This window comes from Paenilisteria riparia FSL S10-1204 (assembly GCF_000525995.1).
Lineage (GTDB): Bacteria > Bacillota > Bacilli > Lactobacillales > Listeriaceae > Listeria_A > Listeria_A riparia.
This window is the reverse complement of the sequence record NZ_AODL01000004.1, coordinates 57,672-115,342: the sequence shown is the minus strand read 5'-3', so window position 1 is coordinate 115,342 and position 57,671 is coordinate 57,672. Positions and strand designations below refer to the sequence as shown.

At 41.1% G+C, this 57,671-nt stretch carries 48 protein-coding genes and 4 pseudogenes (1 of these 52 only partly in view); 7 read left to right on the top strand and 45 right to left on the bottom strand.

Features of this window, described 5'->3' with window-relative positions:
• The 3 genes from PRIP_RS02590 to pyrH form a co-directional block, all read right to left on the bottom strand.
• A protein-coding gene (locus PRIP_RS02590; protein WP_036099290.1) for an isoprenyl transferase crosses the window boundary here: on the bottom strand, positions 1-165 show its 5' end (the start). Its footprint begins 594 nt before the window's first position; 165 of the gene's 759 nt are visible here — the first part of the coding sequence; its start codon is at positions 163-165; the stop codon falls past the left edge of the window.
• A 204-nt stretch (positions 166-369) separates the two neighbouring features.
• Positions 370-927 (bottom strand): ribosome recycling factor, encoded by a 558-nt coding sequence (gene frr / locus PRIP_RS02585; protein WP_036099288.1) that lies wholly within the window; start codon positions 925-927, stop codon positions 370-372.
• Position 928: 1 nt separating this feature from the next.
• Positions 929-1,657 carry a UMP kinase gene (gene pyrH, locus PRIP_RS02580; RefSeq protein WP_036099287.1) on the bottom strand — a complete coding sequence of 243 codons (729 nt, stop codon included), beginning with the start codon at positions 1,655-1,657 and terminating at the stop codon, positions 929-931.
• 203 nt (positions 1,658-1,860) lie between these two features.
• On the opposite strand from pyrH, the gene PRIP_RS02575 reads away from it, so the two are divergent.
• From PRIP_RS02575 to PRIP_RS02565, 3 genes are all read left to right on the top strand, one after another.
• Positions 1,861-3,645 carry a glycerophosphoryl diester phosphodiesterase membrane domain-containing protein gene (locus PRIP_RS02575; RefSeq protein ID WP_036099285.1) on the top strand — a complete coding sequence of 595 codons (1,785 nt, stop codon included), beginning with the start codon at positions 1,861-1,863 and terminating at the stop codon, positions 3,643-3,645.
• A gap of 232 nt (positions 3,646-3,877) precedes the next feature.
• Entirely contained in the window at positions 3,878-4,588 is a 711-nt protein-coding gene (locus PRIP_RS18165) for a sunset domain-containing protein (RefSeq protein WP_206538180.1), read from the top strand.
• A gap of 215 nt (positions 4,589-4,803) precedes the next feature.
• Entirely contained in the window at positions 4,804-6,099 is a 1,296-nt protein-coding gene (locus PRIP_RS02565) for an arsenic transporter (RefSeq protein ID WP_036099283.1), read from the top strand.
• Between the two features lie 460 nt (positions 6,100-6,559).
• Here PRIP_RS02565 and PRIP_RS02560 read toward each other — a convergent pair whose 3' ends face one another.
• The 8 genes and pseudogenes from PRIP_RS02560 to PRIP_RS02515 form a co-directional block, all read right to left on the bottom strand.
• Positions 6,560-6,883, bottom strand: coding sequence for an Imm59 family immunity protein (locus PRIP_RS02560; RefSeq protein WP_036099281.1), 324 nt, complete (start codon positions 6,881-6,883; stop codon positions 6,560-6,562).
• A gap of 670 nt (positions 6,884-7,553) precedes the next feature.
• Entirely contained in the window at positions 7,554-7,871 is a 318-nt protein-coding gene (locus PRIP_RS02550; protein ID WP_036099279.1) for a hypothetical protein, read from the bottom strand.
• Between the two features lie 11 nt (positions 7,872-7,882).
• A complete protein-coding gene (locus PRIP_RS16085; protein WP_052008685.1) occupies positions 7,883-9,277 on the bottom strand; it encodes a hypothetical protein in 1,395 nt (464 codons plus the stop codon).
• Positions 9,277-9,567: a hypothetical protein gene (locus PRIP_RS02540; RefSeq protein WP_036099277.1), complete on the bottom strand. Its 291-nt coding sequence runs from the start codon at positions 9,565-9,567 to the stop codon at positions 9,277-9,279. Before PRIP_RS02540 ends, PRIP_RS16085 begins: the two co-directional genes overlap by 1 nt.
• 558 nt (positions 9,568-10,125) lie before the next feature.
• Positions 10,126-11,011: pseudogene (tsf, locus tag PRIP_RS02530) on the bottom strand (translation elongation factor Ts).
• 78 nt (positions 11,012-11,089) lie between these two features.
• Positions 11,090-11,851 carry a 30S ribosomal protein S2 gene (rpsB, locus tag PRIP_RS02525; RefSeq protein ID WP_036099274.1) on the bottom strand — a complete coding sequence of 254 codons (762 nt, stop codon included), beginning with the start codon at positions 11,849-11,851 and terminating at the stop codon, positions 11,090-11,092.
• Positions 11,852-12,063: 212 nt separating this feature from the next.
• A complete protein-coding gene (locus PRIP_RS02520; RefSeq protein ID WP_036099273.1) occupies positions 12,064-12,279 on the bottom strand; it encodes a hypothetical protein in 216 nt (71 codons plus the stop codon).
• Positions 12,280-12,295: 16 nt separating this feature from the next.
• On the bottom strand, positions 12,296-14,155 hold the full coding sequence (locus PRIP_RS02515; RefSeq protein ID WP_052008684.1) for a multicopper oxidase domain-containing protein: 1,860 nt from the start codon (positions 14,153-14,155) through the stop codon (positions 12,296-12,298).
• Positions 14,156-14,541: 386 nt separating this feature from the next.
• Here PRIP_RS02515 and adhE point away from each other — a divergent pair, with 386 nt between their 5' ends.
• Complete coding sequence (gene adhE, locus PRIP_RS02510) at positions 14,542-17,142, top strand: bifunctional acetaldehyde-CoA/alcohol dehydrogenase (RefSeq protein WP_036085477.1); 2,601 nt, start codon at positions 14,542-14,544, stop codon at positions 17,140-17,142.
• A 180-nt stretch (positions 17,143-17,322) separates the two neighbouring features.
• Positions 17,323-17,736, top strand: coding sequence for a VOC family protein (locus PRIP_RS02505; protein WP_036099271.1), 414 nt, complete (start codon positions 17,323-17,325; stop codon positions 17,734-17,736).
• A 54-nt stretch (positions 17,737-17,790) separates the two neighbouring features.
• Here PRIP_RS02505 and PRIP_RS02500 read toward each other — a convergent pair whose 3' ends face one another.
• The 9 genes and pseudogenes from PRIP_RS02500 to PRIP_RS02460 all read right to left on the bottom strand — a co-directional run bounded on the left by PRIP_RS02500 (position 17,791) and on the right by PRIP_RS02460 (position 31,462).
• Positions 17,791-18,360: a DNA-3-methyladenine glycosylase I gene (locus PRIP_RS02500; protein WP_036099269.1), complete on the bottom strand. Its 570-nt coding sequence runs from the start codon at positions 18,358-18,360 to the stop codon at positions 17,791-17,793.
• A gap of 16 nt (positions 18,361-18,376) precedes the next feature.
• The gene (locus tag PRIP_RS02495) at positions 18,377-19,309 is read right to left on the bottom strand and encodes an aldo/keto reductase (RefSeq protein WP_036099268.1); all 933 of its coding nucleotides are present in this window, start codon (positions 19,307-19,309) and stop codon (positions 18,377-18,379) included.
• 87 nt (positions 19,310-19,396) lie between these two features.
• Positions 19,397-22,106: pseudogene (gene acnA / locus PRIP_RS02490) on the bottom strand (aconitate hydratase AcnA).
• Positions 22,107-22,286: 180 nt separating this feature from the next.
• Positions 22,287-22,931, bottom strand: coding sequence for a lytic transglycosylase domain-containing protein (locus PRIP_RS02485; RefSeq protein WP_036099266.1), 645 nt, complete (start codon positions 22,929-22,931; stop codon positions 22,287-22,289).
• A 2-nt stretch (positions 22,932-22,933) separates the two neighbouring features.
• Positions 22,934-23,356: a general stress protein gene (locus PRIP_RS02480; protein ID WP_036099264.1), complete on the bottom strand. Its 423-nt coding sequence runs from the start codon at positions 23,354-23,356 to the stop codon at positions 22,934-22,936.
• 18 nt (positions 23,357-23,374) lie between these two features.
• Positions 23,375-26,539: a DEAD/DEAH box helicase gene (locus PRIP_RS02475; RefSeq protein ID WP_036099467.1), complete on the bottom strand. Its 3,165-nt coding sequence runs from the start codon at positions 26,537-26,539 to the stop codon at positions 23,375-23,377.
• A 26-nt stretch (positions 26,540-26,565) separates the two neighbouring features.
• Positions 26,566-27,135: a GNAT family N-acetyltransferase gene (locus PRIP_RS02470; RefSeq protein ID WP_036099262.1), complete on the bottom strand. Its 570-nt coding sequence runs from the start codon at positions 27,133-27,135 to the stop codon at positions 26,566-26,568.
• A gap of 113 nt (positions 27,136-27,248) precedes the next feature.
• Entirely contained in the window at positions 27,249-30,338 is a 3,090-nt protein-coding gene (locus PRIP_RS02465) for an AAA family ATPase (RefSeq protein ID WP_052008683.1), read from the bottom strand.
• Positions 30,335-31,462: an exonuclease SbcCD subunit D gene (locus PRIP_RS02460; protein ID WP_036099261.1), complete on the bottom strand. Its 1,128-nt coding sequence runs from the start codon at positions 31,460-31,462 to the stop codon at positions 30,335-30,337. The genes PRIP_RS02465 and PRIP_RS02460 overlap by 4 nt, the downstream gene beginning before the upstream one ends.
• A gap of 128 nt (positions 31,463-31,590) precedes the next feature.
• Here PRIP_RS02460 and PRIP_RS02455 point away from each other — a divergent pair, with 128 nt between their 5' ends.
• A complete protein-coding gene (locus tag PRIP_RS02455; protein ID WP_036099259.1) occupies positions 31,591-32,193 on the top strand; it encodes a lysophospholipid acyltransferase family protein in 603 nt (200 codons plus the stop codon).
• 96 nt (positions 32,194-32,289) lie between these two features.
• Here PRIP_RS02455 and PRIP_RS02450 read toward each other — a convergent pair whose 3' ends face one another.
• The 11 genes and pseudogenes from PRIP_RS02450 to yneA form a co-directional block, all read right to left on the bottom strand.
• Positions 32,290-32,856, bottom strand: coding sequence for a hypothetical protein (locus PRIP_RS02450; protein ID WP_052008682.1), 567 nt, complete (start codon positions 32,854-32,856; stop codon positions 32,290-32,292).
• Positions 32,857-32,976: 120 nt separating this feature from the next.
• A complete protein-coding gene (locus tag PRIP_RS02445) occupies positions 32,977-33,480 on the bottom strand; it encodes a hypothetical protein (protein ID WP_036099257.1) in 504 nt (167 codons plus the stop codon).
• Between the two features lie 116 nt (positions 33,481-33,596).
• Entirely contained in the window at positions 33,597-34,076 is a 480-nt protein-coding gene (locus tag PRIP_RS02440) for a CcdC family protein (RefSeq protein ID WP_036099256.1), read from the bottom strand.
• 78 nt (positions 34,077-34,154) lie between these two features.
• Entirely contained in the window at positions 34,155-35,954 is a 1,800-nt protein-coding gene (locus PRIP_RS02435; protein ID WP_036099254.1) for an ABC transporter ATP-binding protein, read from the bottom strand.
• Entirely contained in the window at positions 35,941-37,707 is a 1,767-nt protein-coding gene (locus PRIP_RS02430; protein WP_036099252.1) for an ABC transporter ATP-binding protein, read from the bottom strand. The genes PRIP_RS02435 and PRIP_RS02430 overlap by 14 nt, the downstream gene beginning before the upstream one ends.
• Before the next feature lie 316 nt (positions 37,708-38,023).
• A pseudogene (locus PRIP_RS02425) lies at positions 38,024-39,206 on the bottom strand (amidohydrolase).
• Between the two features lie 202 nt (positions 39,207-39,408).
• Positions 39,409-39,645 (bottom strand): YneF family protein, encoded by a 237-nt coding sequence (locus PRIP_RS02420; RefSeq protein ID WP_114982960.1) that lies wholly within the window; start codon positions 39,643-39,645, stop codon positions 39,409-39,411.
• 238 nt (positions 39,646-39,883) lie between these two features.
• Positions 39,884-41,878: a transketolase gene (gene tkt, locus PRIP_RS02415; RefSeq protein WP_036099251.1), complete on the bottom strand. Its 1,995-nt coding sequence runs from the start codon at positions 41,876-41,878 to the stop codon at positions 39,884-39,886.
• 183 nt (positions 41,879-42,061) lie between these two features.
• On the bottom strand, positions 42,062-42,313 hold the full coding sequence (locus tag PRIP_RS02410; RefSeq protein WP_036099249.1) for a DUF896 domain-containing protein: 252 nt from the start codon (positions 42,311-42,313) through the stop codon (positions 42,062-42,064).
• A gap of 12 nt (positions 42,314-42,325) precedes the next feature.
• On the bottom strand, positions 42,326-42,787 hold the full coding sequence (gene mscL, locus PRIP_RS02405) for a large conductance mechanosensitive channel protein MscL (protein ID WP_052008681.1): 462 nt from the start codon (positions 42,785-42,787) through the stop codon (positions 42,326-42,328).
• 73 nt (positions 42,788-42,860) lie between these two features.
• On the bottom strand, positions 42,861-43,190 hold the full coding sequence (gene yneA, locus PRIP_RS02400; protein ID WP_036099246.1) for a cell division suppressor protein YneA: 330 nt from the start codon (positions 43,188-43,190) through the stop codon (positions 42,861-42,863).
• Between the two features lie 160 nt (positions 43,191-43,350).
• Between yneA and lexA the strand changes: the two genes are divergently transcribed.
• Positions 43,351-43,965 carry a transcriptional repressor LexA gene (gene lexA, locus PRIP_RS02395; RefSeq protein ID WP_036099245.1) on the top strand — a complete coding sequence of 205 codons (615 nt, stop codon included), beginning with the start codon at positions 43,351-43,353 and terminating at the stop codon, positions 43,963-43,965.
• A gap of 599 nt (positions 43,966-44,564) precedes the next feature.
• On the opposite strand, the gene era is transcribed toward lexA, so the two are convergent.
• The 14 genes and pseudogenes from era to hrcA form a co-directional block, all read right to left on the bottom strand.
• On the bottom strand, positions 44,565-45,470 hold the full coding sequence (era, locus tag PRIP_RS02390; protein ID WP_036099244.1) for a GTPase Era: 906 nt from the start codon (positions 45,468-45,470) through the stop codon (positions 44,565-44,567).
• Positions 45,467-45,865 (bottom strand): cytidine deaminase, encoded by a 399-nt coding sequence (locus PRIP_RS02385; RefSeq protein ID WP_036099242.1) that lies wholly within the window; start codon positions 45,863-45,865, stop codon positions 45,467-45,469. The genes era and PRIP_RS02385 overlap by 4 nt, the downstream gene beginning before the upstream one ends.
• A gap of 15 nt (positions 45,866-45,880) precedes the next feature.
• The gene (locus tag PRIP_RS02380; protein WP_036099240.1) at positions 45,881-46,267 is read right to left on the bottom strand and encodes a diacylglycerol kinase family protein; all 387 of its coding nucleotides are present in this window, start codon (positions 46,265-46,267) and stop codon (positions 45,881-45,883) included.
• Positions 46,245-46,724 (bottom strand): rRNA maturation RNase YbeY, encoded by a 480-nt coding sequence (gene ybeY / locus PRIP_RS02375; protein ID WP_036099239.1) that lies wholly within the window; start codon positions 46,722-46,724, stop codon positions 46,245-46,247. Before ybeY ends, PRIP_RS02380 begins: the two co-directional genes overlap by 23 nt.
• Positions 46,725-46,735: 11 nt before the next feature.
• Positions 46,736-48,904, bottom strand: a complete 2,169-nt coding sequence (locus PRIP_RS02370; RefSeq protein ID WP_036099237.1) for an HD family phosphohydrolase — start codon at positions 48,902-48,904, stop codon at positions 46,736-46,738.
• Positions 48,905-48,937: 33 nt separating this feature from the next.
• Complete coding sequence (locus PRIP_RS02365; RefSeq protein WP_036099236.1) at positions 48,938-49,900, bottom strand: PhoH family protein; 963 nt, start codon at positions 49,898-49,900, stop codon at positions 48,938-48,940.
• Positions 49,901-50,135: 235 nt separating this feature from the next.
• A complete protein-coding gene (locus PRIP_RS02360; protein ID WP_036099234.1) occupies positions 50,136-50,582 on the bottom strand; it encodes a GatB/YqeY domain-containing protein in 447 nt (148 codons plus the stop codon).
• A gap of 21 nt (positions 50,583-50,603) precedes the next feature.
• Positions 50,604-50,777 carry a 30S ribosomal protein S21 gene (gene rpsU / locus PRIP_RS02355; RefSeq protein ID WP_036061859.1) on the bottom strand — a complete coding sequence of 58 codons (174 nt, stop codon included), beginning with the start codon at positions 50,775-50,777 and terminating at the stop codon, positions 50,604-50,606.
• A 213-nt stretch (positions 50,778-50,990) separates the two neighbouring features.
• Complete coding sequence (locus tag PRIP_RS02350) at positions 50,991-51,743, bottom strand: 16S rRNA (uracil(1498)-N(3))-methyltransferase (protein ID WP_036099233.1); 753 nt, start codon at positions 51,741-51,743, stop codon at positions 50,991-50,993.
• A 2-nt stretch (positions 51,744-51,745) separates the two neighbouring features.
• On the bottom strand, positions 51,746-52,687 hold the full coding sequence (gene prmA / locus PRIP_RS02345) for a 50S ribosomal protein L11 methyltransferase (protein WP_036099231.1): 942 nt from the start codon (positions 52,685-52,687) through the stop codon (positions 51,746-51,748).
• Between the two features lie 66 nt (positions 52,688-52,753).
• A complete protein-coding gene (dnaJ, locus tag PRIP_RS02340; protein WP_036099229.1) occupies positions 52,754-53,893 on the bottom strand; it encodes a molecular chaperone DnaJ in 1,140 nt (379 codons plus the stop codon).
• 126 nt (positions 53,894-54,019) lie between these two features.
• Positions 54,020-55,859: pseudogene (gene dnaK, locus PRIP_RS02335) on the bottom strand (molecular chaperone DnaK).
• A gap of 39 nt (positions 55,860-55,898) precedes the next feature.
• The gene (gene grpE, locus PRIP_RS02330; protein ID WP_052008680.1) at positions 55,899-56,525 is read right to left on the bottom strand and encodes a nucleotide exchange factor GrpE; all 627 of its coding nucleotides are present in this window, start codon (positions 56,523-56,525) and stop codon (positions 55,899-55,901) included.
• Entirely contained in the window at positions 56,509-57,546 is a 1,038-nt protein-coding gene (gene hrcA / locus PRIP_RS02325) for a heat-inducible transcriptional repressor HrcA (protein WP_036099228.1), read from the bottom strand. The genes grpE and hrcA overlap by 17 nt, the downstream gene beginning before the upstream one ends.
• Positions 57,547-57,671 lie beyond the last annotated feature (125 nt).

Below are 57,671 nucleotides of genomic sequence, written 5' to 3'. Positions count from 1 at the left end.
GACTTGCATACCCTCTCGATGCCCTGCGACACGCGGTAAAAACCGTTTCTTCGCCCATCTACCGTTCCCATCCATAATAATAGCAATGTGGCTTGGCAAAGGCAGCTCCGCTGAAATTTCACTATTCATCGCATTCTCATCTTGACGAAAAATTTTCTTAAACATGTTCTTTCCTCCAATAGAATTGCCAAGAGTCGGCACGCCTACACCTATAATAACAAAAATAACAGAAATTATGTACTATTAATTGTTGAAACTAGATTAGAAATTAATGTGAAGCTCGATGATTTACAATTGGAGGGAGGCATCCCCTTCCTAAAAGAAAATGCCTCCCCGCAAAAAAATTCATTTGATTTAACTTGGGATTTCCTAAACTTCCATGACTTCCGCTTCTTTGTCTTTCGCGATTTCATCAATCTTTTTGATGCTAGTGTCTGTCAGTTTTTGAACTTCTTCTGTGAAATTACGCAAATCGTCTTCTGTAATGTCGCCCGATTTCTCTAACTTTTTCAAGTCATCATTTGCATCGCGACGCACGTTACGAACAGCTACTTTTGCATCTTCTGCTTCTTTTTTCACTTCTTTTACAAGTTCTTTCCGACGTTCTTCTGTTAATTGTGGAATCGCGATACGAACCACTTCACCGTCGTTGTTTGGCATAATGCCAAGATCTGCTTTTAAGATCGCTTTTTCGATATCGGCTAATGCTGTTTTATCGTAAGGCGAAATCATTAACAGGCGTGCTTCTGGAACGCTTACCGCTGCTAATTGGTTGATTGGCGTTGGTGCGCCATAATAATCTACGGATACACGGTCAAGTAATGACGCGTTGGCACGGCCAGCACGAATTGATCCTAATTGGTGTTGTAACGCTTGTTCTGATTTTGCCATTTTCTCTTTTGCTTGTGCTAATACTTCTTTACTCATGTTACTTCCTCCCTCTTACTGTTGTCCCGATTTTCTCGCCAAGAATCACGCGTTTGATATTGTTTTCTTTCTCTTCAAACGAAAAGACGACTAGCGGGATATCATTGTCCATACTTAATGATGATGCTGTAGAATCCATGACTTGTAAATCATCTTTAATTACATCTAGGTAAGACAGCTCGTCATATTTCACAGCTGTATCATCTAATTTCGGGTCGGCGCTGTATACACCATCCACATTGTTTTTCGCCATCAAGATAACTTCTGCTTCAATTTCTGCTGCACGGAGCGCTGCGGTTGTATCTGTAGAGAAATACGGATTACCCGTTCCAGCCGCAAAAATCACCACACGGCCTTTCTCTAAATGACGAATCGCTTTGCGACGAATATATGGCTCGGCAATTTGACGCATATCGATGGACGTTTGCACACGCGTTGCTACACCAACACTTTCCAATGAATCTTGAAGCGACAAAGAGTTCATCACTGTTGCAAGCATGCCCATATAATCCGCTGCGGCACGGTCCATTCCCATTTCGCTTCCAAGCTTACCTCGCCAAATATTGCCACCACCGACAACTATAGCAACCTCCACACCAAGTTCTACTACTTCTTTGACTTGCTGTGAGATGGAGTTCACGACACGCGGGTTAATCCCAAACCCTTCTGTTCCTGCTAAAGCCTCACCACTAAGTTTCAATACTACTCGTTTATATTCTGGGGTATCCATATTGACCTCCATCTACTATCTATTTGGCTCGTTCCTAAACTCTAAGAACAATTCCATCATATTCTATAATAACTAAAAAAAACCCTTAAGCAAAAGCATTTTCGTATAAAATTCTAAAATAATATTTCCTGCATACGTTTTGTACTACTATTTGCTTCCAAACTATCGTATAATAAATGACAGAAATAAGGGGGAGAAATTTTATGAATTCAATCAAAATTCTACAAACATTAAGGACTTCTTTGTTTTATACCCGTTTTAACTCGTGGTATTACATAAAATTCGTATTTATTTTACAAGCCGCTATTCTGTTTCTCGCTTTTCCGTTCTTGGCACTGTTTTTCCAGTTCATGACGGCATCGCTTGGCTATGATAGTATTACAGATCAGAATATTTTGGAATTTTTGCGAAATCCATTGGGGCTACTTTTTGCGCTGATATTTGCCTTGTTCGCGCTGTTTTTTATTTATCTTGAATTGTCTGTGTTAATTCTCGTTGCGTACTATCACCAACAGCAGATTCCGTTTACGATTCGTGAGATTTTACGAAAAATTGTGCGGCAGTCGAAATATTTATTGTCGTATCAATTCGTCTTTTTTCTATTATACTTTGCGCTAATTGTTCCGCTTGCAGGTATGGGGCTTCATTCGGAATTGACGGACGGGATTTATATTCCAAATTTCATTGTAAATGAGTTGTTGAAGTCGATGTCTGGCGCGATTTTGTACTTTAGTTTTATCATTGTTGTGATTTATATAAATATCCGGCTATTGTTCGCCTTGCCTGTTTTTTTAACGGGAAAATATACGATTTTCCAAGCGATTAAGCGTAGCTGGGTGATTACAAGATGGCAAACATGGCGGATTATCATGATTTTTGTCTTAATATCGCTGGTTGCTACGGCATTCGTTTTTATCGCGATTTTCATCTTTTTAATGCCAACGATTGTGACGGAGCAATTATGGAGCTCTGCTGCGCCGATTGTGGCTGGGATTTCATTAACATTGAGTCAGATTTTCTTTATTGTCGCGTTTACTATTATGCCGATTTACATTGCGCACACCGTTATGTATATGTTTTTAACACGCGAAAATGATATTTTAAAACCGATGCGTCACAAAGAGAAACGGAAGCATCGTAAATCGTTTTATATCGCGATTGCTGTTGGTATCATTGCTTTGGTGACCGCTAACGGGGTTTATTTGAATGAGGTGACATATAGCGATAATACACAAATCATTGCCCACCGAGGCTTGAAGAGCGCTGGTGTAGAGAACTCGTTAGAATCGCTTCATGGCGCTGCAAAAATTGGTGTTGATTTTGTCGAAATGGACGTTTTGGAGACGAAAGATCATCAATTTGTCGTTTTTCATGATACGAATTTGCGGCGATTGGCGGGAATTAATCGCAATGTGCGTGATATGACATTGGCGGAACTGGAGCAAGTGACGATTCGTCAAGATGGCTTTACATCAAAGATTCCGTCTCTTGACTCATATATTGAACATGCGAAAAAATGGCAAGTTAATTTGAACATCGAGATAAAGACGCATGGTGGTGAATCAAAAGATTTCCTAGAGAATTTCGTGAAAACGATACAGAAGCATCACGTGGAGGCCGATTATATTTATCAATCGTTGGATCGTTCGATTGTAGAGAAATTGAAAGAGAAACATCCGCTAATGCGCGTTGGTTTTATTGTACCGCTTAACTTCGGGAATCTCGTGAATGTGGATGCTGATTTTATCGTGATTGAGGAGTTTTCTTACAGTTCTAGCATGCAAGAACAGGCGCGAGCGCGAAATATGGACCTGCTTGTGTGGACGATTACAACACCTGAGGCGGCACGGAAGTATATGCTGGCTGGCGTTGATGGCATTATTACTGAAATTCCAGAGCAAGCGATGAAAGTACAAGATGATTTGCGAAACGATCAAGCTGTTAGTACAAAACTTGCGGATGCGATTGATTTGCTGACAAATAACTAAAAAATAGGCAAGCGGTAATTTAGAATATTACTGCCTGCCTATTTTTTAGATCGCGATTTTAATATTTATTTCCAAGTTTATATAGCTTTATTCTCCAAAATAATCTAAAATAAACCTGTATGCGCTTTATCATACAAAAAAATAAAGGGAGAGAATAAAACAATGAAACCAGCACAAAAAAGTACTTAAAAAAGGGAATTTACTTCTAATTATCTTGATGCTATTCATCTCAATGACTTCGTTTCATCAGCCAGCACAAGCCGCAGAGCCACTAACAGTAGGCGTTTTGGCGGGAAGTGATGTAGAGGGAAACAATGTGAATATTCATGTTCAGACTAACCTGCCGAACAAAATGAAATTTTTCGCTACGATTACTGGCCCGAACGGTTATAACGAAGAAATAAAGCTGAAAGTAAAGAAGGACGGGAAACTTAAGAAGACCATCGGAGAACTAGATAAAGGCAGTTACGAGATTAAATTCCAATCCTATCAACCAAAAAAACAAACCGATAGCATGCGCAAAATTATCGGCAAAAAAGGCGGCAACCTAGAAGGCGATCTCGTTAACAAGAAGAAAGTGATTAAGTTTACAGAAACAATCAATATCACAACTCCTTCCGAGAAAGAACTACAAAAAGCCACCGCAGCAAAACAGGCACGTATTGATGCTGAAAATGCCGAAAAAGAGCGTGTTGCAAAAGAAGAGCAAGCCGCTAAAGAAAAAGAAGCTGCTGAGCAAAAAGCGAATGAAGAAAAAGAACGCGAGCAACAAGAAGCTCAGGATTCAGCTCCTGCCCAAGAACAAGGACAGATCAAAGGAAGCTATAGCGGTATTTATCATGTTCCTGGCAGCACATATTACGACCGAACAACGAACGTAAAAGAATGGTTCAATACTGTAGCCGAGGCTGAAGCCGCTGGTTATCGCGCTCCAAAACGATAAGAATGACTTGAAAGCTTTCTTTAATGTCTAACTTATGATGTGGAAATCATTTGTTGGCGTTTTAGAAAGCTTTTATGGGCATTATACCTGTTCCAATCGTAATGCTTGACGCATGAGGAACAGCAGTTTATATTTATACATAGATTCTTATCTATATGATGTCACCTAGTAAGAAACTATTAGCAGTTTTAGCTGCACGAATAAAGGGGTTTACGATGCAAATTACGCTAACTATTTTCGTTTTTATAATCACGCTTATTTTTGTTATCTGGCAGCCAAAGAATTTATCCATCGGTTGGTCCGCTTGCGGTGGTGCGGCGCTCGCGTTACTACTCGGAATCGTCACTTTTGCGGATGTTATTACCGTTACAGGCATCGTTTGGAACGCGACACTCGCATTTATCGCAATCATCATTATTTCGCTTGTCCTTGATGAAATTGGCTTTTTTGAATGGGCGGCTTTACATATGGCACGACTCGCCAAAGGAAACGGAATTTTGATGTTCGTGCTAGTTTCTGTTTTAGGAGCTTTGGTCGCGGCCTTCTTCGCAAATGATGGCGCGGCGCTTATTTTGACACCGATTGTTTTGGCAATGGTACGCGCGCTCAAGTTTGATGAGAAGAAAGTATTTCCTTTCATTATCGCCAGCGGATTCATCGCGGATACGACGTCTTTACCGCTCGTTGTCAGTAACTTGGTGAACATTGTTTCGGCGGATTTTTTCGGAATTTCATTTTCACAATATGCGCTAATGATGTGGATTCCCAACCTGTTTTCGCTAATTGCTAGCATCGTTGTCCTGTATATTTACTTCCGCAAAGCCTTGCCAAAACGGTATGAAATAGCTGAATTAGCCGCGCCTGCCTCCGCTCTTAAAGATGTAAAAATGTTTCGAATCTCTTGGGGAGTCTTGATTGTGCTTGTCACGGGCTACTTTTTGAGCAGTTTCTTGGATATTCCTGTCTCCTTTATTGCCCTGTTAGTCGCTGGTATCTTCTTGTTTTTAGCTAAAAGAAGCCATGCTGTTCGCGCCAAATCCATTGTGAAAGCCGCGCCTTGGAGTATTGTATTTTTCTCGATTGGGATGTATATCGTTGTGTACGGCCTTCAAAACGTTGGCATTACAAAACTATTGGCGGAAGCTGTAGAGCATATTGCGAGTTATGGCTTGTTCGCCGGTACAATTGGGATGGGCTTTATTGCCGCGATTTTATCTTCCGTTATGAATAATTTGCCAACAGTGATGATTAATGCGCTAGCTATCGACCACACGTCGTTTACTGGAGTGATGAAAGAAGCGCTTGTTTACGCAAATGTCATAGGATCAGATTTAGGTCCAAAGATCACACCGATTGGGTCTTTGGCTACGCTGTTATGGCTACATATTTTAGCACAGAAAAACGTGAAGATAAGTTGGGGTATGTATTTTAAAATCGGGATTGTAATTACGATTCCAGTTTTGTTTGTGACGTTGGTTGGATTGTATTTGTCTTTGGTGATTTGGAATTGATACTATTTATATGACAAAAAACCGCTAGACTTGGTGAATGGCGGTTTTTTGTGTGTTACTTTTATTTCTTAACTTGGTTAGTAAAAATATCATATTAGGCTACTGTCTTTTCAACAAAGCTACTCCTACGAAACTAGTATGTCCCATATCTCCTGTTTCAATTCTCCGAGTGGTTTATTTACTATAGAACGCGTTTCAAAATCATTATCCCAGAAATGAAATTCTGCCAATCCTGACTTTCCAGGAGACATGCTTTTATGCATTCGGAAAAACCTGTTTTATCATAACATCTTCTGATTCATTCGCTGTATCTAAGTAAATTAGTATTTCTTTAATTGTACGTATCTGAGTACTCATTTCTACTGGCCCATACTTCTCTAAAATCCTTAACAATTCGAGATACATTTCCTTTAATCTTGCTGTTTTACTGTCAATAAAACTTACTCCTTATCTTAGTCACTTAATTATCCCATAACGGGCAGGGATATTCAGGCGGCTCATTAGCTTGTACGTGTTCACGATTACTTAAAACTGTGAGTAGTATTTTATACATAAATTCTTTATATGCTTTCCAAAAATCTTCGAATTCACTCTTTCCAGAAACTGACGCACGTTCGCCAGTCGTGTAAACTTCAAATTTTCCATTCGTATACTCAATCCTAACCTGATATTCATCCCGATGATTTTCTTCCCCGGCAAAAAGTGAATACCTTAATGCTGAGTACCCCAATAAGTTAATGTCATGCTGAATCATTTCTTTATATTCTTCAATTTTTGATTCCATCTCATTTTATCTCCTTTAAAATACCTAATTTTTCATACCAGTCTACAACTGTTACAAGTTGTATTTGATTTCCTCCGCCTGCTCCAAATACTTCTGCTACTTTTCCTTGCTGTGGATTAGCTAAAAGAATTGCCTCTGCTTCAATCCTCCAGCATACGGACCACCCTGAAACCCAACAGGTCCTTCGTATATTGTCGTTCCAGCAGGAATTCTAATTTCATAGACGGTATTAATTGGAGACACACCTTCTAATTCTCCTGTTTTAGGATTGATCTCACAGCACTATCAATCCGAACGTTTACAACTGATGTAGGTGGCTCACTGGTGAACCGTTGTCCCAGTGGTTCATCGGCTTTTCCACCTCTATAAAATATCGTATCTTCTTGCAACACTCTGGTATTATATCTACCACCATAGAAATTTTTATTAGGGTAGTCATTAATTTTAGACAGTGGCCCAGGATTCATGCTATTAAACTCATAACTCGCAATATCATCATATTTAGAAATAATTCGGCTAGCGCCATTCACATCTTTTACACGGCCAAAATCAATAAGTCCTTTGGTTATTCCGAATGTACTCGCGAATAATAATGTGTTGTAGTGCCTAAGTCGATTTGAAATAAGAAAAGACTGTAGAAAACAGCCTACAGCCTTCTAAAAACAACAAACTATACTCTATATTTCTTCAAAATTGCCCAGATATCATCTCGAACTGTATCCAGTGGCTTGTTTAATTGTATCCTTGTTTGAAAGTCATTATCCCATATAAAAAATTCAGATAGCCCACCTCTTGGTGAATATAGCTGTTTATGCTTGGATGCAACATATTCCATCTTAGAACTAGATGTTTCTTCACTATCTTTTAAGCAACTTAAAATAGCTTCAATTATCCTTATTTGTGGAACAAACCTTTCATAACCGTTTTTTTTTACGATTTTTAAAAGCTCAGAAAACAATTTTTCCAATTTTTCTAGCTCTTGATCCATTTTCATACCTCCTATTTTAGTGGATTTTCACTAATAACTACTACATTTTCAAGCTCCCATGGCCTTTGTATATATACTTGAAAATTATCCATGCCACCCAGATAATGGCCTCCTTGATACCCAACAGGCCCTTCATAAATTGTAGTTCCCTTAGGTATCTTAACTTCATACACAGCACTAATTTTAGAGGTTCCTGTCAAATTGCCATCTACAGGGTCAATCCAATGATATTTAACGGCACTGTCTATCCTAACTTTTGCAACAGAAGCAGGCGGAGCGGTTGTATACCACTCTCCAAGGCTATTAAATTCTTTTCCTGGTGTAGTTAGTCCCCCTTTTTCTCCACCTCGATATAGAATAGTATCTTCTTCAAGTATTTTTATATTATATCTGCCACCATAAAAATTAGTATTAGGTGGATCATCGAATTTTGATAACGGCCCCGGGTTCATGCTATTAAACTCATAACTCGCAATATCATCATACTTAGAGATAATTCGATTAGCCCCGTTCACATCTTTTATCCGGCCAAACTCAATCAGACCTTTTGTGATGCCAAATGCACTTGCAAGTAGCATTGTGCTGCTTGCTAAGCCGTAGGCATCTCCTTTTTTATAAGGCTCTAAATAACTTGCTACAACGCCATTCCATAACATCCCCAGAGTTCCTGATGGATCACTTCGCAGGTTTTTCATCAACATTGCCATACTTTCCAAATGATTTTCTGGATGTCTCAAACTATCAAGTGCACTCTTTCCAAAACCGAAAATAGAGTCTCTTGTAGAAGCACCAATTTGACGCACTTTATTTTGATCGTATTGGCGATAATCTTTCTCGATTCCAGAAGCGTGTGCGCGATCCATTTCCATCAACCGACGCATATCTAGGATAATTCGGTGCATCGCTTCACCTTCGTTTTGCTGTAATTGCGTTAATTTCTGCCGTAAGTAATCATCTAAATCTTCCATTAAGCCTTGGTTATGACGCATAACCCATAATTCGTCGGGGTCGTCTGGAATCATTCCAATACTCGGCTGTGGGACACGGAACACGTCGCTTTTCGCCTCATCTAGGATATCACGTTGCATTTCAGCTGCCTTTTGAAGTCCGCGAGCATCAATTAACATGTCCTGATTACGATAGGTTGGGCTATCAATCGATTTCAAATCATTTACATACTTCTCCAAATACGTATATAGTTTTGTCACCGTACCTTGTTGGCGTGAAATATCGTCTCGATGAGCGCCAAATTCCATCGTCAATGCATCTGCTAATTTTCCTTGTTGCTTGGCAATTGTATTTTGCACGTTGACCAATACACCATCCAATGTCTCTAAACTGGTCTTCATTTTGTGCAAGGATTTTAGCACATCCTCTAGTTCTCCCATATTGATTTTAAAATCCATTACCCCTTGCCCCCTAACTTCGCATCCGTTTCAATAAATGCTTGTACCGCTAGTTGGCTATCCACAAAAGCTTGTTTTAATTTCGTAAACTGGTCTGCTCTGATTTCCGACACTAAACCTTCCTTCACTTCAATGTAACGTGTCATGAAGTCCGGTGAAACTTGCTTATTCAATTTATCCATCGTGTGTTCAATCTTGGTGGCTTCTGCTTTAAAATCCGCTACAGCCTGTTCACCCTTTTTTAATTGTTTCAAAACCCAAGCTGTGTCTATATCGATTTGCGTTGCCATGATTATATCTCCCTCCGTAAAGCATTTTCTGTTTGCTCACAGTGGGAAATCATGTCTTTGGCTTCCGCTTCTATTTGATTCAGCCTATGTATCATTTTTTCCTCTACCTCGTGATTTTCATCCTGCATCCCGTTTTTCCTACTCCTGATCCCGTCAACAATACTCTCTAAACTATGCTTTCTAGCAGATATCGCATGCCGGACTTGTTCATAATGTGGCATAGGACACTTCCTCTCATGTTAGTATCTTCCAAAATGTATTATAGCAAATCTAGAAAAAATAAAAAAAGTCCCGAACATTAATCTTGCTATATGTCCTCTAAATAACAACTAATTTCTTAAATTGTATTTATTTTATAAGCGATGGAAAATCATTGAATATTCAAAACAACAGAAGGTAGTGAATTATTAATTGAAACCATGTAAAAAATATCGCAAAAAATAGTTTACTAGAAAACATAATTTCATTATTGAAAAACCCTAATATGTGACTTTGCAAAAAGATAAAACCGCTATTCAATGCGAATAGCGGTTCATCCAAAATCACTTAAAACGTGTTTTATTTCTTAACTTGATTCATTACTTCCTCAACAAAGTTATCTTCTTTCTTCTCAAGACCTTCTCCAACTTCAAAACGTACAAACGATTTGATTGTAGCGCCTTTTTCTTTGACGAATTGGCCTACAGTTACGTCTGGGTTTTTAACGAATGGTTGGTCTTCAAGGCTGATTTCGCTTAGGTATTTTGTTAAGCGGCCTTCTACCATTTTCTCAACGATATTGGCTGGTTTGCCTTCGTTAAGTGCTTGTTCTGTTAGGATTTTTCTTTCGTGGTCGATTTCGTCTTGAGAAACGTCTGCACGAGAGATATATTTAGGGTTGATTGCTGCAACATGCATTGCAACGTCTTTAGCAACAGCGTCGTCCGTTGTACCTTCAAGAACAACTAATACACCGATACGTCCGCCCATGTGGATGTATTCGCCGAATGCGTGATCTGCTACTTTTTCTTTGATTTCGAAACGACGTAGTGAGATTTTTTCTCCGATTGTTTGGATCGCTTCGTTGATGTAGTCTTGTAAAACTTGACCGTTTGGCATTTCTGTTTTAAGCGCTGCATCCAAGTCAGTTGGACGAACAGTCAATAATTGGTTAGAAATGTCTTGAACTAATTGAATGAACTTGTCATTTTTAGCTACGAAGTCAGTTTCTGCATTGATTTCAAGTACGATTGCGTGTTTGTCATTGCTGACAACGCTTGTCATACCTTCTGTAGCGATACGATCGGATTTCTTAGCAGCTTTCGCAATACCTTTTTCGCGTAGGTAGTCGATTGCTAAATCCATATCTCCATCTACTTCTACTAATGCTTTTTTACAATCCATCATACCAGCACCAGTTTTTTTCGCGTAGTTCTTTTACCATTTGAGCTGTAACGTTAGCCATTTTACAATTCCTCCTAAAAATAAAATCTTTCAAAAAAGGTGATAAGAGAGTGTCACTTATCACCTTGTGAGTTTAAAATTACGCTTCTGTTGTAGTTTCTTCAGTAGCAGCTACTGTTTCTTCTACTTTTACTTCTTCAACTGGAACTTCTTGCTCTTCACCTTGGTTTACTTCGATGATAGCGTCAGCCATTCTAGCAGTCAAAAGTTTAACAGCACGGATTGCGTCGTCGTTTGCAGGGATTACGTAATCAATTTCATCTGGATCACAGTTTGTATCAACAATACCGATGATTGGGATGTGTAGTTTACGAGCTTCTGCGACAGCAATACGCTCTTTACGAGGGTCAACGATGAACAATGCATCTGGAAGACCTTTCATATCTTTAATTCCACCTAGGAATCTTTCTAATTTCTCTTGCTCTTTCTTAAGAAGAACTACTTCTTTCTTAGGAAGAACTTCGAAAGTACCGTCTTCTTCCATTTTTTCGATTTTCTTAAGGTGTTTAATACGTTTTTGGATTGTTTCAAAGTTTGTCAAAGTTCCACCTAACCAACGATGGTTAACGAAATATTGACCTGAACGAATCGCTTCATCACGAACGGAATCTTGCGCTTGTTTCTTAGTTCCTACAAAAAGGATTGTTCCACCGTCAGCAGATACTTCTTTCATAAAATTGAAAGCTTCGTCTACTTTCTTAACAGTTTTTTGTAAATCGATAATGTAGATACCATTTCTTTCTGTGAAGATGTATTTCTTCATTTTTGGGTTCCAACGGCGCGTTTGGTGACCGAAGTGAACACCAGCTTCTAACAATTGTTTCATTGAAATAACAGGCATGTTATTCCCTCCTATGGTTTTATTTTTGCGGATCATTCCGCCCTCCGCATGTATCAACCAGACAAAGACTCGCAAATGCAAGCACCGTTTGTTCTGTCCACAATGCGTGTGTGATTTAACACCGTTTACTATAATAGCACAAACTTCGCACTATGACAAGCATTTCGCGCTTTTTATGCTTTGATTTTGCTAATATCAAGGAACATCGGTTGTCATTCGCTTTGAGATTGGAATAAAGCGCCGTATTTCATAAAGCCAAATGATTCGTACTTCTTGATAACTTTCTCCATATTGACATCCAAAACAATGATTCTTCCGCCAACCAAGTTATGCGCGTTATCAATTTCTTGTATGTCGTGGGTTAACATATCGTTAAACCCTTTATAATAATTAGACATATAAAAACCTTGCCAACAGCGCAAGCTCATTGACGAGATTCCTATTTTACTCGTGCGTATGTCCTGAAAACGGTGTGTACACATTATCGTACTGCAAATGCATCATCATTCCATTTGTTGCATGATCGAGATTGTGACAATGATCCATCCAAATACCTGGATTATCTGCTTTAAAGGCCACTTCATATGTTTCACCTGGTGCCACATTTAGTGTATCTGTCCACCACGGACTACCAGTTGCTGCTTTTCCATTTCGTGTTAATACGAGCATTTTATGTCCATGTAAATGCATAGGATGATGACTATAACTCCGATTCACGAATGTTGTTTTGACCCGGTCACCTTCACTTACCATTAACATCGGCGTATTTGGATAAAGCTTGCCATTTATCGTCCATAAATGATGTACCATGCCATCAAAAAATGCTAACTTACTATCAAAAACCATTGTAAATTCGCGGTCAAATCCTTTACTGACATCCAAACCGCTATTCATCTTAATCCCATAACTTTCGCGTTGAAAAGCTTCTTCTGGAATCTCCTTCGATGGGGCTGCTGATTTTCTTTCTGATTGGAACACCCAACCGCCCGATTCATCTTTTGCATCAAAAATTCGTACAGCGTTATTCGGCATCACAAACGTTAAATCGACGCGTCCTCCTGCTGGAATCTGCACATACTTACCTTCCACATTGGTCGGCTGATTCACTTCATTTCCATCAATCGCAGCAACTTTAAACGGTACGCCATTTAATACAATTTTTTGCGGCTTATTATGCGCATTTGTTAAACGAAGTCGGATTTTTGTATTTTTAAGTAATTGTTTTGGCCACTCATTGCTTGAAATTAGCGCCCCTTCATTATCGATATATTTTGGCGCAACGAACGCTACCATATCAAGCTCGTCGTCTGGCTTGTTTTTTGGATCAACAATGAGAGAGCCAAATAAGCCATGCCCCACCTGCTCTGACGACTGGCTATGCGAATGATACCAGAACGTACCGACCGTGTCTGCCTTGAAGCGATACGTATAGCTTTCCCCGATAGCCACCGCTTTTTGCGAAATATCAGGCACACCGTCCTCAGCAATTGGAACATCGTAACCATGCCAGTGAATCGTCACGCCATCTTTAATATTTTCGTTTGTAAGCGTGACTTCAACCACATCTCCCTGTTTCACATGAATCGCTGGCCCCGTCATTTGTCCATTGAAAAGCCATAATTCTTTTGTTGACCCATCCGGAACCTTCATTTTCTTCGTTGCTGCTGTGAATTGAAATCTTTCTGTCACGGCGGTTTCTTTTGGTCCTGCAAGCTTTGTCACGTCAAGCTCCGGCTTCATTCCCAAATCCTTTCCACCGCCCCAATCCATCACCATGTCGTCACCACTAGCATTTAGCGCCGTTGCATTCATTAGCAATGACCCAAAAATAAACACTACAACCAAAATCACGCTAACAAAAGCAATCCAACCACGCTTCCACTTCCCAGCAAGTCTTTTCTCCCAAACATATAATAAGAAGAAAACCAGAATCGGCACACCAAAACATAATACATACGTCGCAAAAGTCGGAAATGCAGGAATCTGAAAAACAATCATAAACACCGCAAGCCACGACACAATAACGGCATATCGCTTAACAATTCTCATCCAATCGGCCTTTTTTGCAAAAAGAAACCACAAAACAAACGGCGAAAACACCATTGGCATGAGCATTCCAAAAATCTGCCGCACAAATTCCCAACCAATACTTCGCGCAGCAATGAACGTTACTAAACACCAGCCGACAAAAAGCACCACGTTAATCCAAAGCAACCAACGTCCTCGTCTAAACTGAAAAATCGACCACAAAACTGCCATCGCTACTAATAACAAAACGGAACTTCCAAAAAACATCATATACATCTCTATGTAACCCCTTTTTATCTATAGATTCATAAACCCCTCATTAGTATACTATAAAATGCACAAACTTTCTTAAGAACAGCTATAAATCCTCTTACAGTAAGCTAAGATGCTCTTAATGAACTCTCATTACACTCTTAATTTCGCTAAGTCAAATGCAATATCTGTCTCTTTTTAAATATGTCTTTTTTACCATTTTAGTTATTAGTGAATTTTTTCACAAGAAAAACCTAGACAAAGACTTTGTGAAGTGTTACACTTGCTTTGTAAATAAGAAAGCCAAAAAAAGAAGGGCGAGTCGACCGCCTCAATTTTTTTGAAATAACAGGGACGTTAAATGTCACAAATGGACGTTTTTAGTCCCAATATCATTGGAGGGTTCACAAATGGCAATGAAAGAAAAAGCTGTTGATGAAGTAGTAGAAGTTCAAAAAGTAATTGATAAATTAGCAAGTAACGGACAAAGCGCGTTAAAAGCCTTTGCAAATTATGACCAAGAACAAGTAGATAACATTGTACACGCAATGGCACTTGCTGGCCTTGACCAACATATGCCGCTTGCAAAAATGGCTATCGAAGAAACTGGTCGCGGTATTTATGAAGATAAATGTATCAAGAACATTTTTGCAACAGAATATATTTGGAATAACATTAAAACAAATAAAACAGTCGGCATTATCAATGAAGACAAACAAACTGGTGTAGTTGAAATCGCAGAACCAGTCGGTGTTGTCGCTGGTGTAACTCCAGTAACGAACCCAACTTCTACTACATTATTTAAAGCAATCATTGCGATTAAAACACGTAACCCAATCATCTTCGCTTTCCACCCAAGCGCTCAAAAATGTTCCTCTGAAGCAGCTCGCGTTGTTTATGAAGCAGCCGTTGCAGCTGGCGCACCAGAACATTGTATTCAATGGGTTGAAAAACCATCCCTTGAAGCAACAAAACAATTAATGAACCATAAAGACGTTGCCCTAGTTCTTGCAACTGGTGGAGCAGCAATGGTTAAATCAGCGTACTCTACTGGTAAACCTGCACTTGGCGTTGGTCCTGGTAACGTTCCAGCATACATCGACAAAACAGCGAAAATCAAACGCGCAGTAAACGACATCATCCTATCAAAAACATTTGACCATGGTATGATTTGTGCATCTGAACAAGCAGTAATCGTTGACAAAGAAGTGGCTAAAGAAGTAAAAGCAGAAATGGAAGCAAACAACTGCTACTTCGTAAAAGGCGCTGAATTCAAGAAATTAGAAAGCTACGTTATCAATCCTGAAACACACGCGCTAAACCCAAATGTTGTAGGTAAATCCCCTGCTTGGATTGCAAACGAAGCTGGATTCAAAGTACCAGAAGATACGAAGATTCTTATTGCTGAAATTAAAGGTGTAGGCGATGCTTACCCACTATCACACGAAAAATTAAGCCCAGTTCTTGCATTCATCGAAGCAAAAGATCAAGCAGAAGCTTTCGATCGTTGTGAAGAAATGTTAGTATACGGTGGTTTAGGTCACTCTGCAGTTATTCATTCCACAAACCGTGAAGCACAACTGGCATTCGGTTTACGCATGAAAGCTTGCCGTATCATTGTAAACGCACCATCTGCTCAAGGCGGAATCGGCGACCTTTACAACGGCTTCATCCCTTCCCTAACATTAGGTTGCGGATCTTACGGTAAAAACTCTGTATCCCAAAACGTTAGCGCAACAAACCTATTAAATGTAAAACGTGTTGCAGAACGGAGAAATAATATGCAATGGTTCAAACTACCACCAAAAGTATTCTTTGAAAAATATTCTACTCAATACCTACAAAAAATGCCAAACATCGAACGCGTATTCATCGTAACTGACCCAGGAATGGTTCAATTCAAATATGTAGACGTTGTTATCGAACACTTGAAAAAACGCAGCAACAATGTGGACTACCAAGTTTTTGCAGATGTTGAGCCAGATCCATCTGACGTTACCGTTTATAAAGGTGCAGAATTAATGAAAGACTTCAAACCAGACTGCATTATCGCCCTTGGTGGTGGTTCCGCAATGGATGCCGCTAAAGGTATGTGGTTATTCTACGAACACCCAGAAGCTTCATTCTTCGGCTTGAAACAAAAATTCTTAGATATCCGTAAACGTACTTTCAAATATCCTAAACTTGGTGAAAAAGCACAATTTGTTGCTATCCCTACTACATCAGGTACTGGTTCTGAAGTTACTCCTTTTGCGGTAATTACGGATAAAGAAAACAACATCAAATACCCACTAGCTGACTATGAGCTAACTCCTGACGTAGCGATTGTCGATGCACAATATGTTATGACAGTTCCAGCACATATCACAGCTGACACAGGTATGGACGTATTAACACATGCGATTGAGTCTTACGTATCTGTTATGGCAAGCGATTATACACGCGGATTGTCTCTACGTGCTATCGAAATGGTATTCCAATCATTACGCGCTTCTGTTTTAGAAGGCGACGAAGATGCACGCGAAATCATGCATAATGCTTCTGCAATGGCTGGTATGGCATTTGCCAACGCATTCCTAGGAATCAACCATAGCTTGGCACACAAAATCGGACCTGAATTCCACATCCCTCACGGTCGTGCGAATGCTATATTGATGCCACACGTTATTCGTTATAATGCAACAAAACCTAGAAAACATGCGTTGTTCCCAAGATACGAATCTTACCGCGCTGACCAAGATTACGCACAAATTGCTCGCGTATTAGGTCTTCCAGCTTCTACTACAGAAGAAGGCGTGAAATCACTCGTTGATGCTATCATCAGCCTTGGTAAAGATTGCGGAATTGACATGAGCTTGAAAGGTCAAAACGTTGATAAGAAAGCATTTGATGCAGTGGTTGATACACTTGCTGACCGTGCGTTCATGGATCAATGTACGACTGCTAACCCAGTTCAACCACTTGTTTCTGAGTTGAAAGAGATTTATATTAACGCTTATAAAGGTGTTTAATAACATATGATTGGAAGAGCAGCCCCTTTTACGGGGGTTGTTCTTTTTAATTCCATATAGTTTACATAATAATATTATTGTCAATTAATATGTTTTATAAGTGGTATTTCCATCTCGAATCACTTATACTATCCTCATCACCGAAGCGTGATAAAAAATTGAATCCTAGGAGGAACAGACATGCCAACGACAATACCATATTTAATGTTCGACGGGAATGCAAGAGAAGCTTTAGACTTTTACGTAGAGGCTTTTGATGCGAAAATAACACAAATCCAAACGTATAAAGAAATGGGTGATTCACGAGGCGATGAAGTTTTAGGCAATCGTATTGTCCATGCGCGCCTTGAAAAAAATGGCGAAGAGATTCTGTATTTCTCTGATGCTTATGAGGACGGCGAAGTTGTTGCTGGTAACATGCTTTCTATCGCTTTCTTGTATACAGATGAGGCCTCGTTGACTGCTAGTTATAATTTCTTGAAAGAAGCTGGTACAGTCTCTATCGAACTACAAGAAATGCCTTGGGGCGGTCTGTACGCCAAAGTAACCGATAAATTCGGTGTAGAATGGCAACTAAATTGGCAAAAAGCGTAAAATAAAGCGAAGAGTAGAGTCCGTGAACGTCGTGGCTTTACTCTTCGTTTTTATTTATGACCGATTCTCCGTATGATACGGACATGTAATCACATGGTCATCAATCATACCAATTGCTTGCAAATAAGAATAAATAATCACAGGTCCAACAAAAATAAACCCGCGTTTCTTCAAGTCTTTACTAATACGCTCTGAAAGCGCTGTTTGGGCTGGCATTTGTGACATATCTGTCCAGTGATTCACGATTTGCTTACCAGCTGTGAACCCCCAAATATACGCGCCAAACGAACCAAACTCTGCCTGCACTTTCAAAAACGCTATCGCATTCTTGCGGACACCTCGTATTTTCAGTTTATTTCTGACGATTTCGGCGGTTTCGCGAATGTGTTCTAGTTCTTCATCCGTCAACATCGCACATTTATCCGGGTCAAAATCGTGAAAAGCCGCTTTGTAAGCTGCTCGTTTATTTAAAATCAGGCGCCATGATAATCCGGCTTGTGCGCCTTCTAAGTTCAACATTTCAAATAAATAGCGCTCATCATGACTTGGTACGCCCCATTCATTATCGTGATACACCTGTTCTACAGAGTCGTTCATGGCCCATCCACATCGTTCTTGCTGCATCGGTTATCCCTCTTTCCTATTTGAATAATGCGCGAACAGATGCGATTTCTTCCTTTGTCAGCGCGGCATTTAATGTTTGCATATTCGCTCGAACTTGTGCCGGACTTTTAGCGCCTGGGATTACTACGTCGATGCCGTCAATGCCTAGTGTTGTTGCTAATACAATATTAGCGATCGAAACATGATGGCGGTCGGCTAGTTCTTGTAAACTTGTGACTTTCGCGACGGTATCAAGGTAGGCTTGCCCTTGGAAATGCGGGCGGTCTTTGCGGAAGTCTTGTGGCGGGTTCTGTGCTGTGAATTTCCCCGTTAATAGACCACTAGCAAGCGGTGTATAAGGTATGAAGGAGATTCCTTGTTCGATACAATACGGAATTATATCTGCCTCCAATTCTGGATACACTAAGGAATATCGGTCTTGAACGACGTCGACATAACCATCTTGATTCGCTGCACACAATGCTTCCATGCTAAAATTAGACACACCAATAGCGCGAATTTTGCCGACTTCTTTCAGTCTTTGTAACGCGCCAACTGCTTCTGCTGGAGGTGTCACGCCGTCTGGAAAGTGAATGTAGAACAAGTCAATGTAATCCGTGCGTAAACGCTCTAATGCGATGTCCACAGACTTCTCTAAAAACGCTGGAGAATTATCTAATTTCACACCGTCATCCGTCACAATATGCGCCGCCTTCGTTGCCAGCACTACCTCCGAACGACGTCCAGTCTCCGCCAAAATCTCACCAATCAGCTCTTCTGAACGACCCAGTCCATACATAAAAGCACTATCAAAAAAGTCCACACCATCTTGGAGCGCTACACGCAGCGTTTCACGGCTCACTTCTTCATCAATATTTTCAAATAAATTATGCGCACCAATCGTGTTCGCGCCAAAACCTATCGGCGTCACGCGCAATCCTGTATTGCCAATCTCCACTTGCTTCTGCATCTCGTAAAACCTCCCTTATTTTCTATATGCTATCATGATAACATAAAAAATCACCAAACGCACGTTCTGGTCTGGTGATTTTCACATTTATTTTTTTAGTTTCCCACGGAGTACCATTGGAAGGATTCCGCCGTGACGATAGTAGTCGATTTCTACATCTGAATCAAAGCGTACAATTGCTTCAAATGTTTTATGTGTGCCGTCCTCAGCAACTGCTGTTACAGTTACAAGGTCTTGTGGTGATACCGATTCATCGATGGCTACGCTGATTGCTTCACGGCCTGTTAAACCTAGAGAATCTGCGCCTTCGCCTTCTTTGAATTGTAGTGGTAACACGCCCATCATCGCTAAGTTAGAACGGTGAATCCGCTCATAGCTTTTGGCAATAACGGTTTTAATGCCTAGCAGATTGGTTCCTTTTGCAGCCCAGTCACGAGATGATCCCATACCGTAATCGTCGCCTGTCAATACAACAAGCCCTGTTCCTTCTGCTTGGTATTTCATCGATGCATCGTAAATTGGCATGATTTCTTCCGTTGGCCAATACGTTGTGTAGCCGCCTTCTGTGCCTGGTGCGATTTGGTTACGAATACGAATATTGGCAAAAGTACCTCGCATCATAACATCATGATGGCCACGACGCGAACCGTACGAGTTAAAGTCACGAATCGCTACACCATGCGCTTGCAAATACTTCCCCAGCTGGTGTATCTTTACCGATGGCTCCTGCTGGTGAAATATGGTCCGTTGTTACAGAATCGCCAAATTTACCAATAACACGAAGGCCATGTAATGGTTCTACTTTTCCAGCTTCGGCTGATAAGTGTTCGAAAAACGGTGGATTAGCAATGTACGTTGATTCGTCATCCCAGTCATAGAGCGCTTGTTCCGAAGTCGCAACCGCGTTCCATTCTTCATTTTGGCTAAAAACATGCGCATATTGTTCGCGGAATAGTTCTGGCGTCACAGTAGCCTCCACTAGCGCCTTCACTTCTTCTTGTGCCGGCCAAATATCGCTTAGGAACACATCTTGCCCGTGTGCACCTTTACCAATAGGCTCGTTTAGCATATCAATGTTTGTCGTTCCAGCAAGTGCATAGGCCACGACAAGCGGTGGTGAAGCTAAGAAGTTCGCTTTCACTAACGCATGAATCCGTCCTTCAAAATTCCGATTTCCACTAAGCACGGCAGAAACGAGCAAGTCGTTATCAATAATCGCCTGTTCAATTTCATCTTTTAATGGACCCGAATTACCGATACACGTTGTACAACCGTATCCTACCAAGTCAAAACCTAATTTCTCAAGGTATGGCAATAATCCTGCGTCTTCTAAATACCCAGTGACTACTTTCGAACCTGGCGCAAGGGATGTTTTCACGAATTTCGGCACTTCCAGACCTAATTCAACGGCCTTCTTCGCCACTAATCCAGCGCTTAACATGACATAAGGATTCGATGTATTCGTACAACTCGTAATCGCTGCGATAGCTACAGAACCTGTCTTCATCGTTGACTGATCACCATTTCCGAATGTCACGTGCGCTTCTTTATGCAAGTCTTTCTTGGCTAATCCAAAACCTTGGTTACCATTTGGTGCTGTAATCGATGCTTGGAAAGTTTCTTTCATTTTAGAAAGTGGAATTAAATCTTGTGGGCGTTTCGGACCTGATAAATTCGGTTCGATCGTGCTTAAATCAAGCTCTACAACGGATGTATAATTTGGTTCTGCATTATCTGGCGTGAAGAAGAGTTCGTTATTTTGCAAGTATTCTTTTACTAGCGTGATTTGCTTTTCTTCGCGGCCTGTCAAACGCAAATAAGTCAATGATTCTTCGTCTACTGGGAAAAATCCGCAAGTTGCGCCATATTCAGGAGCCATGTTCGCAATCGTCGCGCGGTCTGCAAGTGGCAATGTCGCCACACCTTTTCCGAAAAACTCGACAAATTTGCCAACGACTTTCTTTTCACGCAAAACTTGGGTGACTTTTAAAGCTAAATCGGTTGCTGTTGCGCCGTTTGGTAGGGAGTTAATAAGCTTCACTCCGATAACTTCTGGGATTGGGAAATAAGAAGGTTGGCCTAACATTCCTGCCTCTGCTTCAATTCCGCCAACGCCCCAGCCAAGTACGCCGATACCGTTAATCATCGTTGTATGTGAATCTGTGCCGACTAAACTATCTGGAAATGCAGTATATTCGTTGTCTGCCACTTGGTTCGCAATGACAACGCTCGCTAAATACTCCAAGTTCACTTGATGCACAATTCCTGTTGCAGGAGGCACCGCACGATAATTATCGAACGATTTCTGCGCCCAATTTAAAAATTGATACCGTTCCATGTTGCGCTCAAATTCAAGCTTCATGTTAATTTGCAATGCTTCTGGATTCGCATAGCTATCCACCTGTACAGAGTGATCGACAACAAGATCAACCGGAATTTCGGGATTGATGTCTTCTGGATCCCCGCCCATGTCCGCCATCGCTTTACGCAACGAAGCTAAGTCAACAACCGCTGGAACTCCCGTGAAATCTTGTAAAATAACACGCGCCGGTTTAAATGGTACTTCCCCATCGTTCTTCCCATCCGCGTTCCAGTGCGCTAAATCTTCAATATGCTTATCTGTGATGATTTTTCCGTCCGCTTGACGCAATACTGATTCTAGCAATACGCGAATGGAGTAAGGCAGGCTTTTAATGGATGTTTTACCATCCGCCTCTAATGTTTTTAATTGATAATAATGGTACGTGTCATCGCCGATTTGAAACGACTGCTTTGCTTTTTCATTCCAATTTGTCATCGTTTTTTCCTCCCATTTGTAATCCCATCTTGATTACCATGCACTCTCGTTGCACTTTCTACCTCTCTATTGTACGAAAAAAACTGTGATAAGTAAACTAAGATAAATCGATGCATTTCAATAAGTAAAAATTATGATTGCGTGCAAGGCAAAAAAGCCAAACAAATTTGCCTGACTTCTTTATTTTGTAGCGATATCTTTGTTCCACGCCTTCTTAAACTCATCGCGATAAAACAAAATATCTTTAACATATACATTGCTATGATTATATTTAAAAATTGCCTGCGCTTCCTTACCGTCCTTCGCGCCGTTATCCGCTAAGAAGTTCGCCGTCGAAAACACCGCGTCCTCCAAATCCCATGGATCAGCCTTGCCATCTCCATTCGCGTCCACACCATACCCGCCATATTTCTTAATAATAGCAGGGTCAACCAAATCATCGTCTGTAAAAGTGCCAACGCCTCCCGTTGCTGGACAGCCGTCTGCACTCCATCCCACAAACGTACATGGCATAAACTGCATCGGGCCAATCGCACCAACACTAGAAATCATTGGCTCTACCGTCGAAAATTTCGTCTCCACCCGATGCACCGCAGCTAACAGAAACCAGTCAAGACCGTACTCCTTAGCCGCACGCTGATAAATCGCCACGTACTGCTCTGGAATATCTTGCGTATAAGGCTTCGGTTTCTCTACTGCGCGAAACTGCATTAAAACAACCAGTGCAAGTCCTAATACAAACAAAGCCAAAATCGCCAAAAACATGCTGCGTCGTTGCTTTATTTTACGTTGTTGTGCCTTTGTTGGCTTCTTTTTTTTGACCACAATTATCTCGCCAAAATCAAGATTTCGCCACTGTGTAATGCACGAACAAATTCATCAATTTGCGCATCTGTTAAGTCAAAATCTGCTAATAAACGTTTCACCGATTTATCACTTGTATTCGAGAACCATTTCGCGAATGGCCCTGCTGCGTAAAGTGCGCCGTATTTCGGATTATAGACTTGCGGAATCACGATCGCACCACTAAGTGATTGTAAAATCCCCGAAATAACGCCAAATGCTGCTTCGTTGACTGGACGTTCGCGTTCCACATCTGTTGACTCGATAATTTCTTCTATTTCATCTTCTTGATCTGATTTCGCCAAGATAGAAATATTCTCTTTTTTATAACCGCGTACTTCTAATTCTGTAATTTTTGCAACGGCTTCCTCATCATTTCCAACGACAAATACTTCCCAGTTTTCCATAATTGCATCGTCCCTTCATTAATTCAATGTTAAAATCTCTTTTATCTCTTCTGTTGTTAATCGATGTAACATTTGTTCGCCAGGTTGGATTAGTGCATCCATCAAAGCTTGTTTTTGCTTTTGTAAATTATAGATTTTCTCTTCAATCGTGCCTTTTGTAATCATTCGAATGACTTGGACGACGTTTTTCTGACCGATTCGGTGCGCTCTGCTTGCCGCTTGTTCTTCCACAGCTGGATTCCACCATAAATCATACAAAATCACGGTATCCGCGCCAGTCAAGTTCAGCCCAGTTCCTCCAGCTTTTAGCGAAATAAAGAATAAATCCGCATCGCCTGCATTAAACGCGTTTACTAGGTCCATTCGGCTTTTTGAAGGTGTGCTGCCATCCATGTAAAAATAGCGATATTCCTCTGCTTCGGCCTTGGCTTTCATGATTTGCAACATCGATGTAAATTGCGAGAAAATCAAAATTCGTTTGCCGTTTTCACGTGCTGTTTGTATTGTATCAAACAATTGCATCAGTTTGCCAGAACCACCATCGTAATTCTCAACAAATAATGCTGGATCACAACAAATCTGACGCAACCGCGTAAGTCCTGCGAGTAGTTTGATACGGTCTTCTTGCTCGTTTTCGCCAATTTCCTGTTGAATTTTCTCCAAATAGGCCAGGTAAATTTTCTTTTGTGGCTCTGTTAATTCGGAGTACAGGTTCGTTTCGATTTTATCTGGCAGTTCTTTGACGACATCGCGTTTCAAACGGCGCATCAAGAACGGCCTTATCATCTGCGCCACGCGTTCGTGCGGTAATTCCTTAAACTTGCGTAGCGACGGGAAAAATCCTGGCATAATCGTTTGAAACATCGTCCACAGCTCATCAATACTATTTTCAAGCGGCGTACCACTTAAAGCAAAAACATTCGTCGTCTTCAGGCTCCGCACCGCTTGCGATGCCTTCGTATTATAATTCTTAATCGCTTGCGCCTCATCCAAAATAATCGTCTGAAAACGCGTCCCTAAAAATTCATGTTCATCTTGACGGAGTGACGGATACGATATTAAATACACACTATTCGGTTCGATTTTCTGAATCATTTCTGTCCGAATTGTTGATGTCCCATGAATCACTGTCACCGGCACTTCTGGCGCAAACTTCTCAAACTCGCTCGCCCAGTTGTAAAGTAGCGATGCTGGCGTTACAATCAGAACCGGTTTCATATCCACATTGTCTTCTAAGCAAGACGTGATGTATGTAATCGCCTGCAATGTTTTTCCAAGACCCATATCATCCGCCAAAACACCGCCTAAATGATATTTACTCAGCGACTTCATCCATTCAAAACCAGTTACTTGATATTCGCGAAGCTCCGCATTCAAATTTTCTGGTAGTGGGTACGAAACCGCCTCTTGGTTCACAATTTCATGTAGCAACTCGCGGAATGTGCGGCTGAACTTGTTGTGTTCGGTCTTCGCACTCCCCATTGCTTCATAAATCTGCATACCCCGGTAAAGCGGCACAGCCATTTGTTGCGCGACTTCTTTTTTGCGTACATCCAAAATATCAAAAATTGCTTCCATTTGTTGATAACTCTCGTCTTCCAGAGAAAGAAAACGACCATTATGCAAACGATGGTACTTTCTTTTCTCACGTAGCGATTGAAGTACTTCTTGGATTTCATTCGTGTCGATACCTTGAAAATCAAATGCCACAGATAAGAAATCATTATCCTGCGATACATCGATTGTCGTCGTTGGCTTGACGTGCTCTTCCACCATTTCCTCCAAGCCATCTTCCAAGTACACCGCCACATCATTCGTAAGGCTTGGTACAACACGATAATAAAACTCATAAAGACTAGCCTCATCCGCATTCACAACCATTTGCGTCTCGGAAAAATGAACGGGAGCCGCTTCCATCCGATGCATAATTTTTGCTTCCATTTCCATATCGCGAATCATAATCCGCCCGTCAGGATCAACACTATCTGTAAGCGCGAACGGGTCAAATACTTGGGAACCGTAATGATATTCCAATTTTACGACATGCTCGCCATTTTTTTGCGAGATCCACATCTTGGCAAGGAGTGGCTTTTGGATAACACGGTCTTCAATCGATGAATCAATTTGGACATGCCCACTTTTTTGCAAGGATGGCAATACGTATGACATCACTTCGCTCAGTTGCGATTCCGAGAACTGGACTACTTCGTTTTCTGTGACGTTATGAAAATGAATCAGCGGCGTCAATTGCTCCCAAATCGCATCACTCGGACGATAAAACACACCATTTAGAAACAATAATCGATAGTTTTCCAAATAACTCGCCTGTTGCAATTCTTCCATCACAAGTTGGTACATATCGCCGTTTTCATTTTTACGAAAGACAAATGAGAACGGTAGCGCGCCTTTTTTGAAAGCTAGACCGCTGTATTTAATATCATCATGAATACATGTCGTATTTTGCAACATTAAATCGGCCAAAATCGTCTCAGCCAAGCTCGGCGGAATGATCAGCACCTTCTCCTCCGCGTACGATTTGTTCCAATAAAAGCTGTCCGTATCATACATCTTAGCAATCTCATGAATCTTCATCAATTCATTAAAAATCGCTAAATCGCGCGTATCGAAATAATGCTCATTTGGATCAAAACTGAAATTCTTCGTGAAAAAGTAGCTCGTATTTTCTTGAATGGCTTGCAAAAAGTCACCGATATTTTTCACGACATACGTGCGATCTTCGCCCACTTTCAAATCAATCGTCAGCGCATTTTTTTCCTTACTTTCCTGCATCCGCAAAATATATTCTACTTTTAGCAGTGATTTCGCTGTTGTATCAAAGGTATCGAACTGCCGATCCATGTTTTCTTGAAAAAGCGATAATAATGTCGTTGCTTCTTGTGCTAAAATACGTTGTTTGAAATTCGCTTTCTCGATTTGGGTTTGGCGCGCTTCATGTTCTAGTTGAATCGCATAAATATGCGCACATATGCCGCCTTCTTGGTACACGATACAATCGCATTGGTATTTCTCGTGATTCATATGTTTTATTTCATAAGATACGCCATCATCCACGACGACAGAACGCGTTATTTGCGGCTGACTCGTTTTCTCCTCAAAAACAGAAACTGCCCTTTCTTCTAGTAATTCGCGCCCCTTTTTCTTCATCGAAACAGGAATCATCATGTTTTTTGGATCTGTTAACAAACCGCTCAACTCCTGACATTTTGGGTCATATGATAATAATCATGACCAGATAAAACCAAATCGTATTCCGATTCGTAACCTAATTTTTTATACAAACTTAATGCGCCTTCATTCGCTTTTTCTACGTTTAGCGCAATGATTTCGCAGTTTTTGGCAACTGCTAATTCTTTAAAGGCATGCAGGAGTTCTTTTCCAATTCCTTGCCCTCGGTACGCAGAATCCACAACAAGTGAATCCAAATAATACTCACCCATCCACGTTTCTTGTTCCGTGAAAAGCGGCATTTTATTTACGATGCCAAACATATCTTGCAAACCTTCCCAAGAATCATCGTGATTTTCTGCGTGTTCTCCTTGATAGCTCACCATGATACCAGCAATTTTGCCATCGATTTCTTTGACCATCACATTCTCTTTGCTAAACCGATAATCCGGTCGCACGAAGCTAGCCTCAATCATTTGTAACATCATTGGCTTGCTAACACCTTTTAAAAATGGTAATTCCATGTCTTCTAATATAATTAAAATCAGTGGTGCTACTTGATCTGCATCTTCTGCTCTCGCTTGTCGTATCATCACAATTCCTCCATTCATCCCGCCATTACGAAAGTGGGGTTCCTTTTTTTAACCAATTAATCTATTATATCGAAAAAATGCTGATGTTTCAAACAGAGGAGCTATTTTTTGTATCAAGTGCGGGCTTCTATTTCTGTCAATTGTTCTTGTATGTGAAATTTCGTCGTGCTGCCGTGGTTCGTTGCGGTTACTTCTAGCCTTGATGAAATGCGCTCTTTTAGCTCAGGAACATGCGAGATAATGCCGACTAAGCGCCCAGATTGTTGTGTTTCAAGCAAACATTCTACCGCCATATCAAGCGATTCTGGGTCTAGTGTGCCAAATCCTTCATCGATAAACATCGTCTCCAGCGAAATCCCGCCAGACATCTCCTGAACGACCTCAGCAAGCGCCAAAGCAAGTGCCAATGATGTTTTAAAACTTTCACCGCCAGACAATGTCTTCACGTGCCGTTCCAAACCGGTATATTCATCGTAGACTTCTAGCTCTAAGCCACTTTGCACGTTTCCTTTAGACTTTTCCTTTTTGCGAATCAGTTGAAACCTACCATTCGTCATTTTTTTCAAGCGTCCATTTGCCCGAAGCAAAATCGTGTCTAAAAATGTAGCTAAAACGTAGCGCTCAAATGTTAGTCGGCGGTCGTTTTTCCCGCGAGCCATATCTGCTAAATAACCAACATCCGCATAGGCTTCTTCGGCTTGTTTCGTTTCTGCAAGCGTTGTTTGGAATTGTTCGGCAAGCGTTTGGAGTTTGCGAATCGTTTCTTTTTGCGAGATAGCTTGCTCCGTTTGCTCGTGATACGCTTGCCCTGCCGCTGCGCTTTCTTGTTGTAATTGTGGTAAATCTGGCTTCTCGGCGCTCTCTAATCGTATTTCACTTTCTTTCAAGCGCTCCGTTACGAAATGGTATTTCTGCTCGAACGCCTGCACGTAAGCTTCTTTCTCCGACAAAACTTCCGCTGATAAAATGGCTTGACGGTATGTAGCATAGTCCGCAAAACCGTTTTCCATCATGATATTTTTAAAAACTTGTCGTTGTGTCGCTAGCGCTTCTGTTGCTTTTTGCACCACTTTTTCAGTCATATCTTTGGATGAAGTCGCCTTCACATGCTGTTCTTTCGCATGATTGTAAGCCATTTCCACCGTTTGCTGTTTTGTCTCAAAAGCTTGAATTTGCGAGGTTAGAACTTGTTGTCGTTCGAAAAATTGCATCGCATTGCGAAACGGCTCGGGAACATCTTCTAAAAGGAGCGCGTGCGTTGTTTCTGCAGTTGCCACTGTTTTTTGCACCTCTTCGTAGGCGGACTGCAGTTCTTTTTGTTGTACCGAAATCGCGTCAGCTTCCGTTTTATTCGCTGCTATTTGTTCCTCAATATCTGCTGTCTTTTGTAAAAAAGCATCTAGCTCGGCTTGTTTTTCTGCCAATTGTTGCAGTTCTGCGGCACAATCCTGGTGTAGTTTCTCCAAGCCATCTACATCTACTTCAAAAATAAGCTGTTCGATTTGCCATTTTTGTTGGCTTTGTTTCATTACTAAAGAAGCTAGCGCCTCTTTCTTGAGACTGAATTGTTCCTTTGCTACGTCTAATGCCTCTTTCGAAACAGATAGTGTATGCGTGGCTGTTTTTGGGTGTTCCAGCGCGCCGCACACAGGGCATGCTTCCCCATCGACGAGCGTTAATGCTAGTTGTGCCGCCTGTTCTTGCTGCCAATTTTGCTCTAACTTTGAAAATAGCTGTTCTGCCTCTTCTGCCTCCTGTTGGGCGATTGTTATCGATGTTTCCAATTGTTTTAAAGTTGTTTCTAACGTTTGTTTTTGTTGCTTTTTCTTTATTTCCGCGGCAAACAATGTTTCTTGTTGTTGCAATTCGGCTTGTTTTTGTTTCAAGGTTGCCTGTTTGAGCTGTATTTCATGCACATGTTGACGCGTCTTCGCTAATTGTTCAGCGCGCTCTGCCACACGCTTCTCATTTACCACGAACCGTTCAAGGTCTTGTGCAACCGCTTGTTTCCGTTCATTCTCGCGTGTTATTGTTTGCTGCACTTCCAATGCCCGATTCACTTTTTCTTCCATGATTTGCAATTGTTCTTGCTCTTTCAGCCAAGCTTGGTAGGATGCCTCCAATTCCTTTTGTTGCGTCATTTCCCGCGTCGCCACATCCAGCGCTTCCTCACACTCTCGCAAATGCACGATAGCCTGCTGTGACTCCAGTTCCGCCTCATCCAACTGCTGTTTCAAACGTAAACACAGCGCATCCTGATCGATAATCGCGCCCGCTTTTTTGGCCCAAACAATATGCTCTTTTTCTTGCAAAATTTGCGCTGTTTCCCGTTCCAATTTTTCTTTTTCCAAACGTAATTCCGCTAATTGCGCCCATTCTGCCATTTTTTCCTCAGCAAGCGTCACATTTTTAGCCGCTATTTCCGCTTTTTCCTTAGCTACTGCAACCTGCTCTTGCAAAACGGCACCGGCCTCTTCTTCCATCTCAATTCGCGTCACAAAAAGCTGTGCAATATCCTGCGCCGTTTTCCCCGAAAGCGTCTCTTCATCAAACACCAATCGCGTCACATGCTCCGTTTTCGCACGCAACTGCCGTACTTGCTCCTCCTGCTCCTTTTGTTGTTGCCATAATCGCTCTTCGATGGCCTGATAAAAATGCGTTCGCGCCAACCGTTGCAATATCGCTTCCTTCTCCTTACTTTCCGCGACTAGCAATTCCCGAAACTCGCCCTGCGGAATCATCAAAATTTGCCGGAACTGGTCCACCGTCAATTGCATAATCTCCGTTATTTTCGTCCCAACATCCCGAACCGAACTTGCCAGCAACTTTTCCGTTTCCCCGTCCAGCTCATACAATTCCGCTTTCGCAGTCACCGTCGTCATACCCTCACCACGCTGCTTTGGTACATCCTGCTGCGGCACCCGTCGAATCAAATACCGCGTCCCACGCAGCAGAAATTCCAATCGAACCTCCGTCAAGTCCTCCGCTTTCGCAAAATGACTCCGCACCGAAAAGCCTTCCCGATCATTTGTGTTCGCCTTCCCAAACAACGCAAATGTCATCGCATCAAAAATCGTCGACTTCCCAGCTCCCGTCTTGCCCGAAATCACAAAAATCCGTTCCTGCCCCAATTCCGTAAAATCAATCGTCTCTTCCCGTGCATAAGCGCCAAAAGCCTGCATCGTTAACCGTAACGGTCTCACGCGTCCTCGCCTCCCTTCACCGAATCCATCGTCTCACGCATTATATCCATTTGCCGCTCCGTCAATTCCTTTCCACTCACATGCATGAAAAATTGACCAAACAGCTCTAAATCATCCTTTTTCACAACGTCCTCAAAACGTTCAAACGCAGTATCCGCTAACTTTTCGCGAATCCGTTCCAAATGCAACACATTCGGATACATCGCGCGCAATTGTCCCATAGGATCGACCAACGCGCCCTCATCCAACAAATTAATTTGCAGAAAATCCTCATTTCCCGGTGCCACATTCGCTAATAAATCCGCCAAATAGCCCTCCACCACACGCAAATCATGCAATGGCTGTAGGAACCGTTCCCGAACCTCTTCTAAATCCTTCCCGTCCATCGTCACAATCCGCACACTTTTCTTATCTTGCGCCTCCGAAAATGAATATTTAAGCGGTGACCCCGCATAAAAAATCGTCGGATGATGAATCGCATGCGGATGATGCAAATGCCCTAGCGCCACATAATCAAATCCATCAAAACAATCCGTCGACACCCGATCTACATTTCCAATCGCCAGTTGCCGTTCCGAATCACTCGGAATACCCCCAGCAACAAACGCATGCCCAACAAAAATTTGCGGCTTCGTCTCATCCCACCTCAACCGAATGCCAGCCGTCACCGCCCGCATTGCATCTTCAAACGACCGCACAGACTTATCTTCCAAAGTCGCACGAACAACCGCAGGCTCATGATACGGAACAAGCCACACCTGTGCCCCACACCATTCAATCGGCGCCAAATCACGCGCTAAAGTCCCCTGAATATGCAAACCACTTTTCTCATACCAAGCCGTACCAAAGTTCACCCGCTCCGCACTATCGTGATTCCCACTAATCGCAAAAACTGGCAAACCAAGCCGTACATTCAATTCCATCAAAATATCATTCAAAAGCATCACCGCATCCGCCGGAGGAACCGACCTGTCATACAAGTCTCCCGCAATAATAATCCCGTCAACCTGCTCCTCCTGCGCAATCCGTCCAATCTGCGCCAATATGTACTCCTGCTCCATCAACATCGAAACACCGTTCACCATTTTTCCCAAATGCCAATCCGCTGTATGTAAAAATTTCATTCCAAACACCCCATCACAATTATTACTGCCTATTATACTACACTTTCCAACACTTAAGCACTAGACGTTTTCCGAATCTTTCAGTATACTAAAAAGAAGATAAAAAAGAATCATGGGAGTGAACTAACTTGTTCTATACATTTGCACGAAACACCGTACATGTCATTTTAACCATTCTGGGCGGGCGTTTCCAAGTTCAAAACAAAGAGAAAATCCCAGAAGCACCGTTCGTCGTTGTTTCTACGCATACCACATGGATTGAAATCCTCTACCTAGGCTTTGCGATTAAACCGTTACAAATCAACTACATGGCCAAACAAGAACTTTTCAAAACAAAATTCCTAAACTGGTTTATGCGTCACCTAAACGCTTTCCCAGTTAATCGTGAAAATCCAGGTCCAAGCGCTATCAAACTACCAATTCGCCTTCTAAAAGACGGCAAAGTAGTCGGCATCTTCCCAAGTGGCACACGAAAATCAGCTGGTCTCCATCTAAAACGCGGCGCCGTAACCGTTGCCCTAAAAGGTAAGGTTCCAATTCTACCCGCTGTTTATGATGGCCCAAAAACATTTGGCGAGCTTCTAAAACGCAAAAAAATCACGATCCGTTTCGGCGATCCAATTCACTTCAACGATAAAGACGTCGAACAAAAAGACTTGCTAGAAATGAAATCCGAAGCAGTGTTAAATGCTTTTGAACAACTACAATCCGAAATTAATGCAACAAAATAAAAAAAATGCCATGCCTTCTCATTTCATGGAGCATCCTAAGAACCTAAGTTCTTGGAGGACTGCACATGTGAGAGAAAGCATGGCGTTTTTTACTTTTTAACCAGTAATATCATTCAAAATATTGGCGCCTGATAAGCCAACACTTTCTAAAGCTGTAGCTAATTTATCTGACGCTTGTTGTAGTTTTGCGTCTGCTGCTTCAACTACTTTCGTATCGCCAGGATTTTCTTTAATTGTTTTTGCTTTTTCAGCAAAACCATCGCTTAAACTTTGCAAAGACGCTTTGAAATTATCCGTTTTCGCCCCTAAATCAGGAACTTTTATAGAAGCTAATTTATCTGAAATTTTCTGCGCAGAAGCACTTGCTTTATCAGCTAATTCATTCAAAGCTTCTCCCTTCGACGGATTATCACTCGTTATATCAGCTATATATGCATCATAATCTTGATCTACTTCATTTACTTTATCCACAACACCTGTATAGAAATCCATTGCTTTTGTTTGTACTTTCTGTTTGGCACTGCCAATCTTTGTGCTAGCCTTTTCTTTCGCATTCTCCATTTTCGATTTTGCTGCATCTTTTTGTTCATCGCTAACATTCCCACATGCGGCTAAACTAAAGACCATTGTCGCTGCAAATAATCCAATTACCAACTTCTTCAAACAAATCCCTCCTTAAAATTATACTCTATGATATATTCCCAAGTATCGCCATCCGAAACACAAAATACAAAAAAACGACTAGATCAGATGCTTCCCTTCTAGCTCTAGTCGTGCATTTTGTTATGCAGCCGTATCCGTCATAATGTCAGAAGGTGCTAAGCCAGCATCTTTCAATACATCGCCAAGATCCTTAGAAGCTTTTGTCATCGCTTCATCTGCTGATTTTGTATCGATTGGAGAAGCTTTCAAGCCTTTTGCTTCCGCCGCATACGCGTCACTTAGCTCTTTTACTGCATCTTTAAATTTACCTGTATATGTTCCTAAGTTTGGCACTTTTGTATCTGCTAAAACTTGTGATACTTTATCCGCAGAATCGCTTGCCGCTGTTGCTAATTTCGTTAATTCCGCACCAGTTGGCGGTGTTTCGCTACCAATTGCCGCTTGATACGCATCATAATCCGCATCGTTATCATTGATTTTTGCAACTAAGTCCATGTAGAAATTCATGATGTCAGCTTTCACATCTTTTTTCTCCGTTGCTTGTTCCTCCTTATTCGTTTCTCCACAAGCCGCTAGCCCAAAAACAAGCGCAAGTGAAAATAAAGCTACTAATACCTTTTTCAAATAAAACCCTCCTCTTTTTGTTATACCTGTTGCCTAATATGTGCAACCTTATTCATTATATCTACGTTACAGCAATATTTCAACCGTTTTCACAAAAGAAATATGCTCCTTGCTTATCACGAGGCTTCTTCTGTTTGTTCCAACTTTTGTGCCACATTTTTATATTGGAAATACATCGCGATACGCCACGGGACAATCATCGCAAAAGCTAGTATCCAGAACATTCCCGATAACTCACCAACATCTACAGAACCACTAATCCAATATTTAATTCCTAATCGAATGAGTAATAAGCTTAGCAAAATGACTGGAAATGATTTCGTCCGTTTAATAAAGACATATTGATGCCTAATTTCAAATCGTGTTGTCCAAATTAAAATCAGCGAGAAAACCAGCCCCATAATAACAGCTTCTAAAATCCCACCCGGTGATACACGGAAATACGGAATCACAAACATTAACGCCCCCGTGCTCATCATAATCGGAGGAATAATAATTTTCTTCACGGACGCCGGTTCTTTCGACGCCTTCATCCGAATTAAAATAATCCCCACACCAAAAACAAGCGTAATAATAATTGATAAAATAAATGACACTGTCTCTTCCTCCTAATTTCAGCATGTTTCTTGCCTCATTATAAACTTTTTTAGAAGAAAAACAACCTTTTTGACCGTTTAGCCAATGTCTTCTAAATCCATTCCACTGTTTTGTAATTGATACATCGAATGATAGACACCGCCATGTTCCAGCAGTTCTTCATGTGTCCCGCGCTCAATAATATTTCCCTTACTAAGCACTAAAATTAAATCAGCATCTTTAATCGTTGATAATCGGTGTGCAATCGCAATCGTCGTTCGACCTTGTCGCATATTCCGCAAACCCGTTTGAATCAAGCTCTCCGTCTCCGTATCAATATTCGCTGTCGCCTCATCCAATACAAGAATTTGCGGATTCGTTACAACCGTCCGCGCAAACGAAATCAATTGCCGCTGCCCACTAGAAAACGAAGCCCCACGCTCAATTACTTTATGGTCATATTTATCTGCCAGCGTATTAATAAACCGGTCCGCCTGTACAAACTGTGCTGCTTCCACGATTTCCTTATCGCTAATCAGCCGATTATGCAATCGAATATTGTCCTTAATTGTCCCATAAAACATAAAACTATCCTGCAAAACAAGCCCGGTCTTCGCACGCAATTCCTCTATCGGATACCGCTTAATCGACTCTCCATCAATCAAAATCTCGCCTTTTTCAAATTCATAAAAGCGCATCATCAAATTAATAATCGAACTTTTCCCACTTCCAGTATGACCGACAAGCGCGACAGTTTGCCCAGACTCAACTGTAAACGAAATATTTTTCAGCACATCTTTTTGTCCATCATACGAAAACGTAACATCTTTAAATTCAATTTTTGCATTTTTGATGGTTAAATTATCTTTTGCATCTTGTTCTGGCGCAAGCTCTGTGCCATCCATAATCCGGAATACACGCGAAGCCGCCGTAATTGCCTCTTGATACATCGCCAAGCGCTCCATAATGTTATAAATCGCCTCTAAAAAGCGGTCAAAATAACTAACGAACGCAAAAATCGTACCAATAGCAACGGCTCCCGAGAACGACTGAATCCCAAAAAAACTAAGAATCAGCACCACTGCAAGCGAATAAATCAAATCAATTGCAGGGCCGAGCAACAACGCATTAAATCTAATGTTTTTCATACCAACATCATAGTAGTCTTTATTAATCGATTCAAACTCACGAATCAGGCGTTTCTCCTGATTAAACTGCTGCACAATCGACATACCAGAAATCGACTCGGCAATCTTCGCATTCAGTTGACTCAGCTTCTCCCGCTTTGCCCTGTAAAACTGTGAACTATACTTGCGGTACACAATAATAATCAACACCGTTAGTGGAAAAATCAACAAGCTATACGACGCCAATTGCGCATCCAGTACAAACATCGCTGAATAAATCCCTATAAGCATAAACAAGCTCTGAATCGCTGTTCCTAGCACATTAATAAACATGTCCTTTATTGCTTCCGTATCATTCGTTACCCGCGAAACAAGACTCCCTGCAGGCGTTTGGTCAAAATAGCGCATCCCCATCGTTTGTAATTTACTAAAAATATCAATCCGAATCCGTTGCACAATGCGTAACGCAATTTTTTGGAATAAGACAAGTTGGAAGTACCACACAACCGAGCGCCCAATCGTTAAACCAATATAGCCCGACGCGAGCATTAAAATTGGTCCAGCAGCAAAATAAAGTGGCGTCAAATAATCATCCAAGAATTTTTTAATAATAATCGGTAGAAATACATCGGCTAGCGTCACAAGTAAGACGAGGAATATCGTCACAATCAGCGCCGGCACATGGTATTTCGTATAACTAAACAAACGTTTTAATACCGCGCGATGTTCTTTCCCGTCCATCGTTAGCATTTCTTCATTATTCGGTTCCATTCGTCTCACCTCCAGCCTCAATGAACTCCTCTAGTTGTTGATTATGGAACATTTCTGCATACCAGCCATCATGCGCCATCAATTCCGCATGTGTCCCGCGTTCCACAATTCTTCCCTTATCAATTACAACAATCAAATTCGCATGTTCCACCGAACTAAGCCGGTGCGCACTAATAATCGTTGTTTTATCCGCACGATTCTCTTTCAAATTTTTCAAAATCTTTTCTTCCGTCTTCGCATCCACAGCCGACAACGCATCATCTAAAATAAGCAATTCCGGATTCATGATTAGCGCCCTAGCAATCGCCAGTCGTTGTTTTTGACCACCTGAAAGCGAAACGCCACGCTCGCCGACAACTGTATCATAACCATCTGTGAAATCCATAATATCTTCATGCACTGAGACCATTTCCGCAATCCGCTCCACCTCATCTTGTGGCAACTCCGGATTTCCAAAACGAATATTTTCTCGAACCGTCGTCGAGAACAAAAATTGATCTTGCGGCACATAACCAATCGCTTTTCGCAACCCACGCACCGTATACCGTTGAATCACTTCTTTATCAAACCGAATCGTACCATCGTACACATCATATTCTCGCATCAACAGTTTGAGCAATGTTGTCTTCCCTGATCCAGTCCGACCGACAATGCCTAGCGTACCACCAGCTAGCAACTGAAACGCAACATCCTCCAAAACGGGCTTCTCTTCATCAGGATACGTAAAAGCTTTCAAGTCAAAATCAATCGCTCCCTTTGGTACATCATCCAGCGCACCTTGCTCATCACGTACTTCTTCTGGTTCATTCAGCAATTTATTCAAGCGATCATACGAAGCATTCCCGCGCTGAATCACATTAAACAAGAAACCAAAAGCCAGCATCGGCCAAATTAGCAAGAACAAATAATTGGAAAAAGCAATGACTTGCCCAATGGTCAGCGTTCCATCCATCACGAATTTCGAGCCAAAACCAAGCGCCAAAACAAACGAAACACCAACAATAATGGAAATCATCGGATCAAACATCGCATCCAATTTGGCGACCTTCACGTTTACGCCAACAACTTCCTCCGTCTGCTTCCTAAAATCCTCGATATCCTCCCGTTCCTGTCCGAACGTTTTTGTCACCTTAATTCCCGACAAACTCTCCTGCGTCTTATCATTCAGCTTCGAAAATTCCGCCTGCGCATTATGAAAACGATCATGCAACTTCCGACCAAGCACTGAACTTCCCCACACCATGAACGGCATCGGAATAAGCGCAATCAACGTCAAGCGCCAGTCAATCGTAATCGCCATCGTCAAAATAACCGTACTTCCCGTCAAAATAGAATCACAAAGCGTCAGCACACCAAACCCAGCCACTTGTTGAATCGCCGAAATATCATTCGTCGCGTGTGCCATCAAATCTCCCGTCCGATATCGCTGAAAGAAAAACGGCGACATCTTCGACAAATGTTCAAACAACCGTAACCGCAATTTCCGCTGTAACTTATTATCCGATCCAAAAATCATCATTCGCCAAAAATAACGTGCAACATAAGCAAATAATGCTGCACCTAATAAAATTCCCATCCACATCAGCAACTGATTTTTCGTTAACGTGTCTTTTGTTACCGCATCCACCGTCATCCCAATAATTTTCGGTGGCACCAGTTGAAGCAAAGTAATCATAAACAACAAAGAAACCCCGACAATATACGACCGTTTCTGCTCTTTAAAAAACCAGCCCAACTCCTTATAAATCTTCATTTCGCCAAACCCTCCTTTAAAAACCATTTTTTCCTAATTTGGACATAAAAAATAACGGACACATCTTGCTTTGTCCATTACTGTTTGGAAATCTATATCGAATTTAAGCCGTAGGAGTCCCTTAAATAAACGTGCACATCTCCCTCGATATAATGGACGCTGAAAAACGGTCCTTCCCTACAATAATGGTCTTCACATCAAATCCAATTATCTTCTTCATCGTCCTTACCTCCTTTTCGAATTTGTTTACAGAAACTAGTGTAACCGATTTCTTTAAAAGATTCAAGTAAATTGTAAATTCACAGACAAAGAACCCTTAAAAAGGATTCTCCGTCAAATACGCAAACGCATATTGCGCATAAAGCTCTGCGCCCAGAACCATCGCATCCTCATCCACATTAAAACGCCCATGGTGATGCGCCCATTCCGTATCTTTTTCAGCATTCCCCGAACCGACAAGCGCGAAGCATCCCGGCGTATCTTGCAAATAATAACTAAAATCCTCGCCCGCCGTCGTTGGTCGATCAGAAAACAACACATCACTGCCAAAACTATCTGTCACAACACGCTGCGCTAACATCGCACTATCCGCCTCATTAACCACAGCATGTGTCCCATATCGATACGTCACATCCGCCGTCGCACCATACATAGCCGCCACATGTTCTGCATACCGACGAATCGCCTGCTCCAAGTTTTCACGAACTTGCGGGTTAAATGCGCGTACCGTTCCTTCCAAAACAGCATGCTCCGCAATCACATTATAGCGCGTCCCAACATCCATTCGACCAACCGTAAAAACCTGCCGGTTCCAGTGGATCCGTTTCCCGCGAAACAAGTGCCTGCGCGCCCATCACAAAAGCCGAAGCAACAACCGAAGCATCCACACACGCATGTGGCATCGCACCATGACCTCCCCGTCCCGTAAAATGCACTTCCACAACATCCGCCGATGCAAAAACCGGGCCCACATTACACGAAATCGTATTCATCGGCATTTGCGACCAAATATGAATCCCGAACACATTATCCACACCCGTCATCACACCCTGCTCAATCATCGCCTCTGCGCCTTCCGTAATCTCTTCAGCCGGCTGAAAAATAAAGCGCACCGTCCCACATATCTGATCTTTCACCGAAACTAGCGCCTCCGCAGCGTTCAACAACATCGCTGTATGCGCATCATGCCCACACGCATGCATTTTCCCCTCATTTTTCGATTTATACGCCAATGTCTCACTAAGCTCCATCACTGGCAACGCATCCATATCCGCACGCAAAGCCACCACCTTGCCCGGCTTCCCACCAACCAATTCCGCCACAACACCCGTTGGCTCCATCCGTCGACATTCCAATCCAATCCGTCCCAATTCCTCTACCACACGATTCGTCGTCCGAATTTCCTGCCACGACAACTCCGGATGCCTATGTAAATCCCTTCGAAAAGCAATCATTCTTTCCTCATTCCGCTTCACTTCACGCTTCAACTTCTCATTCATTCCATCGCCTCCAAGCAGTTTTTCATATATTTGTCCATTTTATCACGCACACCTTAGATAAGCTCCTACCAAGTCTTTCACAACACAAAAAAACACCCTCCAAAATTACGTATCACCACGTAAAATCAGAGCGTGCGGTCAGTCAAAGAACTTACACGACTATTATTACAAAAACGAATCAGTGCAATGAAGCCCTATTTCATTATTTTTTCTTCTTAGTCTTCGCTTCTTTTTCTTGTTGTTTACCCATTGCATTCATCATTTGATTAATTTTCTTTTGCGATGGTTTCATTCCCATTTGGGCCATCATCATTTGCAACATTTGTTCGTTAATTGGCGGGTTCTTCTTCAGATACGTCATCATGTAACGTCTTGCAATAAAGAATCCAAGCGCTAAACCTGCAAGCAAGCAAAGTACGCCGATAAGTATATACCACAACATATTCTCTTTCTCCTCCTCGAAACTATCTATCCCTCTTATTGTACTTGATTTATCAGGTCAAAACAATAGTTTTTCCACATTCGAGACCAATAAAAGTTTAAAAAACACAACTGCCTCATTATACCACCAACGACTTATTTGTACAATCCTCATTACGCATTTTCTTTACAAAAAAAAACGCGGAACTGCACTAGTCAAACTAGCCGTCCCGCGCCATTTTATCTTTATCTGCTGATTATAACGATTTTACAGTTTTCACAACATGTTCAACTGTAAAGCCATAGTTCTCAATAATTGTATTACCTGGTGCAGATGCGCCAAATTTATCGATACCGATCGTTTTGCCATCAAGCCCCACATAACGTTCCCAACCAAGTGTCGCACCCATTTCAATTGACACGCGTTTACGAACAGCATTTGGTAGAACACTTTCCTTATACTCTGCTGATTGTTGTTCAAACAAATCAAACGATGGGATACTAACAACAGATGCGTCAATACCGTCTTTCGCTAATTCTGCTTGTGCTTTCACAGCTAAGTTCACTTCAGAACCCGTCGCTAAAAGAAGCACATCAGGGACATCTTTTTTCGCTGGTGATAAGACGTATGCTCCTTTTGCCACGCCTTCTTCTGCTAGTTTTGCCGAGTTTGGCAATGTTGGCAAGTTTTGACGAGTCAACACTAGTGCTGTTGGGCGATTATTCGATGTAATCGCGATTTTCCAAGCTGCAACGACTTCGTTACCATCTGCTGGACGAAGTACTGTTAGACCCGGCATTGCGCGAAGTGATGCAACTTGTTCTACAGGCTCATGTGTGGGACCGTCTTCTCCGACAGCAATACTATCATGCGTTAACACATAGTTTACTGGCAAGTGTTGAATCGCTGACAAACGAATTGCTGCACGCAAATAGTCTGAGAATACGAAGAATGTTCCACCGTACACTTTAAGACCTGTATGAAGTGCCATACCATTCAAAGCAGCTCCCATTGCAAATTCACGAACACCGAACCAGATATTGCGATCTGCAGGTGTTTCTTTTGTAAATTCGCCATCTGTCGCAATATTTGTATTGTTTGATCCAGCTAAATCAGCCGATCCTCCAAATAATTGAGGTAACTTGGCTGCTAAGGCATTAATTACTTCACCACTAGAAGCACGACTGGCAAGTGATTGATTATCACCATAAGATGGTAAATCTTTATCCCATCCTTCTGGAAGTTCTCCACTTAAGCTAAGTTCTAATTGTGCAGCTAGCTCAGGATATTTCTCTTTATAAGAAGCAAACATATCATTCCAAGCAGCTTCTTCTTGCGCACCACGAGTTCCAATTGTTTCTTTAAAGCGGTCATAAACTTCACTTGGAACGTAGAAATCTTCTTCATAATCCCAACCATATGCAGCTTTAGCTGCCTTCACACCTTCAGCGCCAAGTGGAGCGCCATGAACTTTGCTAGTTCCTGCGTTCGGAGCGCCAAAACCAATAACAGTCTTCACTTCAATCATCGTTGGCTGTGTTGTATTTTGTTTCGCTTTTTCAATTGCCGCCAAAATTTCAGCTGTATCATTACCGTCTTTTACCAATAAATGTTCCCAACCGTAAGACTCAAAACGCTGCTTAACACTTTCAGAAAAAGATTTATCCAAATCACCATCAAGTGAAATATCGTTAGAATCATATAAAAGCACCAAACGACCTAATTGTTGGTGTCCTGCTAAAGACGCCGCCTCAGAAGCAACACCTTCCATCAAGTCTCCATCACCGCATAGTGCATATGTGTAATGATCTACAACTGGAAAACCATCTTTATTATACATTGCTTCTAAATGTCTTTCTGCCATGGCCATACCAACAGCCATTGCAATCCCTTGACCAAGTGGACCAGTTGTTGCATCTACGCCGTCTGTATGGTGAACCTCAGGGTGCCCAGGTGTTTTGCTATCCCATTGGCGGAATTCTTTCAAATCCTCAATACCTAATTTATAACCACTTAAATGTAACAGACTGTAAAGTAACATCGATCCATGACCTGCCGAAAGCACAAAGCGATCTCGATTAAACCAATGTGAGTTGGCTGGATTAACCTTTAAAACTTTGGACCATAAAGCGTACGCCATAGGTGCAGCTCCCATTGGAAGCCCTGGGTGGCCAGAGTTAGCTTTTTGAATTGCGTCGATTGATAATGTTCGAATAGTATTTATTGCTAGTTGATCAGTTTTATCAAACAAATGAAACATCCTCTCTTGTTTTAGTCACTACAATTTATAATAATCCTTTCTAACATTTTTCACAACTAAAAAACATATTTATGTTTAAAAATGTGTTAAATTGATTGTTTTTGTTCGTTTTAACTCGAAAAATGCGGGGACAATACACTTGCCCCCACACATTCTTTTTAAATTATAGATGATTCATTCACTATTTTCTTGCTGTAACTTATTTCGTTCTTCACGCTTACGTTTAATCTTATCAGGTGTCACATCATCACCATTCGGATCAATAAATGTCGTATGTTCAATGGTTGTTCGAACTTGGCTACGAAATGACTTGATATATTCTTGACGTAGCATATCTTGTTCTACTTTCTCATCAGCGGTTATTGTTCCGTCCTTCTTTTTACGAGATAATTCATTAATACGTTCAATCTTTGCTTTTTCTAGCACAACACTTCTCTCCTATTCCTGATTAACAATTGTATTTCCTTCTGTAACTACTAGCTCCGATGTACAGTGAAGACATTTGGTTGCCTTCTCAGGAACGGATGACAAACAATAAGGACACTCTTTCGTCGCTGGTTGCTTCGGCTCCAGAGGCATGTATTTCGATATAAGCTTAACAATTAAAAAGACAGAAAACGTAACAATTAAAAAACTGATAACATTATTGATAAATAAACCATAATTAATTGTTGGCGCACCCGCATCCTGTGCCGCTTTCAATGTATCGTAATGCGTGCCATTCAAACTTAAAAATAAATTAGTAAAATCGACATTACCAATAAGCAATCCTAAAGGTGGCATAATAATGTCATCAACCAACGAATTAACAATACTTGTAAATGCGGCGCCTATTACAATCCCGATGGCCATCGCAAGTGCGTTTCCTTTTGCAATAAAAGCTTTGAATTCTTTAAACATCTAAAAACCTCTTTTCATTTGATGATTAACGCCTATTTTACATGAAAAGTATCGTTTTTTAAAGTAATGACCCTTACTCGTTCGCTAACTGGATAGAATTATCTTGTTCAAGATTGGTCTGCTTTACTGGAATGATAATCTTATCTCCCGCTGTTAGCTTCCCATCAATCAATTGGTTTTCCTTCTCTACCCATGAAATAAAATCTTGTTTGCTCATCTTGTACTGACCTGCATAATCATCGGCTAAACTCCAGATAGAATCTCCAGACGCAATGTTCACCTCATTATATTCTGTATCAGCCTGATTCACTGTTACCATTAATAATACAATCCCTAATACAAAACAAGTAATAATAAAAATAATAGCAATATAATATCGATCCCAAATAGATTTAAAAGTCATCTTTATCCCTCCAAAAGAATGTATGTTCGCTTTTCTTTATTATAGAACACTCGTTCTATCTTGTCAACAAAAAATCGAACAATTGTTTGCATATCGATAAATTATTTGCTATACTTGAGTTACAAAAGAAGTAACAAAAGAGTAAGCGGGGTGAAATAAAATGAAACTATCAAAACGTCAACAAGATATCTATGACTTTATCAAGTCTGAAGTAAGGGATAAAGGTTATCCACCTTCTGTACGCGAGATTGGGGAAGCTGTTGGTTTAGCTTCGAGTTCCACCGTACATGGGCACTTAGCTCGCCTAGAAGGAAAGGGACTCATACGACGGGACCCAACCAAACCGCGCGCGATTGAAATTCTTTCTTTGGATGATGATATAGCAACACCAAGCGTTGTCAATATCCCTTTAATCGGTAAGGTAACTGCTGGTATGCCTATTACTGCGATTGAGAACATTGATGAATACTTCCCGCTTCCGGAATACATGGCGAACGGAGAAACAGAAATCTTTATGCTTGAAATCGATGGTGAAAGTATGATCAATGCAGGAATTTTAGATGGTGACAAAGTTATTGTACGTCAGCAAAATTCTGCAAACAATGGTGAGATTGTTGTTGCAATGACAGAAGAAAATGAAGCAACTTGTAAGAGATTTTATAAAGAAGCGAACCATTTCCGTCTTCAACCTGAGAATGACGCATTAGAGCCTATTATCCTCAATAATGTCTCTATTTTAGGTAAAGTTATTGGTCTATACCGTGATATTCGCTAAGTATGAAAAAAGAAAGGCTTTTCAAAAACTAGTCCTCTCAACGGATGCCCTATCTTTTAAAAATGGATCTATACCAATTGTTGAGGTAAAAAATAGAGGTGCAAGCTTAAGCAATTGCTTGTGCCTCTCGCAAACCTCTTAAATAACTGAATTTTCAAAAAATATAAATTAAAACCCTCCAATAGTAACGCTAAATTCATAAATATTGGCTTGACATAGTCTATAGTGTTGCCCACCTTTGCGTTTTATTGTAGTCAGTTTTTTTGAATCACAGACTAGCAGTATACTGAGAGACTAGTTCTAATAATATTGCATTAAGAGCGTTAAGACAGTACTAGATTTTCATCCAAAATAAGCCGAGAACAGTATTTTTTCGAGTAGGATGTGTTTCTTGCAATACACAAATCCATTCGATTGAGAGGTCTCTCATTCAGAAAACTTTTTGGGGAGCCAGAATAAGCTACTGGCCTACAGCAGTTCTTCTATCTCTATTATGATAGAAGAACCGTAATGGAGATCAATAGCTTTTTTCATGATGGTTGGTTTCAATGAAAGACGGCATGAGCGTTTGTCTCAGCCTTTAACAATCTTAATGGTATTTAATATTCATCTTGATCAAACCCATAATCATGCAAAAAATGCTCTTTATCACGCCAGCCTTTTTGCACTTTTACCCAAATTTCCAAATACACTTTTGAACCAAGTAGAAGCTCGATTTCTTTGCGAGCACGCATGCCAATTTGTTTTAGCATTTGACCTTGTTTACCAATCAAAATACCTTTTTGGGTGCTGCGCTCTACAATGATTTGTGCCATGATGTGCAGTTTTTGCGTTTCGGGATTGGTTTCAATACTCTCAATAACGACAGCTACAGAATGTGGTACTTCTTCGTGTGTGAATTTAAGCACTTGCTCGCGAATCAGCTCCGCAATAATAAAGCGTTCTGGATGGTCTGTTACTTGATCTTCTGGATAATACATCGGTCCAGCTTCCAGATGTTTCGTCGTTTCTTCAAGTAATGTCTCCACATTGTTTCCTTGGAGTGCCGAAATTGGAATAATCTCCTCGAAATCAAGCATTTCACTGTATTTTGCAATTAAATCAATTAGCACTTCTGGATGCACTAAATCGATTTTGTTAATTAGTAGGAAGACTGGTGTTTCAACGTTCTTTAATTTTTCAATAATGAATTCATCGCCGCGACCGAAACCTGCCTCTGCATCGATTACAAAGAAAATCATATCTACTTCACGGAACGTATTTAGCGCAATTTTTACCATGAAATCGCCTAGTTTATGTTTTGGTTTATGAATTCCTGGTGTATCTATGAATACGACTTGTGCTTTGTCGGTCGTGTATACACCTTGAATTTTATTTCGTGTCGTTTGGGCTTTATCACTCATAATCGCAATTTTTTGCCCGATAATTTGGTTTAATAATGTTGATTTTCCTACATTAGGACGGCCAACAATCGCTACAAAACCTGATTTGAAAATATCACTCATTTATTTAAATCCTCCGGAGTAAAGGCGCCTGGAAGCAGTTCTCCAACTGTCACTTCCGCTACATCGCCTTTCATATTTGTTAAAACTACTGGCATATCTGGTTCACAAAACTCGCTAATCACCTGACGACAAGCGCCACATGGAGCAACTGGACCGTCTGTATCTGCAATAATGACTAATTTTTTAAAATGCTGCTTGCCTTCTGAGACTGCTTTGAAAATCGCCGTTCTTTCCGCACAATTCGTCAAACCGTAGGAAGCGTTCTCGATATTACAACCCATAACAACTTCATCCTCAGTCGTTACAAGCGCCGCGCCAACTTTAAACTTAGAATAAGGCACATAAGCATTTTCACGTGCTTGTTTCGCTAAAGCAATCAAATTATTCTCTCTCATCACAAAAAGCTCCTTCTAAAATAATTTAGGTACAAAAATGATTAATCCAACAACCGCCGAACAAATCGAAGCAAGCAGCACCGCTCCTGCTGCAACATCTTTAGCTTTTTTAGCGTAGGGATGAAATTCTTCCGTTGCCACGTCTACCGCTCGCTCAATAGCCGTATTTATCATTTCAAATGTCAATACATTAAAAATCGAAAATAAAAGAAATAACCATTCTATCTTCGTTACTTTGAAAAAAACACCACAAATAACAACAATCATGCCCGCAGTTATATGAACACGCATATGGCGTTCTTCTAAAATTGCGGTTTTAACACCTGTAACGGCATGGATAAATGATTTTCGAAAGCGTCTATTTGCAGTTGCTTTTACTCTATCTTTCGAGTCCATACGCATCCAACACTTCTTTTTGTAGTGCAAACATTTCTTTTTCGTCCTCGTCTTCGATATGATCATACCCCAGAAGATGCAGGAGGCCGTGTAACGCCAAGAAACCTACTTCGCGATCGAATCCATGCCCGTACTCTTTCGCTTGTTCTTTTGCCCGCTCCGTCGAAATGATTATGTCTCCTAAAATACGCGGAACATCCATATCTTCACTCCAAGTTATTTCTACTTCGCCATCGCCCATTTCTTCTAAAGCGAACGAAATCACATCGGTCGGCTGATCCTTGTCGCGATAGTCCCGATTAATTTCCTGAATTCGAGCGTTATCAACAAATGTAACGGTCAACTCGCTATCATTTTGAATCTTTAATCTAGCTGCGGCGAACTGTAGTAAGTTCTCCACTAATTCAAATGCTTCTGGTGCCAAATCTTCTGTTTCGTCTATCATATCAAGTTCTAAAACCATTGCCATCCTCCTTACTTGCCATCAGGATATTGAATTCGCTGATGATAAATGCCATTTAATGTCGCACATAACGTTTCACGCACAACTTCTATTTCTTGGAATGTAATATCCGATTCAATAAACTGTTTATCTTTAATCCGATCATCTACAATACTGTTTACAATCGCCCGAATCTTGTCCTTCGTTGGCTCATTACATGACCTAACAGCAGCCTCAACACTATCCGCGACATTGATAATTGCAATTTCTCTTGTCTGCGGTTTTGGGCCTGGGTAACGGAATTCCAGCTCGCTTACATCTGGATTTTGTTCTTTTGCCTTATGATAAAAATATCTCACAAGCGTCGTTCCGTGATGCTGCAACGCAATATCAATAATTGGCTGTGGAAAACGATTGTCTCGCAAAATCGCTGCGCCGTCTGTTGTATGAGCAATAATAATATCGCGACTTTGCTCTGGTGTCAATCGATCATGTGGATTAATCCCATGTAACTGATTTTCCACAAAATAAGGTGGACGCAACGTTTTGCCAATATCATGATAAAAACAACCGACACGTACAAGCAAACTATTCGCACCAATCGCATCCGCACAAGATTCCGCGAGATTTGCAACCATCAGACTATGATGATATGTTCCTGGAGACTTCATCAAAATTTTCTTAAGCAAAGGATGATTCGGATTCGACAATTCCACCAGACGACTTGTCGTAAGCATTCCAAACACGGTCTCAAAAACTGGAACAATCCCAATACCAAGAACAAAAGAGCCGATTCCACCTAGGAAAGCATAGCCAACTGGCACCCAAAATGCAAATGTCGCCAGTCCCGCATTGCTAATCATCATGAGCAAAAACACAAAAGCAATATTCGCTAAGCCCACAATAAAGCCTGACTGCAAAATCGCCGAGCGCCTGCTATAATCACGAAGCACAACAATACTCGCCAATCCACTAAGCAAAATATATGTTGAAACAGTCACATTAACAGCCGCCGTTGCATCACTTTGAAACACGAAGAAACTTGCAATTGCAGTAAAAATCGTAATCATAAATGCAAACTTTTCATTTAGTAATATCTTAATAATCATTGGCCCAAATGCAGCTGGGAATAAGAAGGAAATATTACTAATATCAACACCTTCTAAATATCGAATAATGACCAACATGGCTAAAATAATGACATATACTGATGAAAAAACAAGCAACGTTTGATTTTTCTTATCATAATCCAGATTTTTTTGTCGTTGTGTGAAGAAGTAGAGCATTAAAGCGAGGGATACTAACAATAATCCAAAGCCTGCATACTGCTTGATTGGCATTTTTTGATCTAGTAGATTTAGTAATGCTAACTGACGATAAATTTCGCGATCAATTATTTGTCCTTCTTGTACAATGACTTGACCTTGCAGAATTTTCACTGGAATAACATTTGCAGATGCTTCTTTTCTGCGATCTACAGTTTGCTCTGCACTGTAGACTTCGTTAGGAACAATTGCATAGGATAAAATCGCTTTCGCAACACCTTTGTAGCTAGGCGACAAATTGGAAAGTTCAATCGTATCACGCGCACCGACTTTTACTTCCGTTAGATTATCTTTGCGTACACTTTCCTCCATCGCCACATCAAGCGCACTAACTACTTCTTTCTCCACAGCAGCTAAATCTTTCGAGTTCATTCGTAGCAATATCGATAGCATCGTGTCGCTAATACCTTCCGTGACATTTTCAGATACATTTTTTGATAACTTCGCTTTCAAAGATGTCAATTTTTGGTTTATCGTCATTGGTTTAGTTGTTGTTTTATTAGCATCATCAGTGGCTTTCTTGTTTTTCGCATCATTTTCTATAGCCTCTTGATTCACTTCTCCAACATAGGCAAATAGTGATGAAACAAGCGACTGCCGATTCTGTGCGGTTTCACGATTGAAAACATACACATCTTCTACATCCGCCGCGGCTTTTAACTGCTCTTCTTTGGTTTTCTCCGCATCTTCCAATGTTTGTGGTGATCGTATTGTTTTTTCTGCCACTTCAAAAAGCTTTACATTATAAGACTCTGGCTTCACCATCTGACAAATTAACACAAAAGCAACAATAAAAAAGAAGATTAAGATGCCTGGCGTTATGTATTTCTTCCCCGATTTATAATACCAATTAACGCCTTTTTTTGGAAATTTCATATGTACCTCCTTTTTTACATCATTTAGTGCTAATTATTTCAGCTTTCCCTCATATGCTTTAATAATTTCAGCAACAAGTGGATGTCGCACCACATCAAAATGTTCAAAGTAAACAAAACCGATGTTTTTCACGTCACGCAATACTGTCTCTGCATTCACCAATCCACTCGTAGCACCTTTTGGTAAATCAATTTGTGTCGTATCACCATTAACAATCATTTTCGATTCAAAGCCTAGACGAGTCAAGAACATCTTCATCTGAGCAACCGTTGTATTCTGTGCTTCATCCAGAATAACAAACGCATTATCCAGTGTCCGACCACGCATATAGGCAAGCGGCGCAATCTCAATCACACCACGGTCCATCAATCGCGTCGTATGCTCTACACCGAAAATATCATACAGAGCATCGTACACAGGGCGTAAATAAGGATCAACCTTCTCTTTCAAATCACCAGGCAAGAACCCAAGACTTTCCCCAGCTTCTACCGCAGGACGCGTCAAAATAATTTTGTTTACTGTCCCTTTCTTCCAAGCAGCAACAGCCTTCACAACCGCCAAATACGTTTTCCCCGTTCCAGCAGGACCAATACCAAACACAACATCATATTTATCTATCGTCCGCACATATTTACGTTGCCCGAACGTTTTTGGTCGAATCATTTTCCCCTTCGCATTTACTGTAATCTCTTCATCATACAAGCTCGCAAAATATTCCACCGTGCCATTCTGCTCCATCTTGATTGCTTGCGTCACATCACGTTCATCGACATGAATCCCTTTAACAATGACATGAACAAGCGCATCAATAACTGCTCCAGCATGCGCTTCATTTACCTCTTCACCTTGAATCGTTATTATTTCGCCACGAGTGATAATCTGTACTTGGAACGCATCTTCAATTAAAGCAATATGTGCATCATTGTTCCCAAACAGTTCCCTAGCATCAAACCCGTCCGCTAACGTAATCTTTTTATTTTCATGGTCTGTCGGCATCCAAATAACCCCTTCACTCTAAAATTAAGTTTATGTGCTTATATTATACACGAAAGCGTTCCATTTGGGTATTATTCGGCGTGTTTACGGAAATTATGTATTATTTTTGCGTTGATAAACAGCTTGAGGGATTAGTTCACCACTTTGCTTACGCTTATATTGGCGCCGTTAGTCATTTTTATTCCTAAAAACGCCAACAAAAAGAGCCGAGGCTACTCGGCTCTTTGATTTTGAATTATGAAAGATATTGTTTCACGAATTTATTGACTGCGTTACCGTCTGCTTTACCTTTTACTTTAGGCATTACAGCGGTCATCACTTTGCCAAAATCAGCTGGAGATGTTGCACCAACTTCTTCGATCGTCACTTTTACAATTTCAGCAATTTCTTCCTCGGAAAGTTGCTTCGGTAAATAACCTTCAACTATCACGATTTCCTGTTTCAATTGTTCTACCAAGTCTTCACGACCTGCTTTCTCAAATTCATTTAGAGAATCGCGACGCTGCTTCATTTCGCGGGAAAGAATAGTTACTTCGTCGTCAGGAGATAAATCATCTGTACCAAGACGAATGGCTTCATTTTGCAAAGCCGCTTTAAGCATACGGATAACGGAAAGTTTATCTTTTTCTTTCGCTCGCATCGCTTGCTTCATATCTTCATTCAGTTGGTTAAGGAGACTCATGTATTTAAATCGTCCCTTCGATTAGAATTTGCGTTTTCTCGCTGCTTCTGATTTCTTTTTACGCTTTACGCTTGGTTTTTCATAAAATTCGCGCTTTCTAACTTCTTGCATTGTACCTGTTTTGGAAACAGTACGTTTAAAGCGACGAAGAGCATCTTCAAGCGATTCGTTTTTACGAACTACTGTTTTTGACATCTCTCTTTCCCTCCCTCCGACACTTAAATGGACAAGGATGTCCTAAGCTATTTGAACACCTCGCACAAGACGAACTTGTGAATGAGTCCAAAGTAATGCACAACTATTTGCATTCACTCACTAAAAATTATAAACCAATCCGCAAAGCTAGTCAACATGAAATCGTTAACTTTCATGATTTATTTTCAGTAGGACAACCAATCTTATTTTCATTTACCCATTTTTATCAAGTTCAAACGCAAAAGAGGCTGCTGCTAGAAAATAAAGCGGTGCTGTTTCTGTTCGCAAAATTCGTGGTCCTAAACCAACTTTCAACGCTTGCACAGCTTCTAATTTAACAATTTCTTCTGGAGCTAAACCACCTTCCGGCCCAAAAATTGCTAAAATTGATTCGCCGGGATCCACTTGGTCAAAAAGTGTGGCTAAAGCGGAAGATTCCCCCTCTTTAGCACTCTCTTCATAAGCAACAACGATATAATCATAGGAAGGCGCGACGTCGAGTAGCGCTTGGAATGACATTACATGTTGGAAACTTGGGACAACACTGCGATGCGATTGTTCTGCGGCTTCTTTTGCAATTTTATCCAGTCGTTCTACTTTTTTCTGGGCTTTTTTACTATCCCATTTGGAAATAGAGCGTTTCGCCGGGAATGATAGAAATGATTTTGCGCCTAGTTCGGTTCCTTTTTGGGTGATTAATTCGAGCTTGTCGCCTTTTGGTAAACCGCTTGCGATGGTTATGTGCACTGGTAATTCAGAGGTACTTTCTTTCCGTGACACGATTTTAAATTGGACAAAGTCATCGCCTATTTCGATTAATTCGGCAATGGCTGTTTGTTCATCTGGCGTGACAAGGCAAACATAATCTTCCAGTTTCATCCGCATAACGCGAACAATATGGTGGAAATCCTCGCCTGTAATTCGTGCTTTATCATCTACGATTTGATTAATAAAATATCGTTGCACCTTTACTCACCTCGCTTGGCGTAAATAGCTACCCAATCCGTTATTTGTTCTGTATGGTAGACTGTTAAACCAGCTTCGATAAGTGCTTCAGTCACCATTTCACGCTTCGGCTCGATAATTCCTGATGCGATGAAAATACCATTTGGTTTCAGCGCTGCATATACGTCCTCCGGGAATAATACAATCACTTCTGCTAAAATATTAGCCACGATGACATCTACTTTTTGATTAATACCTTTTAAAAGATCATTTTGCTGGATTGTCACGACAGTTTCGCAATGGTTTTGTACAATATTCTCTCTTGCAGCGCGAACGGCAACTTCGTCAAGGTCTGTTGCTAAGACGCTTTTGGCGCCGAGTTTTGCACTAGCAATGCTTAGTACGCCTGAGCCTGTTCCTACATCAATAACTTCATCGCCTGGTTTGACGATTTTTTCTAAAGCTTGCACGCATAATTGTGTAGTTGGGTGTGTGCCTGTACCGAATGCCATGCCTGGATCAAGTTCGATAATCATTTCGTCGTCTGCTTCTGGTATGTAGTCTTCCCATGTTGGTACGACAGTGATATGCTCCGTAATTTTTACGGGATGATAATATTTTTTCCACGCGGTTGCCCATTCCTCGTCGTTTACTTCATTGACTTGGAACGTTAGGTTGCCTAATGGAATGTCAAAGTCTGCAAGCCCACGAATGCGCGCTTCAATTTCTGGTACCATCGCTAAAAAGTCGTCGGTCGTTAAAAAGTAAGCCTTGATAATCACGCCCTCTGCTGGATAATCAGCTGCCTGTAAATCATAAATTTCGCCAAAACGATCTTCGTGTTCGCGCGTTAAATCTGCGGAGTCTTCAATGGAAACACCGCTTGCACCTGAATCGTTTAGGGCATATGTAATTGGTTCTACCGCTTCGTTCACTGAATGGATTTCAATTTCTGACCATTTCATTTTTATGTCCCTCATTTCCTTAAATAAAAGGCTCGTTATTACGCAATCCGAGCCTTTTGATTATTATTATTCACCTTTGAATGCTTTTTTCATTTTGTCGAAGAAACCTTCCGTGTTTTCGTCCACTCTATCGCCAGTTGTTGCAGCGAATTCACGTAGAATGTCTTTTTGCTTGTCATCAAGTTTTTTCGGTACAATAACTTTCACAATGACATGTTGGTCACCGGTTCCATTACCACGTAGATGTGGGACACCTTTATTACGCAGACGGAATGTTGTACCAGTTTGTGTACCAGCTGGGATTTTCAGTCGAACTTTGCCGTGAACCGTCGGGACATCGATTTCATCACCAAGTGTAGCTTGAACAAATGTGAGTGGTACCTCTACATAAATATCATTGCCTTCGCGTTCAAAGAAATCGTCGCGAGATACGACAAACACGACGTAAAGATCTCCGTTAGGGCCACCATTAATGCCTCCTTCACCTTCACCAGCAACGCGCATTTGTTGCCCATCATCGACACCTGCTGGAACTTTCAATTTGATTTTCTTCGTTTTCGTTATGCGGCCTGAGCCGTGACATGTGTCACATTTTTCTTTGATTTCCTTACCTGTACCGTTACAGTATTGGCATGTGCGCTTGTTAACAATACGACCAAAAGGTGTGTTTTGCTCCACATTAATAGAGCCTTTACCGCCACAGTGAGAACATTTTTCAGGATGCGTTCCCGGTTTGGCACCACTTCCATGACATGTGTCGCAACTTTCTTCACGAGGAATTTCAATTTCAGCATCTTTTCCAAAAATGGCTTCCTTGAACTTCAAGCGCATAGTGTATTGCATATCACTACCTTGGCGTGGTGCTGAAGGATCTTGTCTAGCAGAACCTCCTCCACCAAAGAATGTATCAAAAATATCTTCAAAACCGCCGAAACCTTGGCCACCAAAACCACCGCCGTATGATCCGCCACCACCAAAACCTTGGTTTGGATCGACGTGTCCATATTGGTCGTATTGCGCGCGCTTGGATGCGTCACTCAGAACTTCATATGCTTCTGATATTTCTTTAAATTTCTCATCAGCGCCAGCTTCTTTATTGATATCTGGATGATATTGCTTCGATAATTTACGGTAAGCTTTTTTTATCTCATCTGCTGAGGCGCCTTTGGAAACGCCAAGCACTTCATAATAATCACGTTTTGCCATTTTTTGCGTCTCACTCCTTGTCTCTTCTGTTTATATTTCCTATCGTATTGTAACATAACTCGTTACGAAGAGAAAGAGTCAAAGCCAGTGAGCTTTGACCCGATTTTCTCTTATTTTATGAAACGATTATTTCTTAGCGTCGTCATCGTTTACTTCTTCAAACTCGGCGTCAACTACATCGTCATTTGTAGCTCCAGCTTCTGGATTTTCACCTTGAGCAGCTTGTTGTTCTGCTGCTGCCTGTTCGTAAAGTTTTACGGAAAGAGCTTGAACGATTTCGTTTAGAGCATCTGTTTTTTCTTTGATTACATCGAAATCTTCGCCGTTTAGCGCCTCTGACAACTCATCGCGAGCTACTTCTGCTTTTTTCACTTCTTCTTCGTCTACTTTGCCTTCTAGTTCTTTCAATGTTTTATCGACAGTGAATACTAATTGGTCCGCATTGTTACGAAGTTCTGCGTTTTCTTTTACTTTCTTATCTTCTTCAGCATTTGCTTCTGCATCTTTAACCATTTTTTCGATTTCTTCGTCTGTTAGACCTGAAGAAGATTTGATAACGATATTTTGTTCTTTACCAGTTCCTAAGTCTTTCGCACGAACTGTTACGATACCGTTTTTATCGATGTCAAATGATACTTCGATTTGTGGAATACCACGTGGTGCTGGTGGCAAGTCCGTTAATTGGAAACGTCCAAGTGTTTTGTTATCTTTAGCCATTGGGCGTTCACCTTGCAAGACGTGAATGTCTACTGCTGGTTGGTTGTCTGCTGCTGTTGAGAATGTTTGTGATTTTGAAGTAGGAATAGTGGTGTTGCGGTCGATTAATGTTGTCATCACGCCACCCATTGTTTCGATACCTAGGGATAGTGGTGTTACGTCAAGAAGTACAACGTCTTTTACGTCACCAGTGATTACGCCGCCTTGAATCGCTGCACCCATTGCTACTACTTCGTCTGGATTTACACCTTTATGTGGTTCTTTACCTAGCTCTTTTTTGATGGCTTCTTGAACGGCTGGGATACGTGTTGATCCACCAACAAGAATAACTTCGTCGATATCGCTAGCAGAAAGATCAGCGTCTTTTAATGCTTGGCGAGTTGGTGCGATAGTACGTTCTACTAAGTCATGTGTTAATTCGTCAAATTTTGCACGAGTAAGCGTTACTTCTAAGTGAAGTGGTCCTGCTTCTCCGGCTGTGATAAATGGTAGTGAGATTTGTGTACTAGTTACGCCAGAAAGGTCTTTTTTTCGCTTTTTCAGCTGCGTCTTTTAGGCGTTGTAAAGCCATTTTATCTTTAGAAAGGTCAATTCCGTTGTCGCGTTTGAATTCAGCAACTAGGAAATCAATAATTTTTTGGTCAAAATCGTCCCCACCTAAGTGGTTGTCGCCGGCCGTTGAGTGAACTTCGAATACGCCGTCGCCAAGTTCAAGGATAGATACGTCAAAAGTACCGCCACCAAGGTCAAATACAAGGATGGTTTGGTCTTTCTCTGTTTTATCCATACCGTAAGCAAGTGCTGCTGCTGTCGGTTCGTTAATAATACGCTCTACTTCAAGTCCTGCGATTTTACCAGCATCTTTTGTTGCTTGGCGTTGCGCATCGTTGAAATAAGCTGGTACAGTGATAACCGCTTTATCTACTGTTTCACCAAGATAATCTTCTGCGTAGCCTTTTAAGTATTGCAAAATGATTGCGCTGATTTCTTGTGGTGAGTATTCTTTATCTTCTACTTTTTCTTTGTAATCTGTTCCCATGTGGCGTTTGATAGAAGCAACAGTATTAGGATTTGTAATTGCTGCACGTTTGGCAACTTCTCCAACTTGACGTTCGCCGTTTTTAAATCCTACAACGGATGGTGTTGTGCGTGCGCCTTCTGGATTTGGAATGATTTTTGCTTCTACACCTTCTAAAACTGCTACTGCTGAGTTTGTTGTTCCTAAATCAATACCGATAATTTTGCTCATAATTTCATTTCCTCCTATATAACCTGATTATTTTATAGTTTATTGGTTTACTTTTACCATCGATGGACGAATAACGCGATCCTTTAGTTTGTAACCTTTTTGAAGCTCCATCGTGATTTCATTGCTTTCTTTGGATGCATCATCGTCTTGCATTACTGCTTGATGGAAATTCGGATCAAATTGTTCGCCAAGTGCTGGAATTGCTTCTACACCTTCCGCTTCTAGGGCTGTCATAATTTGACCATATACCATCTTCATACCTGTAAGCAATGCTTCCATTTGCTCGGAGTCACTTTGTGTGTCGAGTGCTTTTTGGAAACCATCAAGCGCCGGCAAAAGTGCTTCGGCAATACTTTGCGAACGGTATTTCTGATTCGCCGTACGCTCAGCAATGTTACGCTTCTTCACGTTTTCAAAGTCAGCTTGTAAACGCAAATAACGATCTTCTGCTGCTTCTAACTTTTCTTCTAGTTCAAGCAAACGCTTCTCATCTTCTGTTAATGTTACTTCTTCTTCGCTCGCAGTTTCTTCGGGAACCGTATGCATCTCTTGTTCCACTTCTTGAAGCTCTTCCACTGCTTCTTTTTCAATTTCTTGCGCTACTTTTTCTTTTTTTATTTTTTCTGTTCGGACACGTTTGTCACCTCTTCTATTTTTGATTATCATGATAAAGCCTTGTTAAAACGGTTGTTAAATCACGACTTACCAAATCAACTAAGCCCATCATGCGGTCGTATTCCATCCGTGTCGGGCCGAGGAGGACGATACCTCCAACATGTTCATTAGCAATGCTGTACGTTGCGGTAATAATACTACAATTCTCCATAAGCTGATGATTGATTTCTGTACCAATCTTGACATGTAGGCCTTGAGGGATATTAGAAAAAAGCTGGTAAACATCTTTTTCTTGATCCATCAACCGTAGCAACTCACGAACTTTCGTAAAATCATGAAATTCCGGCTGATTCAAAATATTTGTTTTGCCGCCAAAATACACTTTTTCCTTATTCACTTGTTGGAAGGTCTCTTGCAAAATGGAAAGCATTAATTCGTGGTTAACCATATTGCTTCGAAGTAATTCAGCTACCTCTGCGGGAATCACCGCATTCATCTGATCAATCGGTAAACCAACCAACCTTTCATTCAAAATGTTGACAACTCGCTCCATATCGCTTGGCGTCATCGTCTCAGGAATCGTCACAACATGGTTGTCAATGTGTCCCTGATCCGTAATGAGTATTAGCATCGCTTGGTGCCGATTAATTGGTACAAAACGAAAACCACTTAGACGGTTCTGCTTCGACGCTGGACCAAGTAAAATCGATGTATAATTCGTCAAATCCGACAACATCAAGGCTGACTTCTGAATAAGCTGCTCCATTTCAAAGTAATTCTCTGAAAAAAGCGATTGAATGGACATAATATCCTGCTTATCAAGCTTCGGCGGATCTAGCAAAGAATCGACATAGAAACGATATCCTTTCTCAGAAGGAATACGTCCAGATGAAGAATGGGTCTTCTCAATGAATCCGTATTCTTCAAGCACGCTCATCTCATTACGAATCGTCGCTGAACTAAATGGTAAGTTGTTTTCCTTCAGCAAGTTCTTAGATCCAACTGGTTGCACAGTCTCGATGAAATGGTCGATAATGGCACGAAAAATAAGCAATTGCCTTTCGGTTAACATATCTATCACCTCTTTTAGCACTCGATAGGTTTAAGTGCTAAATACAATTATAAATTTACCACTCCGACCGTCTACTGTCAACAAAAAACACTCAATTTCAGACTAAAGTATTAATTAGCTGAAAC

Coding starts and splice junctions, on each gene's coding strand:
- PRIP_RS02560 (WP_036099281.1), bottom strand. CDS start 6,883: ATGGAATCAAAAATTGAAGAATATAAAGAAATGATTCAGCATGACATT.
- PRIP_RS02460 (WP_036099261.1), bottom strand. CDS start 31,462: ATGAAATTTTTACATACAGCGGATTGGCATTTGGGAAAAATGGTGAAC.
- PRIP_RS02575 (WP_036099285.1), top strand. CDS start 1,861: ATGAATTCAATCAAAATTCTACAAACATTAAGGACTTCTTTGTTTTAT.
- yneA (WP_036099246.1), bottom strand. CDS start 43,190: ATGACTTTTAAATCTATTTGGGATCGATATTATATTGCTATTATTTTT.
- era (WP_036099244.1), bottom strand. CDS start 45,470: ATGAGTGATATTTTCAAATCAGGTTTTGTAGCGATTGTTGGCCGTCCT.
- grpE (WP_052008680.1), bottom strand. CDS start 56,525: ATGATAATCAAAAATAGAAGAGGTGACAAACGTGTCCGAACAGAAAAA.
- frr (WP_036099288.1), bottom strand. CDS start 927: ATGAGTAAAGAAGTATTAGCACAAGCAAAAGAGAAAATGGCAAAATCA.
- PRIP_RS02520 (WP_036099273.1), bottom strand. CDS start 12,279: ATGAGCTTGCGCTGTTGGCAAGGTTTTTATATGTCTAATTATTATAAA.
- hrcA (WP_036099228.1), bottom strand. CDS start 57,546: ATGTTAACCGAAAGGCAATTGCTTATTTTTCGTGCCATTATCGACCAT.
- ybeY (WP_036099239.1), bottom strand. CDS start 46,724: ATGGTTTTAGAACTTGATATGATAGACGAAACAGAAGATTTGGCACCA.
- adhE (WP_036085477.1), top strand. CDS start 14,542: ATGGCAATGAAAGAAAAAGCTGTTGATGAAGTAGTAGAAGTTCAAAAA.
- PRIP_RS02495 (WP_036099268.1), bottom strand. CDS start 19,309: ATGCAGAAGCAAGTGGAGATTGGCAATACAGGATTGCGCGTGACGCCG.
- PRIP_RS02370 (WP_036099237.1), bottom strand. CDS start 48,904: ATGAAATTTCCAAAAAAAGGCGTTAATTGGTATTATAAATCGGGGAAG.
- PRIP_RS02480 (WP_036099264.1), bottom strand. CDS start 23,356: ATGGAAAACTGGGAAGTATTTGTCGTTGGAAATGATGAGGAAGCCGTT.
- PRIP_RS02565 (WP_036099283.1), top strand. CDS start 4,804: ATGCAAATTACGCTAACTATTTTCGTTTTTATAATCACGCTTATTTTT.
- PRIP_RS02505 (WP_036099271.1), top strand. CDS start 17,323: ATGCCAACGACAATACCATATTTAATGTTCGACGGGAATGCAAGAGAA.
- rpsU (WP_036061859.1), bottom strand. CDS start 50,777: ATGTCAAAAACAGTAGTTCGTAAAAACGAATCGCTTGAAGATGCTCTT.
- PRIP_RS02515 (WP_052008684.1), bottom strand. CDS start 14,155: ATGTATATGATGTTTTTTGGAAGTTCCGTTTTGTTATTAGTAGCGATG.
- dnaJ (WP_036099229.1), bottom strand. CDS start 53,893: ATGGCAAAACGTGATTATTATGAAGTGCTTGGCGTTTCCAAAGGCGCC.
- PRIP_RS02360 (WP_036099234.1), bottom strand. CDS start 50,582: ATGAGTCTCCTTAACCAACTGAATGAAGATATGAAGCAAGCGATGCGA.
- pyrH (WP_036099287.1), bottom strand. CDS start 1,657: ATGGATACCCCAGAATATAAACGAGTAGTATTGAAACTTAGTGGTGAG.
- PRIP_RS02470 (WP_036099262.1), bottom strand. CDS start 27,135: ATGATACGACAAGCGAGAGCAGAAGATGCAGATCAAGTAGCACCACTG.
- PRIP_RS02435 (WP_036099254.1), bottom strand. CDS start 35,954: ATGGAACCGAATAATGAAGAAATGCTAACGATGGACGGGAAAGAACAT.
- PRIP_RS02550 (WP_036099279.1), bottom strand. CDS start 7,871: ATGGATCAAGAGCTAGAAAAATTGGAAAAATTGTTTTCTGAGCTTTTA.
- PRIP_RS02540 (WP_036099277.1), bottom strand. CDS start 9,567: ATGGCAACGCAAATCGATATAGACACAGCTTGGGTTTTGAAACAATTA.
- PRIP_RS18165 (WP_206538180.1), top strand. CDS start 3,878: ATGACTTCGTTTCATCAGCCAGCACAAGCCGCAGAGCCACTAACAGTA.
- rpsB (WP_036099274.1), bottom strand. CDS start 11,851: ATGCCTGTTATTTCAATGAAACAATTGTTAGAAGCTGGTGTTCACTTC.
- PRIP_RS16085 (WP_052008685.1), bottom strand. CDS start 9,277: ATGGATTTTAAAATCAATATGGGAGAACTAGAGGATGTGCTAAAATCC.
- PRIP_RS02430 (WP_036099252.1), bottom strand. CDS start 37,707: ATGAAGATTTATAAGGAGTTGGGCTGGTTTTTTAAAGAGCAGAAACGG.
- PRIP_RS02365 (WP_036099236.1), bottom strand. CDS start 49,900: ATGCCGACAGACCATGAAAATAAAAAGATTACGTTAGCGGACGGGTTT.
- PRIP_RS02500 (WP_036099269.1), bottom strand. CDS start 18,360: ATGCAGCAAGAACGATGTGGATGGGCCATGAACGACTCTGTAGAACAG.
- PRIP_RS02385 (WP_036099242.1), bottom strand. CDS start 45,865: ATGAGAGAGAATAATTTGATTGCTTTAGCGAAACAAGCACGTGAAAAT.
- lexA (WP_036099245.1), top strand. CDS start 43,351: ATGAAACTATCAAAACGTCAACAAGATATCTATGACTTTATCAAGTCT.
- prmA (WP_036099231.1), bottom strand. CDS start 52,687: ATGAAATGGTCAGAAATTGAAATCCATTCAGTGAACGAAGCGGTAGAA.
- mscL (WP_052008681.1), bottom strand. CDS start 42,787: ATGTTTAAAGAATTCAAAGCTTTTATTGCAAAAGGAAACGCACTTGCG.
- PRIP_RS02475 (WP_036099467.1), bottom strand. CDS start 26,539: ATGATGATTCCTGTTTCGATGAAGAAAAAGGGGCGCGAATTACTAGAA.
- PRIP_RS02380 (WP_036099240.1), bottom strand. CDS start 46,267: ATGCGTATGGACTCGAAAGATAGAGTAAAAGCAACTGCAAATAGACGC.